Genomic DNA, 57143 nt, shown 5'->3' with positions numbered 1-57143 from the left:
TTGCTGCTCATCTCTCTTAGTGTCTGCGGCATGCTCATCACCTGAATCGAAGACGTGGTCGTTGACTGCGTCATGAGACTCAGGGAGCACACGGGGACCAGCGCGAATCAGTACGCGCCGACGTTCAAGATTACGGAATCTTGCGCTCAGGGTCAAATGCCACTGCTAGCACTGCCGCCAGCTCTCGGTGTCTGGCTCGCAGGTGCCTGCACGACCTGCGCACAGACGGAGCCGTCAGGCTCCGTGGACCATCATGCCCTACTCGGGGGCGAGTCTCCACCACCATGGGGCGGTCAGCTCTGTGAGACAGCACTCACCAGCGCCCGGGCTCGAGCGCAGCCCCCTCTCGACGTCTGTCGTCAGCGACCCGCTCCGCCGTCGTGGCACCGCTGCGCCCACTCTTCCCGGAGCACGCCGTAGACGAGCGAGTCGTAGACCTCGCCGCGGACGACGCGCGCCCTGCGGAACCGTGCCTCGAGCGTGAACCCGAGCCTCTCGGCCACCCGCGACATCGCGTGGTTCCCCGACCACGTCGCGAGGTCGAGCCGCCGCCAGCCCGTGGTGGAGAAGAGCATGGTCGTCCACTGCTCGATCGCGGCGGTCCCCGCTCCCCTGCCACGCACGGCCGGGTCGTGCAGGACGACGCCGATCCGCGCCCACTCGGTCTCCTGGGACTCCCAGTACCAGCTCACGGTCCCCCAGAAGCTCCCGTCGGCAGCGCTCGCCACAACGAGAGACCGAGGAGGCAGGCCTGGCGTGGACGCCGCTGCCCCGTCTGTCACGATCTCGCGAGCGCGGCGGGCGACGATCTCGTCGGCCTCGTCGTCGGTCGGGCGCGCGTAGTACGGACCGTCCCAGAGATGCCACTCGTGGTGGGGGCGCAACCATTCCCTGTAGACGGGGAGGTCCTCCGCCCGCCACGGCCGCAGCACCACGGGAGACGCCGCAGGCGCGGACGACGGTGTCGTCCGCGCCTGCGGCGTCTGGGAGCCTGCGGGCTCACCGGTCCCCCGGTCCTGAGCCCCACGTCCCGTCTGGGTCACTGCTGGTCGTTCTGCTCCCCGCGGCCCTGGCCGGAGACCGGGCGACGCACAGAGCGGAGCTCCGCGACGACGTCGAGGACAGGACGCCGAGGCTCCTGGGCCTCTGCGGCGCCAGGCTGCTCGACGCTCTCCGAGGACGCATCGGTCACGCTCTCCGCGCCGTGCTGACGGACGTCGACGACCTCGGCGGTCTCGACGTCGACCGTCACGACCACGCCCTGCTCGACGCCGGCACCGTGCTCGTCAGCACCGTGCTCGGCGCCGTCGGTGTGCTCGTCGTCGTGCTCGTGGGCGTGCGCCGCCGCTGCGGCGATCGTCGCGAGCGTGGCCTTGACGGCCTCGCGAGCCTCGGGCAGCACGGGGACCGCCGGGACGGTCTCGGTCTCCTTGGCACCCCGCTTGCGACGGGCGCGCTTGCTGTCGCCGTCGGCGGGAGCCGAGGCTGCAGCCTGCGCCGCGACCTGAGCGCCCGACGGCTGGGAGCCGCCCTGGAAGTGCTTCTCGTTCGGCTCGTCGTGGACGATGAACCCGCGGCCGTTGCAGTGGTCGCAGGTCTCCGAGAACGCCTCGACGAGGCCCTGGCCCACGCGCTTGCGGGTCATCTGCACGAGCCCGAGCGAGGTCACCTCGGCGACCTGGTGCTTGGTCCGGTCGCGACCGAGGCACTCGACCATGCGACGCAGCACGAGGTCGCGGTTGGACTCGAGGACCATGTCGATGAAGTCGACGACGATGATCCCGCCGATGTCGCGCAGACGCAGCTGCCGGACGATCTCCTCGGCCGCCTCGAGGTTGTTCCTCGTGACGGTCTCCTCGAGCGTGCCGCCCGAGCCCGTGAACTTGCCGGTGTTGACGTCGACGACGGTCATGGCCTCGGTGCGGTCGATCACGAGCGAGCCACCCGAGGGCAGCCAGACCTTGCGGTCCATGCCCTTGGCCAGCTGCTCGTCGATCCGCGCCTCGGCGAAGACGTCCTTCTCGCTCGTCCAGCGCTTGACGCGCCCGGCGAGGTCGGGGGCGAGGGCGTTGACGTACTCGGAGATCTCCGACCACGCGCCGTCGCCCGAGATCGTCAGCGAGCTGAAGTCGTCGTTGAAGATGTCGCGCACCACGCGGATCGCGAGGTCCGGCTCGCCCTGGAGCAGAGCAGGCGCCGACGCGGTCTTGGACTTCTTCTCGATGGCCTCCCACTGCCCCTGCAGACGGGCGATGTCGGCGCGCAGCTCGTCTTCGCTCGCGCCCTCGGCCGCGGTACGGACGATCACACCGGCGGTCTCGGGGACGACCTCGCGGAGGATCTTCTTGAGGCGGGCACGCTCGGTGTCCGGGAGCTTGCGCGAGATGCCCGTCATGCCGCCGCCGGGGACGTAGACGAGATAGCGACCCGCGAGGGTCACCTGCGAGGTGAGGCGAGCGCCCTTCTGCCCGATCGGGTCCTTGGTGACCTGCACCAGGACCGAGTCACCCGACTTGAGCGCCTGCTCGATGCGGCGCGGTGCACCCTCGAGACCGTGGGCGTCCCAGTTGACCTCACCGGCGTAGAGCACGGCGTTGCGGCCCTTGCCGACGTCGACGAAGGCGGCCTCCATGCTCGGGAGCACGTTCTGCACCCGGCCGAGGTACACGTTGCCGGCCATCGAGGCCTGCGACTGCTGCGAGACGTAGTGCTCCACGAGCACGCCGTCCTCGAGCACGGCGATCTGCGTGCGACCGTTCCGCTCGCGGACGATCATCGAGCGCTCGACGGCCTCGCGGCGGGCGAGGAACTCGGCCTCGGTGATGATCGAGCGGCGGCGACCGGCGTCGCGGCCCTCACGGCGGCGCTGGCGCTTGGCCTCGAGACGCGTCGAGCCCTTGAGGGCGGTGACCTCGTCGGCGCCTGTACGACCGCTGCGGCTGCTGGAGCCGGTGCTGGCAGCTGTGCTGCGGCCCGAGGACGCGGCGGCGGGGGCAGCGTCGCTGTCGGAGCCGCGCGACCCACGACGGCGACGACGACGGCGACGGCTCGACGCGGAGTCGTCCGAGTCGTCGTGCTCGTCGGAGTCGGTCTCCTCGTCCGAGGAGCTCTCGGAGTCGTCGTCCTGCGTGTCGGCGTCCTGGGCAGGAGCTGCTCCACGGCCACGGCGACGCGAGCGCGAACGCCCGTTCTCCGATCGACCGCGCGGCTCGTCGGAGCCTTCGTCCTCGTCGTCCTCGTCGTCGGAGTCCTCGGAGGACTCGTCGTCCTGGCTGGCGCCACGAGAGTCTCGGGAGTCCTCGTCGCGCGAGTCCGAGCCGCCACGGTTGCGGCGTCCGCGACCACCACGACGGCGGCGACGGCGCGGCTGGCCGTTGTCGTCCTCGTCCTCGGTGTCGTCGGAGTCGTCCTCAGAGGTGTCCGTGCCCTCGTCCTCGGTCGCCGGGGTCAGGGCGTCCAGGCTCGCGTCGAGCGCGAGGACGTCCTCGGTCGACTCGGCGTCTTCGTCCTCGAGCACCTCGTCTGCCGCGGCAGCCGCAGCCTCGGAGACGGCCTTGGGCGGACCCGCGGGGGTCTGCGCGCGGCGACGACGCGGACGCGCGGCCTCCGGGTCCGGAGCCTGGAACAGCAGCGCTGTCGTGCGGCGCGGTGCCTGAGGTTCTTCGGCGGAGGCCTCGTCAACCGGGGCCTCGTCGGCCTGGACCTGCTCGGGTGCCGCAGCGCGCTCGGCGACGGGTGCGGCTGGTGTCTCGACGGTCTCGGCAGAGCGCGAGCGACGGCTGCGCGTCTTGCGCGGGGCCTCGGCGGCAGCCTCCGGAGCAGTCGTGGCAGGAGCAGTCGTCGCAGCAGCGGCCACCGGGGCCTCGACGGGTGCAGAGGCCTCGGCGGTCTCAGCCTCGACGGGCGCGGGGGCGGCGGCCCTGCGGGTCGCGGCACGGCGCGGGCGGGTGACCTCGGCGTCCTCGAAGAGGGCCGGGGCGGTGGTCCTCGGCGCGGAGCTGGTGGCGCGGCGGCTCCGGCGGGCCGGTGCTGCAGGCTCAGCGGCGAGCGCCTCGATCGACGCGACGACGTCGAGGCTCGCGACCTCTTCCTCGTGGCTCGGGGTGGTCGCCGGTGCTGCGGCGCGCGAGCGAGACCGGCGCGGGGCGCGGCCGCTCGTCGTGGTCGGCTCGGCCGGCTGGTCCGCCGTGGCGGCGGCCGGGGCTTCGGCCGCGGCCGGAGCCGCCTCGGCGGGCTCCTGGGCTGCCGGAGCCGTGCTGGTCGTCGGTGTCGTGCTGGTCGTCGGTGTCGCGCTCGACGCCGGGCGGGTGGCGGCGCGGCGGCGCCGTGCCGGGGCAGCCGGGGCTGCCGACGTCGCGGGCTCGTCCGCGGTGGTCTGCGACGAGGTCGCCGGCTGCTGCGCCTCGGGCTGCGATGCGGCGACCGGCGTCGTCGGTGCGGCCTCGGCGGCTGGGGTGGTCGTGGGCGAGAGCTCGGCGAAGACGTCGAGCTGCTCGGTCGTCTTGACGACACGGCGTGAGCGGCGGGGCGCCTTCACGGGTGCAGCGGGAGCAGAGTCTGCGGCCGGGGTCTCGGCAGGTGCCGTCGCGGCGGTCTGCGCTGCGGGGGCCTGCTGTGCTGCCGGGGCCGGCTCGGCTGCCGGGGTCTCGGCCGCTGCGGGGGCCTTCTTGCTCGTCGCGCGACGGCGGACGGGCTTCTCGGCGGGCTGCTCCGGAGCGGCCTGCGCGGCGGCGGGTGCCGCCTGGGTGTCTGGGGCTGCCGCCTGAGCGGCGGGAGGTGCCGCCTGGGTGGAGTCGGGGGCTGGCGTGCCTGCAGCATTTCCTGCGGCGCGGGTCACCCGGCGTCGCGCCGGCTTCTTCGCTGTCGCGTCTGTGCTGTCAGGGGTGGTCGTGTTGTCGAGCGTCACGTGGTGTGCTCCATGTGCCCTGGTAGGGCTCCGCCCCACACGTGCGGCGCCACCATGGCGGTTCAGTCGTCGTCAGCACAGGTGTGCCGCGACGGAAGTCGTCGGTGTGGATACGCGGCAGGGGCGAGCGACGGTGTGCGCCAGGCGGTCGAGCCATTCTCCCGACTGCGGCGCGACACAATCCGCGATTCGCACGTGCTGCGTTCACAAGCTCGGCATCGAAGGCGTGTGGGGCCCTTGAGCCTCGTTCAGTATCGCACAGGAGCCCTGCGGCGCCCGTCGTGCGTCCGCCCGAGGCGTGTCGGGAGCACCAGCCGACCCGGTCTGCCGCGCGGCCACACCGGGTCTGGTGCCGGACCAGCCCGCGGGGCCAGACTGGCAGCACGTCCGAGAGCGCCCGCGACGCCCTCGGTACCAGGCAACGCCGACCGTGCTCACACCACCTACGGCACCGCCCGAGACCTAGGTCACAGGACCGGGAGGCTCGTCCGCACGGAGCAGGGACCTTGGTCCCACGCCCCCACATCTTCACGGCATAGCGTCATCTCGAGCCGTGCGGTGACACCCGCGCACCCACCCACACACCAGGAGCACCGTGGACGTCTTGGACATAGCACGGTGGCAGTTCGCCATCACCACCGTCTATCACTTCTTCTACGTACCTCTGACGATCGGGCTCGCACCCCTGGTCGCCATCATGCAGACCGCCTGGGTCCGGACCGGCAACGAGCGCTGGCTCAAGCTGACCAAGTTCTTCGGCAAGCTGCTCCTCATCAACTTCGCGATCGGCGTGGTCACCGGGATCGTGCAGGAGTTCCAGTTCGGCATGAACTGGAGCGAGTACTCCCGCTTCGTCGGTGACGTCTTCGGCGCACCGCTCGCCATGGAGGCCCTCGCCGCCTTCTTCGTCGAGTCGACGTTCCTCGGGCTGTGGATCTTCGGGTGGGACAAGCTCCCCAAGAAGATCCACCTCGCGTGCATCTGGGCCGTCGCCCTCGCCACCAACCTCTCGGCCTTCTTCATCCTCGCGGCGAACTCGTGGATGCAGCACCCTGTCGGGGCGACCTTCAACGCCGAGACCGGGCGCGCCGAGATGAACGACATCTGGGCGGTGCTGACCAACAACACCCTGCTCGCCGCCTTCCCCCACACCATCACCGCAGCCTGGCTCACCGCCGGGACCTTCGTGGCAGGCATCGCCGCCTGGTGGATGGTCCGGGAGGTCCGGCGCGGACGCAAGGACGTGGCGCGCGACGTCTACCGCCCGGCGGTCATCCTCGGGCTCGTCGTCATGATCGTCTCGGGCGCCGGCATCGCCGTCTCGGGTGACGCGCAGGCGAAGCTCATGTTCGAGCAGCAGCCGATGAAGATGGCAGCCGCAGAGGCTCTCTGCGAGTCCTCGCCCGGAGGTGCGCCGTTCTCGATCCTGTCGATCGGCAACCTGGCGAACAGCTGCGAGGACGTCAAGCACGTCCTCGAGATCCCGGGTCTGACCAGCTTCCTCGCCGACGGCTCCTTCACAGCGCCTCTGCCGGGCGTCAACGAGGTCCAGCAGCAGATGCAGGATCGCTACGGGGACACCGACGCCGCCGGCAACCCGATCGACTACTCGCCGAACCTCGCGCTGACCTACTGGAGCTTCCGCCTGATGATCGGCCTCGGCGTCGGGTCCGCAGCCCTGGCTCTCATGGCGCTGTGGCTCACCCGCAAGGGCCGTGTGACCGACAACCCGTGGTTGGCGCGGGTCGCGCTGATCGCGATCCCGACCCCGTTCCTCGCCTCGGCCTTCGGCTGGATCTTCACCGAGGCCGGACGTCAGCCCTGGGTCGTGGTGCCCAACCCCACGGGGATCGACCAGATCCGCATGCTCACCGAGCGAGGCGTCTCCCTGGCCCAGGGTGCCGGGGTCGTGTTCGCCTCCATGGCGATCTTCACGCTCGTCTACACGGTCCTGACGATCATCTGGGGCCGGCTCATCTGGCGCTACATGGTCGAGGGTGCTCCGGAGACCGTCCACGACGACTCACCCGAAGCCCGCTCCGACGACGACGCGGCCGACCGTCCGCTGTCCTTCGCCTACTGACCCGTCGCGCTCGCGAGAATAGGACACAGACATGGACCTCGAAACGCTCCAGGTGCTCTGGTTCGTACTGATCGCCGTCTTGTGGACGGGGTACCTCGTGCTCGAGGGCTTCGACTTCGGCGTCGGCATGCTCATGCCGATCCTCGGCCGCGAGGAGAAGGACCGCCGGGTCCTCATCAACACCATCGGCCCGGTCTGGGACGGCAACGAGGTCTGGTTGCTGACGGCTGGCGGCGCGACCTTCGCGGCCTTCCCGGAGTGGTACGCCTCGTTGTTCTCGGGCTTCTACATCCCGCTGTTCGTCATCCTCATCTGCCTCATCGTCCGGGGCATGGGCTTCGAGTACCGCTCGAAGATCAACGACGCCGCATGGCGTCGGCGGTGGGACGCCTCGGTGATCATCGGCTCGTGGCTGCCGTCGATCCTCTGGGGTGTCGCCTTCGCCAACCTCGTCCGCGGCGTTGAGATGGACGCGAACCACACGGTGACCGGCGGGTTCTTCGCGCTGCTCTCCCCCTTCGCGCTGCTCGGCGGCGTGGTGACCATGCTGCTGTTCCTCACGCACGGCGCCGTCTTCGTCGCCCTCAAGACCGAGGGCGACATCCGAGGCCGGGCTCGTCGCCTCGCCGGCACCACGTCTCTCGCGTCGGTCGTCGCGGCCGGCGGCTGGGCGCTCTGGGCCCAGCTGGCCTACGGGGCCACCTGGACCTGGGGAGCCGTCGCCGTCGCTGCAGCCGCGCTCGTCGCCGTCGTCGTCGCGAACGCCCGGGCACGAGAAGGCTGGGCCTTCCTCTTCTCGGCCGTCGCGATCCTCGCCGCTGTCGTGCTGATCTTCGGCTCGATGTACCCGGACGTCATGCCGGCCCGCAACGACCCGGCGAACTCCCTGACGATCCGCAACGCTTCCTCGACCGAGTACACCCTCACCGTCATGACGTGGGTCGCGCTGTTCCTCACCCCGCTCGTGCTGATCTACCAGTCCTGGACGTACTGGGTGTTCCGCAAGCGGATCGGGACGCACCACATCCCTGAGCCCATCGGGCTGCCGTCGCTCACCCCGCCGCGCGGCACCGAGGCACCCGGCGCTGAGCAGCAGGGCACCGAGCCGCAGGGCACGCGCTGACGTGAAGCCTCTCGACCCGAAGCTGCTCAGGTACGCGGCGCCCGCGCGCGGGTACGTGCTGCTGACCGCAGCCTTCGGCATCACCACGGCAGGGCTGGTCGTCGCCCAGGCTCTGCTCATCGCTGCGACGCTCGCCCCGGTCGTCTCGGCCGGGGCGACCCTCGACGACGTCTCGGGCCACCTCCGGTGGCTCGCAGGCGTCGTCGTGGCACGCGCCGTGGTCACCGGCCTCCAGGAGCGCTACGCGCACAGGGCGGCCACCCGGGTGGTCACGAGCCTGCGCGGTCAGGTGCTCGCGCACGCCGCAGCGCTCGGCCCTCGCTGGCTCTCGACGGGACGGGGCGTCGACACCGTCACCCTCGCGACCCGCGGGCTCGACGACCTCGAGCCCTACCTGGTGAGGTACCTGCCCCAGCTGCTGCTCGCCGTGACGGTGACACCGGCGACACTCGTGGTGGTGCTCGGCCTCGACTGGATCTCCGCGCTCATCATCATCGTGACCATCCCGCTCGTGCCGGTCTTCATGATCCTGGTCGGCCAGCTCACGCAGTCGTACTCCGAGCGCCGGCTCGCCGTGATGCAGCGCCTCGGCGCGCAGGTGCTCGACCTCCTCGCCGGGCTCCCGACCCTGCGGGCCTTCGGCCGCGAGCGCGGGCCCGTCGCCCGGGTCCGCGAGCTCGGTGACGCCTACACCCGGTCCACCATGAGCACGCTGCGGGTGGCCTTCCTCTCCGGCATGGTCCTCGAGCTGCTCACGACGCTGTCGGTCGCGCTCGTCGCCGTCGGCGTCGGGCTGCGGCTCGTCTACGGCGAGGTCGGGCTCGAGACCGCGCTCGCCGTGCTGGTCCTCGCCCCGGAGGTCTACCTGCCGATCCGGCAGATCGGTGTGCAGTTCCACGCGTCGACCGACGGCATCACCGCAGCGCAGAAGGCCTTCGACGTGATCGAGGAGCCGCTCCGCCCGCAGGGCACGGTCACTGCACCTGACCTCGCGAGGGCGACGATCACGGTCGACGGTCTCGGCGTCGACGCCCCGGGACGTGACCTCCGCGCACCCTCGGTCCTCAGCCTGACGATCAGGCCGGGCCGGATGGTCGCGCTGACAGGTCCGAGCGGCAGCGGCAAGACGACCACGGTGCTCGCGCTGCTCGGTCTCGTCTCCCCCGACTCCGGGTCCGTCCGTGTCGACGGGACCGACCTGGCGGACGTCGACCTCTCCACCTGGTGGAGGCAGGTGGCGTGGCTCCCCCAGCGCAGCACCCTGCCCCCGGGCACGCTCCGCGAGGCGCTCGGCGCCGCGGAGTCCGAGCGGTCGGCGAGCGTCGGCACCCCGGCCTCCGAGGCCGTGACCCGCGCCATGCGGCTCACCGGGCTCGACGCCGTCGTCAGCACGCTGCCCGACGGGCTCGACACCGTGCTCGGCCAGGGCGGGGTGGGACTGAGCGTCGGCCAGCGGCAGCGTGTGGCCCTGACAGCCGCCCTCCTCGGAGAAGAGCCTCTCGTCGTGCTCGACGAGCCCACGGCCCACCTCGACGCCCTCGCCGAGGACCAGGTCCTCGCCTCGCTCGCCGCGCTGCGTGACGCCGGCCGGACCGTCGTCGTGGTCGCCCACAGGCCGAGTCTCGTCGAGCTCGCCGACGACGTCGTCGAGGTCGCCTCCGCCCCCCGTACCCGTGACGAGGCCCTCGCATGAGCCGCACGACCGACCCGCTCCGCCGTGCCGTCAGACTGCTCGAGGTCGACGCCCGCCGGACGGCCCTCGCCCTGCTCCTCGGAGTCCTCGCGCTCGGCAGCGCGATCGCCCTCGCCGCGGTGTCCGCCTGGCTCATCTCGTACGCCTCGCAGATGCCACCGGTCATGACGCTCACCGTCGGTACTGTCGCGGTCCGCGCCTTCGGCATCTCGCGCGGTCTGTTCAGGTACCTCGAGCGGCTCGCGTCCCACACCGTCGCGCTGCGGGGCATGGCCTCGCTGCGCACCCGCATCTACGCCTCGCTCGCGGGCGGGCGTCTCGACGCCGTCGCCTCGCTGCGGCGCGGAGACCTGCTCGCCCGGGTCGGGGCGGACGTCGACGCCGTCGGTGACGTGGTGGTCCGGGCGCTGCTGCCTGCCGGGGTCGCCCTCGTGCTCGGGGTCGGCTCGGTCGCCTTCGTCGGGGTGTTCCACCTCGGCGCCGCCGCGGCGCTGGCCGCCTGCCTGGTGCTCTCTGGGATCGTCGGCCCGTGGCTCGCCGCCCGCGGCGCCTCGACGACCGAGCAGCGCACAGCCCAGGCCAGGTCCGACATGGCGTCCCTCGCCCTCGAGATCGTCGACGACGCTGCGCCTCTCACGGTCTCCGGCACGCTGGCCTCCCGCACCGAGGCGCTCGCCGCAGCGGACCGCCGGCTCGCCGAGGCGACCGACGTGGGAGCCCGGACCTCAGGACTGGCCGCCGGGATCGGCACGCTCGCGGTCGGTCTGGCCGTCGTCGCCACCTTGTTCCTCGCGATCCCCTCGGTCGCGGCAGGGACCCTCGGACCGGTCCAGCTCGCGGTCGTGGTGCTCACACCGCTCGCCGTCTTCGAGATCACCCAGACGCTGCCCGCGGCAGCCATCCAGCTGCACAGGTCCCGTCAGGCCGCCACGAGGATCATGGCGCTGCTGGACTCCGCCGAAGCCGCACCCTCGGACGCCGCAGCGCCGAAGACCACCGGCGGGATGGTCCCCAGCACGACCGCGTCCAGGCCTTCCGAGGCCGAGGCGACGAGCACGACGTCGACCCGCCCCGGGACGACGTCCGCAGCCACCGCGTCGTCCCTGGTCGCCCACGACCTCTCGTGCGGCTGGCCTGGTGCTGCCCCTGTCGTCCAGGGCCTCGACCTCGACCTCCGCCCCGGGCGGTCGGTCGCGCTCGTGGGCCCGAGCGGGACCGGCAAGACGACGACCCTCCTCACGCTCGCCGGCCTGGTCGCGGCGCGCGCGGGCAGTCTCACGCTCGACGGGAAGCCTGCAGCCAGCCTGCCGCACGAGGAGATCGCCCACCACGTCGTGCTCACGACCGAAGACGCTCACGTGTTCAGCACGACGATCCTGGAGAATTTGCGCGTCGCGCGCGGAGACGTCGACGAGCCGCAGGCTGTCGACGCGCTCCGACGGGCTGGGCTCGGGTCCTGGCTGGGCGGGCTGCCGGACGGGGTCCACACCCGGCTCGGGGCCGACGGGGCGACCATCTCGGGCGGCGAGCGACGGCGTCTGCTGCTCGCCCGTGCGCTGTGCTCCCCCGCGACCTATCTGCTGGTCGACGAACCCGCCGAGCACCTCGACCCCGCGACGGCCGACGAGCTCGTCACCGACCTCCTGCGCGCCGGGCGGGACTCCGCACAGCCTCGCGGGGTCGTCGTCGCGACCCACAGGCTCTCTGCGCTGGCGGCGGCCGACGAGGTCGTGCTGCTCGACGCCGGGGGTGTCGTCGCGCGAGGCACGCACGCATCGCTCCTGGTCACGCAGCACGGATACCGTGCGACAGTAGACCGCGAGCACAGGACCGACGAGACGACGAGGAGCCATGGTGCGACCAGGTGAGGCAGACGCTGTCGAACGAGAACGGTGGCTGAGCGCAGGCGCGCACATCACCACGATGCTCTTGTCCGGCGCGCCGGAAGAAGACGTCCTCGAGCACATCGTCTCGGTGGCCCGCGAGATCGCCGAGGCCGACGCCGCGTGCCTCGTGCTGCCGGGCCTGGGCGGTGAGCTCGTCATGGAGATCGTCCGCGGCTGGAACGCCGACGAGCTCCTCGGTCTGACCATGCCGCACGGCGGGCTGTCCTGGACGGCGCTGCGGACCGGCAAGGGCCGCCTGGTGCCGTCGCTGTCGCTCGCCCGCAACCTCCAGCTGCCCCCGATGCAGAAGTACGGCCCCGCGCTCTACGCCCCCATGGGCACGGCCGAGAAGCCCGTCGGTGTCCTCGTCCTGCTGCGCAAGGTGGGCCAGGAGGCCTTCATCGGCAAAGACCTCGAGCGCGCCTCGACCTTCGCCGACCAGGCCGCACTCGCCCTCGTGCTCGCCGAGGCTCGCCAGGCACAGGGCCTGTCGAAGCTCGTCGAGGAGCGCGAGCGCATCGCACGCGACCTGCACGACCTCGCGATCCAGCAGCTCTTCGCGACGGGCATGCAGCTCGAGACCGTGCGCCGCCGGGCTGCTCGCGGTCTCGACAAGGCCGGGCTCATCGCGATCCTCGACGAAGCCCTCGACAACGTCGACAACTCGGTCCGTGAGATCCGGTCGATCGTGCACTCCCTGCGCGACCCCGACGCCGCGACAGGGCTCGTCGAGAGGCTGCGCCGCGAGGCGTCGCTCGCCCGCACGGGACTCGGCTTCGCACCGTCGCTGGTGATCTCGCTCAACGACCGCAGCCTCGGTGCGATCGACGACGACGAGGAGATCGTCGACCAGCTCGTCGTGCAGTCCCTGGCCGACGACATCCTCGCCGTGGTCCGCGAGGGCCTCGCCAACGCGGCCCGGCACGCCCAGGCCTCGTCGGTGTCGGTCCGCGTCACCGTGAGCACCCTCGAGCTCGGGCCCGGCGACGTGACCGTCGAGGTCGAGGACGACGGCGTCGGGCTCGGTGCCCCCACAGGCCGCAAGTCCGGCACCTGGAACGTCGCCGCCCGCGCCCGCCAGCACGGGGGCTCGTCGAGCCTCGAGAACTCCGACAGCGGCCGCGGGACCATCCTCACGTGGTCGGCACCGCTCACCGAGCGGGGCTGACCGCAGGGCGCCTCCGGGACCAGGGCGGCCGGTGGTTGGTGGTCGGTGGTTGGTGGTCGGTGGTTGGTGACCGACGGTCACGCGGGATCGCCGAGCCGCCACCGGACGGGACAGAGGTGGAGCACCGCACACGACGACGCCCGTCCGAGAGCCTCTCGGCTCCCGGACGGGCGTCGTCGTGTCAGCGGCTGGTGGAGTCAGCGGTTGGTGGAGTCCTGCGCCCAGGCGTGGTGCTTGCGGGCTGCGACCCAGGCGGCGACCTGGGTGCGACGCTGCAGGCCCATCTTGGCCAGGAGCGAGGTGATGTGGTTCTTGACGGTCTTCTCGGCGATGCTCAGTCGCTCTGCGATCTCACGGTTCGACAGCCCTTCGCCGATGAGGTCGACCACGCGCACCTCGCTCGGGGTGAGGTCTTCGGTGGGGTCGTCGTGCTCACGGCGGCGGCGTGTGATGGTGCGCTCGTCGAGCAGCACGCGCCCGGCGGCGACCGCGCGGACGACGTCGGCGATCTCCGCGCCGCGCACGCTCTTGAGCACGTAGGCGGCGGCGCCGACCTCGAGGGCTGCGGCGAGAGCGGAGTCGTCGTCGAAGGACGTGAGGACGATCGCACGGGTGTCGGGCTGGGTCGCACGGACCGCACGCATGAGGTCGATCCCGGTGCCGTCGGGAAGCTGCAGGTCGACGAGCATCACCTGCGGGTGGACCAGGCTCGCCCGTCGCACACCCTCGGCGACGCTGCCTGCCTCGGCGACCACGCTCATCCCCTCGGAGCGGTCGATGACCTCGGCGATCCCTCGTCGGACCACCTCGTGGTCGTCGACGATCATGACGCTGATCTTGTCGTCGGGCTGGGGGGTCTCGCGTGTCGTGTCCACGACCACATCCTATCCGGGCGGCACCCCGCCAGACCGGTGGACGCGGCGGGAGATCTGCTCGGAGAGCGGCAGTCTTCCCTGAGGACAGACCACCCGGACCTGACAGGGCTGCACCGGACCGTCCTCCGGCGTCGCGAGCCCTCGCCGAGGCTCACCCCGGGGGCCCGCCGGGCGCTGGTCTGGATCTTTGGCACAGTGGAGGCATGAAGATCCTCCTCCCCACCAGCATCAGCCTCGACCTCCCCCTCGACGAGACCGTCGACGGCGTCGAGCACGTCTCCTACGACCCGACGCTCCCCGTACCGGAGGAGCACACCGACGCCGACGCGCTCGTCGTGTGGGGCAACCCGGCCGACCAGCTCGCCGACGCAGCGCACCGCCTCACCTCCGTGCGCTGGGTGCAGGCGCTCGCCGCCGGCCCGGACGCTGTCGTCGCCGCAGGCTTCGCCCCGGACGTCGTCATCACCTCGGGGCGCTCGCTCCACGACGGCCCGGTCTCCGAGCACACGCTCGCCCTCGCGCTGACGGCAGCCCGGCGCCTCGACCTCATGCTCGACGCCCAGCGGGAGTCCCGGTGGGCAGAGGAGCTCGGCGGTTCGCAGTCGGGCGACAGGTCGACGTACCCGGGCCTGGGCACCCTGGCCGGCGCCTCGGTGACAGTCTGGGGCTTCGGCTCGATCGGCCAGGCCCTGGCACCGCTGCTGAGCATGCTGGGCGCAGACGTCGTCGGGGTCGCCACGACCCCCGGGGAGCGCGACGGCTTCCCGGTCATCACCGAGGACGACCTCCCCGCGCGCCTCGCCGAGACCGACCTGCTGGTCGCGATCCTCCCCGCGACGCCCGCCACCGAGAAGGTGATCTCCCAGGAGGTCTTCGACGCGCTGCCCTCGCACGCGTGGGTGGTCAACGTCGGCCGTGGCTCGACGCTCGACGAGGTCGCGCTCGAGAAGGTCTTGCGTGCCGGCACGCTCGGCGGGGCTGCGCTCGACGTCACCGCTGTCGAACCGCTCCCGGCGGACTCCTCGCTCTGGACCACCCCGAACGTCGTCATCACACCGCACGCCGCAGGTGGCCGTCCTCAGGGCGCCGGACGTCTGGTGGCCGAGAACCTCGCAGCGTTCCGGTCCGGTGACGAGCTCCGCAACGTCGTCTCGCGCTGACCTGACGGCCGTGCGCCCGCCGCGCAGGAGCCCTGGGATCAGTGGTCCACCGGGCCCGGGCCCGGGAGCCCCGCAGCCGAGGGCGGACGCCGCCTCAGACTGGCGGCTCAGGGCTCAGGGCTCAGGGCTCAGGGCTCAGGGCTCAGGCGAGGGTCGCGCGCAGACGGTCGAGGGACTCGACGGAGGGCGTGCGCCACTCGTCGAGGCTGCCGGCCTCTTCCCAGAGCTCGTAGAGCTCCGAGGACTCGCTGTCGGTCAGGGCGCGGTCTGCCATCTCGACGATCCACCGGATCTTGTCCTCGGTGAACAGCGGGGCGACCTTCGACAGGTCCACGTCCGCGAGAGCCGGGTGTGCTGGCTCCGTCCCCTGGACCACGAGGGCGATCTCGACGAGCGCGATCGCGTACTGCCCGCCGTCCACCTCGAGGTAGTCGTCCTCGAAGGCCCATCCGAGCCCTTCGAAGCTGAACTCCCCGTGCTGGATGTCAGCGACGAGGTCCCCTGCACCGTCGTTGCCGAACGGCTCGCTGCTCCACGCACCCATATGGCATTCCTTCATCTCGTCCTGTGCCCCCTACGGGCTGCGCGGCACGCCCCTGTCGGGCCGCGCGGCACGTGTGCTGCTCCTCCGCCGCCCAGACGCGCCGCTGCGTCAGGCTGCGGTCGCCATCTTCCTGACGTGAGGCCCGCCTGAGCACCCTAGTCCCACAGGGGCCTCAGGTGAAGCCCGTCAGCGGGTGGCACTGCGCGGCCGTGGCTGGCAGACCGGACAGCTGAAGGACGAACGGTTCATGAACTCGTCGCGCCGGATCGTCGCGCCGCAGCGTCGGCACGGCTTGCCGGCCTGCCCGTAGGCCGCCAACGACCTGTCGAAGTAGCCCGACGCGCCGTTGACGTTGACGTAGAGGGCGTCGAAGCTCGTCCCGCCCTGGCTGAGCGCCTCGCGCATCACCTGCTCTGCCGCGGCCAGCACGGCGCTGACCTGCGCGCGCGACATCCCGGCGGTCCCGCGGGCGTAGTGCGTCGAGGCGCGCCACAGCGCCTCGTCGGCGTAGATGTTCCCGATCCCGGAGACGACGGTCTGGTCGAGCAAGGCTCGCTTGATCCCCGTGCGCCGGGCCCGGATCCTGTCGACGAGCGCCGCGCGGCCGGGTGTCCCCTCGGCGACGGCGGGGTCGAGCAGGTCGCGGGCGATGTGGCTGACGGGCTCGGGCACGAGCGGCATGTCGGTGCCCAGACCTCCGGGGAGGCCGTCGGGGGTGCTGGTGAGCTCGGCGACGCTGAGGTGGCCGAAGGTCCGCTGGTCGACGAAGTCGAGGGTGAGCGGCTCACCGTCGGCTGCAGTGAGGTGGAGGCGCACCCTGAGGTGGCTCGACTCGGTGGCCAGGGTGTCCCCCGAGCGCACGAGCAGCTGACCGCTCATGCCGAGGTGGCCCAGGAGCGCGAGGCCGGGCTCGTCGAGGGTGAGCCACAGGTACTTGCCGCGCCGTGCTGCCTCGACGAGGCGACGGCCGGGCAGGCGGGCTGCGAAGTCGACGGGTCCGCCCTCGTGCCTGCGGACGCTGTAGTCGCGGCGGACCTCGGCACGGTCGACGCGCGCGCCCAGCACGTGGCGGGCGAGTCCGTCGCGGACGGTCTCGACCTCGGGGAGCTCAGGCACGGTGCGCCTCGGCGACGGTGTCTACGCGCACTCGGCTCAGCGACCGGTGAGGGCTGCGTAGGCCTGCTGCGCGGCGATCTGCTCGGCGTGCTTCTTGGCTGTGCCCTGCCCCGTGCCCATGACGGTGCCGTCGATGATCACGTGCGCGGTGAACAGGCGGGCGTGGTCGGGCCCTTCGCCCTCGCTCGTGTACTCGGGGGCGCCGACCTCGTGCTCGGCGGCAGCCTCCTGGAGCGAGGTCTTCCAGTCGAGGCCGGCACCGAGGTCGGCGGCGGCGTCGAGGGTGCTGTCCAGGAGCCTGTGGACAAACCTGCGGGCCTCTTCGAGCCCGTGGCTCAGGTAGACGGCGCCGATGAGCGACTCGACGGTGTCCGACAAGATCGAGTCCTTGTCGAAGCCGCGGGTCTGCGACTCCCCCTTGCCGAGCAAGATGTAGTCGCCGAGGGACAGCCTGCGGGCCACGGCCGCGAGGGCGCGCTGCGACACGGAGGCCGCACGCATCTTGGCGAGGTCGCCCTCGGGGCGGTCTGGGTGGCGCTCGAACAGCGCCTCGGCCGAGACCAGGCCGAGCACGGCGTCCCCGAGGAACTCGAGGCGCTCGTTGGTCGGGATGCCGCCCGCCTCGTGGGCGAAAGATCTGTGCGTCAGGGAAAGCACGAGGAGCTCGGGGTCCAGATGGACCCCGAGCTCCTCGAGAAGGCTAGAAGCCGGTGAGACCTGACGACGTGCGTGTGATGCCACCGGAACTTCTCCTTCGACCGACTCGTGACGCCAGCAGCGCCGGCGAATCAGTTAGCGTGCTCGGTGCGCAGCGCCTCGGCGTACTGACGACCCTTGTAGGTGCCGCACGTCGGGCACGCAGCGTGCGACAGCTTGTCGCCCTTGCACTGCGGGCACGTGGTGAGGTTCGCGGCGGTCGTCTTCCACTGCGAACGGCGCGCACGGGTGTTGCTGCGCGACATCTTGCGCTTCGGAACAGCCACGGCTAGCTCTCTTTCGTCTCGTCGATAATGCTCTTGAGTGTCGACCACCGGGGGTCGAGCAGTTCGTGCTGGTGATCAGGATCGTCCGCCAGGTGGGCACCGCACTCGGAGCACAGCCCCGGGCAGTCGGGCGAACACAACGGTTGGAATGGTAGTGCAAGCACCACCGAATCCCTAAGCACGGGTTCGAGGTCGATCATATCGTCCTCGAGCTCGTGCACCTCTTCTTCTTCGTCGTCGTCGCCCGCGTCCTCGGCGGCCTTGGCACGCTCGGGGTACACGAACAGCTCCGTCACGGAGAAGTCGACGTCGTCGACCACCTCGTCCAGGCACCGGACGCACTCGCCGACCGACTGGCCTGCGACGGTTCCGGAGACCAGGACACCCTCCATCACGGCTTCGAGCCTCAGGTCGAGGCTGATGTCGCTACCTTCGGGGATCCCGATGACGACGGTCCCGAGGTCCACCGGCGCCGGGACCGTGAGCGTGACCTCACGCATCGAGCCAGGACGCCTGCTGAGCTCACGAGTGTCGAGAACGAGAGGCGAACGAGGATCGAGAGTGATGAGGTGCTCCACGGTGTGTCCGAAGGTGATGGGTGCTGGGATCGTCGGCTGGCCACCGACGTGAGCCGGGGATCAGCAGCCCCACCGTCACCGGCAGGGCCAACAGACAATACTACGCCATCGAGGGCTGTGCCCAGACCCCTGGAGGGCGGGACCTGCGGTGACCGGTGAGACCCTTCTCACCCTCGTGGTGAGCAGGGCGCGCCCGCCTCAGCGAGAGCCCGCCAGGTCGCGGGGGGTGTCGGGCGCTACCTCTGGTCCTGCGGCTGGCCTGCCTCGTCGAGGCGCTCGGCGAGCCTGTCACGGCCCGCGTGCACCTGGGCGAGGACCTTGCCCAGGTCGATCTCGAACTCGGCGAGCCGACGGTCGCAGTAGTCGTCAGCCTCGCGGCGCAGCTTGGCCGCGGTCGCCTCGGCCTCGGCGACGAGCTCGCGGGCCTGGACCTGGCCCTGCAGCACCACCTGCTCGGCGGCGACGAGCTCGGCGGCCCGGCGACGAGCCGTCTCGATGAGCTCTTCGGCCTGCACGTGGGCGTCGTCGAGCACCTGGTCGGCGTCAGAGAGCACCTCGTCGGCACGGGTCAGCTGGGTCGGCAGCGCCTCGCGGAGCTCGTCGAGGAGGTCGAGAGCCTCGTTCCGGTTGACGAGGACCGACGACGACATGGGCATCGTCCGGGCGCGCTCGACGAGGTCGGTCAGCGCGTCGAGGATCGCGGGCACACCGGCGCTCTCCCCCTCGACGAAGGTCTCGTGGTCGTCCTGCGGGCTCATGAGGCTCCTTGGTTCGGGTGGTCGGCGGGGCCGGGAGGGGTGACCCCGCCGGGAAGAGGTGTGGCTGGCGAGCCGGGCTGCGCGCCGGTCGGGACGACACCGAGGGCTCGTCGCACGGCGTCTGCGACACCCGGCGGGACGAGGTCGTCGACCTGCCCGCCGTGCCGGGCGACGTCCTTGACCATCGACGAGGCGATGTGGGCGTAGCGCGGGTCTGCGGTGAGGAACACCGACTCGACGCCCGAGAGGTGGCGGTTCATGAGCGCCATCGGCTGCTCGGCGTCGTAGTCCGCTCCCCCGCGCAGCCCCTTGACGACGGCGACGGCGCCCAGCTCGCGGCAGAGGTCGACCAGGAGCCCCGGCACCTCGACCACCCGGACGGAGGGCAGGTCGGCGCACGCAGCGCGGGCGAGAGCGACACGGGAGTCGACGTCGAGCAGCGCCGACTTCGAGGCGTTGCGGGCGACGCCGACGACGACCTCGTCGAAGAGCAGCGTCGCCCGTCGGACGACGTCCAGGTGCCCCAGGGTGATCGGGTCGAAGGATCCCGGGCAGACGGCAAGAGTCACCCGCTCACGGTAGTACACCCCCACCTCGTGTCCCATGATTGAGCCATGACGTCCGAGAACGAGCAGCCGGCCCCTGACCCCGCTCCCTCGGTGGCGGCCGATCCAGGTACCGGCCCGGGGTCCATCGTCCGACCTGGGGTCGACCTCGAGCCGTTGGTCACCGCCGCCGACCTGGAAGAGCTCCACACCGGTGTGCTGAGCCCGTCCTTCCCGTCCGAGGAGCTCGAGAGCCTCGAGTCGCTCGTGGAGGGCTGCACGAGCGGCCGCACCCGTGCGCTCGGCGTCCGGCGCGACGGCCGCATCGTGGCCGGTGCCGTTGCCGCCGGCTCCGGAGTACCCGGCGACGTGATGCTGCTGGTCTACCTCGCGATCGCCCCGGGCCAGCGAGGCGGAGGCATCGGGGGCGCGCTGCTCGACGCCGCGGTCCAGACGTGGGTCGCAGAGTCATCCCCCGGCCTGCTGCTCGCTGAAGTCGAGCACCCGGACCACCACGAGGCCAGCGAGGCGCACGGGGACCCGGCTGCACGGCTGCGCTTCTACGCCCGCCACGGGGCACGGGTGCTCGCGGTGCCGTACTTCCAGCCCGGTCTGGGGGCTTCCGGGGCTCGCGTGCCTGCGCTGCTCCTCACCACGCTGCACGTCGCGCCCGAGGCCGTCGCCGAGGGACCTGCCGACGCGCCGACAGCCGTGGTGGCCGGTCCGCTCCGTGAGTTCCTCGAGGCGTACCTCCTCGGCTCCGAGGGGTCGCTGCGTGACGACGCCGACACCCGGGCGCTGCTGGGCTCTGTGAGCGGTCCGACCGTCGGGCTCGTCGACCCCGCGGACCTCGCGAGCGTGCCTGTCGGCATGGCCTGGGCCACCGAGGGCCTGCGGGCGTCGGACGGAGACGACAGCTGACCTGAGCGATCCGCAGACTGGCGCTGGAGGGCTGGCGCTGCCCTGGTCAGTCGGTCGGGTGCTGGTCGGCCGAGCTCTCGTCGTCGGGCGAGCCGGCGCTCGAGAGGTCGGTGTCGTCGTCCGCACCGGGCTCCGCGTAGTGCACCAGCGTCTCGCCATAGGGCTTGGTGACGATGAGCCTCCACGACGCCGGCCAGGTCGGCTCGGGGGTGCGTGACGACCGCTCGACCACGATCACCGCGTCGTCCGACACGTGCCCCTCGAGGGCGAGGAGCAGAGCGGCGACGTCGTCGTCGCTCATGTCGTACGGCGGGTCGAGGAACACGAGGTCCCACGGCTGGGTGGGCAGCTGCGCGACGAAGCGCTCGGCGCGGTCCGTGACCACCCGCACCCCGCGGAGCCCGAGGGAGTCGACGTTCTTCTGGCACACCTGGGCGGCGACCCTGCCCGCCTCGACGAGCACGACGGTCGAGGCCCCGCGGCTCGCGGCCTCGAGACCGAGCGCTCCCGACCCCGCGCACAGGTCCAGCACACGCGCGCCGTCGAGCACCTCGTAGTGCTCGAGCCTGGAGAAGATCGCCTCGCGCACCTTGTCGCTCGTGGGGCGCGTGCCCTTCGGTGGGACGGCGAGGCTCCTGCCGCCGACGAGCCCTGCCACGATCCGAGTCACCGGACCAGCGTAGCGATCACCGAGCCGTGGTCGGGCCAGCCCGCAACGACGCGGGCCGCGAGCGCGGTCCGAGCCGGTCGCGCAGAGCTCGACCGTCCGAGCGGTCCGGCGGGCTCTAGGACGGCGGGGCGCCTCACGACCTGTCGAGGTACTCGGCCCGCTCCCCCGTGACCCGCTCGGTGATCTCGGCGAGCAGCAAGGGATGACCGGCGAGGGTCGGGTCGGCAGCGACGAGGGCCGCGGCGTCTTCGCGCGCCTGCTCGATGACAGCTGTGTCCCGCACCACGCGCAGCAGCTGGAGCGACGTGGACCTGCCCGACTGCGCAGCTCCGAGGACGTCGCCCTCGCTGCGCATCTCAAGGTCCGCCGCAGCGAGCTCGAAGCCGTCGGTGGTCGAGGCGAGGGTCTTGAGGCGGGTGCTCGCCGGCGCTGCCTCGGCCATCTCAGAGACGAGGAAGCACAGCCCTGCGTCGGCGCCTCGACCGACACGACCACGCAGCTGGTGCAGCTGGGACAGCCCGAAGCGGTCGGCGTCGAGCACGACCATCGCTGTCGCGCGGGGCACGTCGACACCGACCTCGATCACCGTCGTCGAGACGAGCAGGTCCACGTCACCGGCAGTGAAGGCAGCCATCGCGGCCTCCTTCTCGGCAGGGGGCATCTGGCCGTGCAGGATCCCGATCCGCACGCCGCGGAGCACCTCGAGGTCGGCGAGCTCTTCGGCCACCTCGAGGACCGCGCGCAGGGGGCGGCGGTTCGACGTGGGGGGCGCGGCTGACGCTCCCGCGCCAGACGCGCCGGCTGGCACGTCGAGGCCGAGCGTCCCGTCGTCGGACCCCGGCTCGTCAGCCCCGTCGGCCTCGTCGGTGTCGCCCGTGATGCGCGGGCACACCACGTAGGCCTGCCGCCCGGCGTCGATCTCCTCCCGGACCTTCGCCCAGGTCCTGGCGATCCAGGCCGGCTTCTGCGCCGGGACGACGTGCGTGGTGATCCCCGAGCGGCCGGCCGGGATCTCGCGCAGCGTCGAGGTCTCGAGGTCCCCGAAGACCGTCATGGCCACGGTGCGAGGGATCGGCGTCGCGGTCATGACGAGCAGGTGCGGGACCGTGCGGGCCTTGGCGCGCAGCATGTCGCGCTGCTCGACTCCGAAGCGGTGCTGCTCGTCGACGACGACGAGCCCGAGCTCGGCGAACTGGACGCCGGCGCTCAGCAGGGCGTGGGTGCCGACGACGATCCCGGCCGCGCCCGACGCGGCGTCGAGCAGGTTCTTCTTCTTGACGGCGGCAGGCTGGGACCCGGTGACGAGGGCGACGCGGGTGCCGTGCGAGGCACCGCCGAGCATGCCGCCGGCCGCGAGGTCGCCGAGCAGACCGGAGAGCGTCCGGGCGTGCTGAGCCGCGAGGACCTCGGTCGGGGCAAGGAGCGCGGCCTGTCCCCCGGCGTCGACCACCTGGAGCATGGCCCGCAGCGCGACCACGGTCTTGCCGGAGCCGACCTCACCCTGGAGCAGCCGCTGCATGGGGTGCGGGGCAGCGAGCTCGGCCGCGATCTCCGCGCCGACCTCCCGCTGGCCGTCGGTGAGCGTGAACGGCAACGAGGCGTCGAAGTCGCTCAGCAGCGAGGGGCCGTCGGAGGTCAGCGGTCGGGCTGTCGCCTCGAGCGCGGCGGCCTCTGAGCGGCGCAGCGCGAGGGCGGTCTGCAGGACGAAGGCCTCTTCGTAGCGCAGCCTCTTCTGCCCGCGACGCCACTCGTGCTCTTCGGCCGGGACGTGGATGTCACGGAAGGCCTGGTGCAGGCTCTCCAGCCCGCGACGCTCGAGCACCTCGGCGGGGATCGGGTCGGGGATGTCCGCAGGGGTCAACGGGTCGAGGACGGTGCGGACGGTCTGGTGGAGCTTCCAGGTCGGCATGGCGGCGCTGGCCGGGTAGATCGGGGTGAGCAGGCTGGCCTCGACCAGCCCCGCCTCCGCGCTGTCGACGTCGACCCCGTGCAGCAGGTAGTCGGGGTGGGTCAGCTGGCGCTCGTTGCGGTACTCGGAGACGACGCCTGTGAACAGACCGGTGCGGCCGGGCTTGAGGCGCGCCTCGTGGGTGCGCAGCGCACCCTTGTGCTTGGCGAAGAACGTCAGGGAGAGCCTGTCGGTGCCGTCAGAGACGACGGCCTGGAGCATCGCCCCGCCGCGGCTGCGCATCTCGCGGACCGTCGCGCTGACGACCTCGGCGACGACCGTCACGTGCTCCCCGACCACGAGGATCGAGATCTCGGTCATCGTGCCGGGATCTGCGTAGCGCCGCGGGTAGTGACGGAGCAGGTCGCCGGTGGTCTCCAGACCGAGCTTCGCGAGCGGCGCCGCGGGGCGCTTCCCGAGGAGCCTGTCGAGGCGTTCGTCGAGGCTGAAGGGGCTGTCGATGCTCACTGCTGCTCTGCTCCGATCACGAGGGCGGTCGACCGGCGGCCTGAGGGCAGCACGACGACCTCGACACCGGGCACGAGGTGCTCGGCGCGGGAGACGAGGTCGTCGACCACCTGCCCGGGGACGAGGTCCCCGACGAGGACGGTGAGGACGGTCAGGGCTGGCGAGGACGCGACGCCGGTCGCGCGGTCCGTCGCAGCTGGCGCGAGGTCAGGACCGGTGGCTGCCCCACCAGCAGGAGGCCCAGGTGCTGCGGAGGCTCTGAGGAGACTGTCGATCCCGTCGAGCACTCCCGCAGGCCGCGAGGCGTCGAGCCGGACGGCGCGGACAGCGCCGACGGCGTCGACGACGGGGGCGAGCGCCGCAGCCAGGTCGGCCGACGGTGCCGTGGTGCTGACGACCCAGGCGGACAGGGCGGCCACCACGTGCAGGTCGCTCGTCGAGCCGACCACGGTCGTCTGCGGGTGCGAGAGATCGGCCAGGCCGCGGGCCACGGCCAGGGTCTGCTCGTCGGCCGGCAGCACGACGACGTGCTCGGCGTCGGTCTCGTGGACAGCCCTCAGGAGGTCCGAGCGCTCGATCTCACCGTCGCCGCGCAGCACCACGACGGCCCCCGACCGGGCGAGGTCCATGACCAGTCCCGGCGAGGCCGTGCACGCCACGACACCCACAGGCGCGGAGGTCCCAGCGGCACGGGTCGAGACGGCGGAGACCTGGTGGGACAGGCAGCGGACGACGACCGGGCCGACGTCCCAGCGGTCCAGCACGCGCAGGGCCTCGAGGGGATGGTCGGTGTGGACGTGGACCTGCCAGAGGCCGTGGAGGTCACCGGACGCATCGGCGACATCGTGGTCTACACCGCCGACCACGACGACAGAGTCACCGACCTGCTGGAGCCCGGCCCGCAGCGCCGGGGCGACAGCGGCGAGCGCGTCGGAGACGTCGAGACTGTCGAGGCCGTCGACACTGCCGGATCGGCGGTCGACAGCGGCTGCCGCACCCGCAGGGTCTCCGGAGGCAGGCGTCGGCGAGCGTCGCACAGCGTGACGGACGACGCACATGAGCTCGAACTCGCCGTCGACGGCGTGGTGCTCGCCGTGGTTCGTGTGGTTCCTCTTGTTCTGCCGGTTCCCGTGGCCCTCGCGCTCGCGGGGACGGCCGCCGCGCTCGTGGTCGTCAGGAGACGTCCGGGATCCATGGAGGTCGTCGCCCCAGGGTGCTCGAGCACCCGTGCCGCTGCCCGTGCCGCCTGAGGTCCCTGACCCCGCGGGGGCGTCGGCGACGGCCAGAGAGTCCATGAGCACGATCGTGCCGTGCCCTACCGACACGCGGTCGGCCGCGCTCTCCAGGTCCGGACCGAGAGCTGCGGCGAGGGCGTCGAGGAGGAGCACGAAGCCGTAGGCCCCGGCGTCGAGCACCCCGGCCGCGCGCAGGACGTCCAGCTCGTCGACGCTCCGCCGGAGCGCCTGAGACGCCCCAGAGCGTGCGCTCTCGACGGTCTGGACGAGGTCGCCACCACCCGCAGCCGCCTCGAGCGCCGCGTCCGCCGCACCGCGCGCCGCAGTGAGCATGGTGCCCGGGCGAGGGTCGACCACAGCCGCGACAGCGCGTCGCGCCCCGCGGTCGAGCGCTCGGGCCAGATGGGTCGCGTCGGTCACAGTGCCCGCCGACCCGGTGCCCGACGGCGCCGCCCCGGCAAGTCCACGGAGGAACTCGCTCAAGATCACACCAGAGCTGCCCCGCGCGCCCACGAGAGCGCCCCGGGCGAAGGCGTGCAGGACCCTGTCTGCTGACGGCGCGTCCGCAGCGGCCGAGGCGACCGCTGCGTCGCGAGCCGCACGGAGGGTGGCGGCGAGGTTGGTCCCGGTGTCGGCATCGGGCACGGGGAAGACGTTGGCCCTGTCGAGCACGGGACGAGCGCGTTCGAGGACCTCGGCTGCGCCGTCCGCCCACCGCAGCACCACCTCGAGACCGACGACGTCACCTGGACGGTCTGAGCTCAGAGGTGTGACTGGACCAGCAGGGCTGTCGTCGCCGGCGGGGACGCGGGGGCTGGTGCCTGCGTCGTCGCCGGCGGGGTCGCGGAGCTCGTCAGCACGACTGCCTCTCGTCACGCCCCACTCCCCTCTCGACCGTCCGACGTCATATGATGGCGCACATCGTCTCGTGCCACACAGGCCGGGACCTCAGGGACCGGCTCTCGCAGCCGATCCCGGCAGAGCACGCGGGAACCCCCTGGGAGCCGTGCGTGCTCCTGCGTCCGCAGGCAATTTGGGTAGCGCGTCGAGGATCGGCTACTCTATCGAGGTTGCCCGCACACACCAGGGCATGCGCGAACCGCGACACCACCCTCCCGCAGACCTCTCGAGGCCTCGGCGCGGGTTCACTGCGGCTCCGCATCCACAGACCATTGAAGTCGCCGCACAGCGGCGTGCATGACGATCAGGAGAGACCGTGGCTGCCAACTGCGACGTCTGCGCAAAGAGCCCGAGCTTCGGGCACAGCATCTCGCACTCGCACGTGCGCACGAAGCGCCGCTGGAACCCGAACATCCAGCGTGTTCGCGCAATCGTCAACGGCGCTCCCAAGCGCCTCAACGTGTGCACCTCTTGCCTCAAGGCAGGCAAGGTCACGCGTCACATCTGAGACTCCCCTCGCGGAAGTTCTCTCGCACAGCCCGTCGGACCTCGGTCCGGCGGGCTGTCGGTGTTGGACCACCGAAACCCTTGGCCCTGACGCAGGTGACGTGCGACCCTGGCTGGCATGGACATCGAGCGTGACGACCTGACCATCCGTCCGGCCACGGCGGCCGACGCCCCGGCGATCGCCCGCATCCACGTGGCCTCCTGGCGCGAGGCCTACGCGGGGATCGTCCCGACCGCCTATCTCGAAGGCCTCGACGTCGACGCCCGAGAGCAGTGGTGGGTCGAGCTCCTCGACAGACCGGCGGGCCGGACCCTGGTCTCCGTCCTCGACCAGAGGACCGTGGGTTTCGCGCACCTGGGGCCCGCGAGCGACGAGGACGCCGAGCCGGGCGACCTCCAGCTCTACTCGATCTACCTCGATCCCGAGACCTGGGGGCGCGGCGTCGCGCGCGACCTCCTGCGGGCGGTGCTCGACGGGGTCCCCGCGAACTCCGACGTCACCCTGTGGGTCCTCGCCGACAACGAACGGGCCCGTCGCTTCTACAGGCGCCACGGCTTCGAGCCGGACGGCGTCGAGAAGATCGAGGAGATCGGCGGCGCCCCGCTCACCGAGGTGCGCTACCGCCGGCGCTGACAGCCTGACGACCGGCGCCCCGACCTGCCCTCCCGAGGCACGACGCACCCCGCCTCTCAGGTCTCCAGGTCACCGGATCTCCAGGCCCCCAGGTCCCCAGGTCCCCAGGTCCCCAGGGTCAGGATTCCTGCGGGTCAGTCTCGCGGGTGCCCGTGCCCCGCGAAGTGGTCCCAGCCCTCGTCGCCCTCGGGCGCGGCTCCCTGCACGGTGACGGACGGTGACCGGTCGGCTGTCGCAGCCACGACCCGGCCGATCACCCGGAACTCTGAGGGCAGCTCGGCATCAGGCGGGAAGGTCGCGAGCAGCCCGTGGTCCTCTCCGCCCGTCAGGACCCAGCGCGACGGGTCCACGTCGAGCACGCGGCCGGCCTCCGCCAGGGCGGCCAGGTCCGTCTGCAGGGCGCGCAAGGGTGCGTCGAGGTCGAGGACGACCCCGCTGGCCCGGGCGATCCGGCCGCCGTCGCGCAGCAGCCCGTCCGAGACGTCGAGCATGGCGGTCGCCCCCGCGAGGCGGGCTCGGGTCCCCGAGCCGATCGGCGGGTCGGGGCGGAGGTAGGCGGCGACAAGCTCGGGGTGGGCGGCGGTCTCCTCGGCGTCCGTCAGCAGGTCCAGCCCGGCGGCAGACCGCCCGAGGACCCCGGCGTGCGCGACGACGTCGCCCGGACGCGCACCGGACCGCAGCACAGGGTCCCCACCGTCGAGGTCGCCGTGGACCGTGACGGCGACGACGATCGCGTCCCCGCTCGACAGGTCTCCCCCGACGACGCCCGCGCCGTAGGGGGCGCACGCCTCGGCGAGCCCGCGCGCGAGGTCGAGCACCCACTGCACCTCTTCGGTGCGGGGCAGCACGAGCGAGACCACCAGGGAGGTGGGCCGGGCACCCATCGCGGCGATGTCGGCGAGGTTCTGCACGGCGGCGCGCCACCCGACGTCGTAGCCCGTCGACCAGTCGCGGATGAAGTGGCGGTCCTGGACGAGGACATCCGTCGAGACGACGAAGCGTCCGTCAGGTGCGGAGATCACCGCAGCGTCGTCGCCGGGGCCCACCAGGGTCGCGGCGGTCGCGGGCAGCAGCGGGAAGATCCGCGCGAGCAGCTGCTCCTCGGCCAGGTCGCAGACACGCTCAGAGTCACTCACGCGGCCACCCTAGCCCAGGCTGGCTCGCGGGCTGACGTCCAGGCAGCGGCACTAGAGTGTCGGGGTGCTCACGAGTCTCCGCCACCGCCGCTCCGGCCTGCAAAGCCCTTCACCCGCGCCTCTGACGCCTGTGGTCCGCCGCCCGTCGGCGCGAGCAGCCCGGCGCACGGTCGCGGCGTCGCTGGGCGTGGTCGCCGTGACGGTCGGCCTGACAGCCTGCACCCCGACGATCAACGTCCCCGCAGGCGTCGATGCCGCGGAACCGATCTGCGCGACCGTCGTGCTCATGCTCCCTGACGAGGTCGGTGGCCAGAGCAAGGTGCGGGCGTCGAGCCAGGCGACGGCGGCCTGGGGCGAGCCCGGACGCGCGATCACGCTGCGCTGCGGCGTCGAGCCGCCGGCCCCGACCACGCAGGACTGCCAGTCGGTCGACCCCGGCATCCCCGGGCTCGGCACCTTCGACTGGATCACCACCCAGGACGACAACGGCTGGACCTTCACCACCTACGGCCGCGAGCCCGCAGTCTCCGTCCAGGTGCCCACAGAGCTCGGCGGCAGCCAGCCGACGGCGTCGCTCATCGACGTCGCCCGAGCCGTCTCCGAGATCCCCACCACCTCCCACGCCTGCCGCTGACGCCCGCCCGGCAAGCAGCAGCAGCAGCAGCAGCAGCAGCAGCAGCAGCAGCAGCAGCAGCAGCAGCAGCGAGATCGTGACATCGTGACATCGGAGCGGGATCGACCCTTGCAGGTCACGATCTCGCTCCGAAGTCACGATCTCGACAGTCGGCCGACCACCCCGGCCGTCGGTCAGCAGACAGACAGCCGACAGCCGACCGTCAGCGCAGGCCGGTCTCGCGCTCGAGGGCGAGCTCGACGAGCTCGGTGATGAGGTCCGCGTAGCCGATCCCGCTCTTCTCCCACATCCGCGGGTACATCGAGAAGGGCGTGAAGCCCGGCATCGTGTTGATCTCGTTGACGATGACCTCGCCGGCCTCGGTGACGAACACGTCGACCCTGGACAGCCCCTCACCGGAGACCGCCTCGAAGGTGCGGATCGCGACGTCCTGGACCTGGGCCACGAGCTCAGGGCTGAGGTCCGCCGGGCAGCTGAGCTCGACGCTCTGCTCGCTGAGGTACTTGGCCTCGAAGTCGTAGAAGGCGTGAGCCTCGTCGGTCACCTGGATCTCACCGGGCAGCGAGGCGCGGGCACGCTCGCCGCGGCGTCCACCGAGGACGGCGCACTCGATCTCGCGGCCGACGATCCCGGCCTCGACGATCACCTTCGGGTCGTGCCGACGCGCCTCCGCGACGGCCGCAGGCAGGTCGGCGAGGTCGTCGACCTTGCTGATGCCCAGGCTCGACCCGGCACGGGCAGGCTTGACGAAGACCGGCAGCCCGAGGTCCGCGACGCGGGCTGTCGCACCCTGCTCGTCACGGTCCCACTCACCCGGTGCGATCACCGTGTACGGCCCGACGGGAAGCCCCTGCCCGGCGAGCACGAGCTTCATGAAGTGCTTGTCCATCCCGACCGCCGAGGCGAGGACGCCTGCACCGACGTAGCGGACGTCGGCGAGCTCGAGCATGCCCTGGAGGGTGCCGTCCTCGCCGAAGGGGCCGTGCAGCAGCGGGAAGACGACGTCGACGTCTCCGAGGATGCGTGGCATCTCACCAGCCTCGAGGACGCGCAGGGCGTTCTGCCCCACGGCGAGCGGCAGCAGCACCTCGGTGCCCGTCGCGTCGACCTCGGGCAGACGGCCCTCGGTGATGGCCCAGCGGTCGGGGTCGTCCTCGACGAGCACCCACTGACCGGTGCGCGTGATGCCGACCGGGACCACGTCGAAACGGTCGCGGTCGATCGCCCGCATGACGCCGGCAGCTGTCGCGCACGAGATGACGTGCTCCCCGGAGCGTCCGCCGAAGAGCAGGACCACGCGAGGGCGGCCGACGGCCTCGCCGGGTGCGACCGGGGCCACCGCGCCGAGAGCAGGGGTGGGGGTCTGGGATTCTGAGACTGTAGCCATCGCGTGCGACTTTACCGGAGGTGACGGCTTAGTCTCGGACGCATGGACGACGAGTCGACGACCCCTGAGCCCACCTCTCCCCGCACCGGCCACGGCCCGGTCTCACCCGCGACGGTCGCCGTCACGGCCGGGCGCCCGCCCCGGGTCCAGGGCGGGCCCGTCAACCCCCCTGTCGTGCTGTCCTCGACCTACGTCTCGGCCGGCGTCCCCTCCCCCGAGGACAAGCTCTACACACGGTCCGGCACGGAGACGTGGGAGCCCTTCGAGGACGCTCTCGCCCAGCTCGAGGGGGCCACGCAGAGCGGTGTGGTCTTCGCCTCGGGCATGGCCGCGATCGCCTCGGTCCTCGCGATGGTCCCGGACGGCGGCACGGTCGTCGTCCCGCAGCACGCGTACCAGGTGACCCTCGGGTTTGTCGACGACATGGCGCAGCGGCACAGGGTCACGGTCCGTCGGGTCGACATCGCGGACACCGAGGCGTCGGCCGCTGCCTTCGCCGGGGCCGACCTCGTCTGGATCGAGTCTCCGACCAACCCCATGCTCGAGGTCGCCGACCTGCCGGTCCTCGTCGACGCGGCCCACCGCGCCGGGGCTCTCGTCGCGGTCGACAACACCTTCGCGACGCCGCTGGTCCAGCGGCCGCTCGAGTCTGGCGCCGACCTCGTGGTGCACTCGGTGACCAAGTACCTCGCCGGACACTCCGACGTGGTCCTCGGGGCCGTCGTCACCAGCTCGGAGCACCTGGAGCGCTCGGTGCGCGCCTACCGGACTCTGCACGGTGCGATCGCCGGCCCGTGGGAGGTGTGGCTCGCGCTGCGCGGCATGCGCACCCTCGCACTGCGGGTCGAGCGTGCCCAGGCGAACGCCGCCGAGATCGCCCGGCGCCTCTCCGCGCACCCGGGCGTCGCGCAGGTCCGGCACCCGTCCCTGCCGGACGACCCGGGCCACGAGGTCGCGACCCGGGTCATGGACGGCTACGGCGCGATCATCGGGCTGCGGCCCGTCGGCGGTATCGAGGCGGCTGACGCAGTGGTCGACGCCCTCGAGCTGTGGGTCCCCGCGACGAGCCTCGGTGGGGTCGAGTCGACCCTCGAGCGTCGGCGCCGCTTCTCGACCGAGTCCCTGACGGTCCCGGAGGACCTGCTCCGCCTGAGCGTCGGGATCGAAGACGTCGAGGACCTCTGGGCCGACCTGGACCGCGCGCTGCGCCTCGTCACCGGAGCCTGAACGGCCTCGGCGGCTGGTCCCTGCGGCGGTTGTGCGCGCAAGGACCAGCCGCAGCTCCTCATCAGCCGCGAGCCTGTCGCCGTCGGAGGTCAGCCTCCGGGACAGGGTGGTCGCTCACGAGCTGGTCGGTCACGAGCCTGCAGCAGTCACGCGTCTCCGCGCACGCCCTCGGAACGCTGGGGGCGTGCGAGCAACCCGCGGGCGATGTCGTCCACGGGCAGACCGCCGTGCAGCACCCCGACGACGGCCTCGGTGATCGGCATCTCGACACCGACCGACCGGGCGAGCTCGAGCACCGAGCGGCACGACTTCACACCCTCGGCGGTGCCGCCCGTCGCGGTGATCGCGTCGTCGAGGGTCATGCCCTGGCCCACGTGCTTGCCGAGCGTGTGGTTGCGCGACGAGGGTGACGCGCACGTCGCCATGAGGTCGCCCATCCCGGCGAGCCCGGGGAAGGTCTCCGCGTCGGCTCCGAGGGCGAGGCCCAGGCGGCTGATCTCGGCGAGGCCACGCGTGATGACTGTCGCCGTGGTGTTGTAGCCGAAGCCGCGTCCCTGAGCCATGCCCACGGCGAGCGCGATGACGTTCTTGACAGCGCCGCAGAGCTCGACACCGACGACGTCGGCGTTGGTGTACGGCCTGAAGTAGCCGGAGGAGCAGGCCTTCGCGACGAGCGCCGCGGTCTGCGGGTCGGAGGAGGACACGACCGTCGCCGTCGGCTGACGACGCGCGATCTCGCCTGCGAGGTTGGGCCCAGAGACGACGGCGACCCGGCTGGCGTCGATCGCGAGGGCCTCGGCGACCACCTCGCTCATGCGACGGTCTGTGCTGAGCTCGACGCCCTTCATGAGAGAGACCGCGACGGCGGTCGGCGGCACGAGGTCGCGCAGGGGCTCGAGGGTCGCACGGGCGCTCTGCGACGGGATGGCGACGACCACGAGGTCGACCCCGTCGAGGGCTGCGGCGGCGTCTGTCGTCGCAGAGACCGACTCGGGCAGCACGACGCCCGGCAGGTACTTCCCGTTGACGTGCTCGGTCGTGATCTGCTGCGCGACGTCGGCGTTGCGGCCCCACAGACGCACCGTGCAGCCCGCGTCGGCGAGCACCTGCGCGAAGGTGGTCCCCCAGGCACCCGAGCCGAGGACCGCGGCGATCACCTGCGTCCCTCGTCGGTCGTGGGCTGGTCGGGCTCGGAGACGTCGGAGGTGCCGTCGACCGGCTCGTCGCCAGGACCGGCGCTGCGGCCGGTCTCCTCGACGGGCTCGATGCCTCCCGTCGGCTCGACGTCTGGGACGAGCTCGCTCGTGGCCTGCTCAGCGTCCGCGACCGTCCCCGGAGCAGCGTCCATGTCGGGCTCCGCAGCCGGGGCCTCCGCCAGGGCCGAGGCAGCCGCAGCGGCCTGATGGGCGCGGGCCGCCTTGCGCATGTCGTAGCGGACTGCAGGGGCCTTCTCGCCGCGGATCTCCTCGAGCAGGGCCGTGATGGCGGCCATGATGCGCTCGGTGGCCTCCGTGAGGACGGCGGCGTCCTGGGGGCGGTCGAGGAGGTCGGAGAGGTCGACCGGCGGTCCCGCGTGGACCGAGACCTTCTTGCGCGGGAAGGGGTACAGACGCTTGGAGTACTGCGGGAGGATCAGCTGCGGTCCCCACTGGGCGACCGGGATCACCGGGACGCCGCTGCTGAGCGCGAGGCGGGCCGCCCCGGTCTTGCCGACCATCGGCCACAGGTCCGGGTCGCGGGTGAGGGTTCCCTCGGGGAACACGGCGACGCACTCCCCCGACTCGAGCTGGCGGACAGCGTCGGCGAGCGAGGACGCGGCTCCTGCGGTCCCCCGGTGCACGGGGATCATGCCGGTGCGGACCAGGACACCCTTGAGCACGGGGACCTTCCACAGGGACGCCTTCGCGAGGATCCGCGGCGGGCGGGACGAGTCGTAGAGGAAGTGCGCGAAGGTCAAGGGGTCGAGGTTCGTGATGTGGTTGGCCACGGCGAGGTATCCGCCTGTCGTCGGCAGGTGCTCGGTGCCCTGCCAGTCCTTGACGCCCATCGCCACCAGGACGGGCTTGAGGATCCCAGCAGCCAACCTGTACGTGAAGGACCTGCCGCTGCCTGTGGACGTGCTCGACTCAGATGTCACCGGGCAAGGCTACCGCCAGGGGTCGGCTGCGTCCCGCACGCGGTCGCGCGCTCACGCGGACATGATGCCGCGAGGGCTTGAGGGTTTGAGGCCACCAGGGCCCAGGGCCGACCCGGCACCAGACGCACGACGCCCCGCGACCGTCGAGGGACGGGTGCAGGGCGTCGTGCGCGGTGGCACCCGAGCGGTGCCAGGCCGCGTCGGTCAGCCAGAGCGTCGCGAGGCTGCCTCGGTCAGCTGCGGGAGAACTCCGCGCCGAGGGCCTCGAGCTTCTCGGTGAAGCGCTCGTAGCCACGGTCGATGAGCGTGATGCCACGGACCTTCGAGGTGCCCTTCGCGGCGAGCGCGGCGATCAGGTGGCTGAAGCCTCCACGGAGGTCCGGGACCTCGATCTCGGCTGCGGCGAGCGGGGTCGGACCGGAGATCACGGCGGAGTGGTAGAAGTTGCGCTGGCCGAAGCGGCAGGGCCGCCCTCCGAGGCACTCCTTGTACACCTGGATGTTGGCACCCATGCCGCGCAGGGCGTCGGTGAAGCCGAAACGGTTCTCGTAGACCGTCTCGTGGACGATCGACAGCCCGGTGGCCTGGGTGAGCGCGACGACGAGCGGCTGCTGCCAGTCAGTCATGAAACCGGGGTGCACGTCCGTCTCGAGGACGATCGACTTGAGCTCGCCGCCCGGGTGGTAGAACCGGATGCCGTCGTCCTCGACCTCGAACTCGCCGCCGACCTTGCGGAAGGTGTTGAGGAAGGCCGTCATCTCGGGCTGCGTCGCGCCCTTGACGAAGATGTCACCCTGCGTGGCGAGCGCGGCCGAGGCCCACGACGACGCCTCGATGCGGTCGCCGAGGGCTGTGTGGCGGTAGCCGGACAGCTTGGCGACGCCTTCGATGCGGATCACGCGGTCGGTGTCGACCGAGATGATCGCGCCCATCTTCTGCAGGACGTTGATGAGGTCCATGATCTCGGGCTCGATGGCCGCGTTGGACAGCTCGGTGATGCCCTCCGCGCGCACGGCGGTGAGCAGCAGCTGCTCGGTCGCCCCGACGCTCGGGTAGGGCAGCGAGATCTTGGTGCCGCGCAGACCGTTCGGGGCGGTGAGGTGGATGCCCTGCTCGCGCTTGTCCACCTGGGCGCCGAACTGCCGCAGGATGTCGAGGTGGTAGTTGATCGGCCTGTCGCCGATGCGGCAGCCGCCGAGGTCGGGGATGAAGGCCTCGCCGAGCCTGTGCAGCAGCGGACCGCAGAAGAGGATCGGGATCCGGCTCGACCCGGCGTGCGCGTCGATGTCGGCCACGTGGGCGGACTCGACGTTGCTCGGGTCGAGGCGCAGCACGCCTGCGGGCACGTCGTAGTCGACCGAGACACCGTGCAGCTCGAGGAGACCGGAGACGACCTTGACGTCGCGGATCTCGGGCACGTTGCGCAGCTCGCTCGGGCCCTCGCCCAGGAGCGAGGCGACCATGGCCTTGGAGACGAAGTTCTTCGCACCGCGCACGGTGATGGTGCCGTTCAGCGGGTTCCCGCCGTCGACGGAGAGCAGATCTGTCATGACGCTATGGTCGCCTATCGTTCGGCACTGCTCCTAACGGAGCGGTGGACATGCACGGTGTCTTCACTCAACCGGACGCTGCTTCTGACGGCCCGCCCGGGGATCCGTCTCGCGCACCGGGGCCGCGGGGCACGGCGGTGCACAGTGCCCACGTCGTGCAACACGACGGAGGGGCCACCTGTTCCTCCAGGTGGCCCCTCCGTGGTGCTCGTGCAGGCACTCGCCCGCGGCTCTCGTCAGGAGACGGGACGAGCCGCCTCGATCTCGACGGGCGGCAGGTGCTTGGCCGGCAGCGTCTTCGGGCGCCACGCGGCGCGGGACGCCTCGAACTCGGTGATCTCGGCCTCGTGCTGGAGGGTCAGGCCGATGTCGTCGAGGCCCTCCATGAGGCGCCAGCGGGTGTAGTCGTCGACCTGGAAGGGCACGACCACGTCGTCCGCGGAGGCCGTGCGGTCGACGAGGTTGACGGTGACCTCGGTGCCCGGCTTGGTCTCGAGGACCTTCCACAGCAGCTCGATGTCTTCCTGTGCGAGCTGCGCGGCGAGCAGACCCTGCTTGCCGGAGTTGCCGCGGAAGATGTCGGCGAAGCGCGCGGACAGGACGGCCTTGAAGCCGTAGTCCTTGAGCGCCCACACGGCGTGCTCACGCGACGAGCCCGTGCCGAAGTCCGGACCGGCCACGAGGACGGAGCCGCTCGTGTACGCGGGCTGGTTGAGGACGAAGGACTCGTCACCGCGCCAGGCGGCGAAGAGCGCGTCCTCGAAGCCCGTGCGGGTCACGCGCTTGAGGTAGACGGCGGGGATGATCTGGTCGGTGTCGACGTTGCTGCGGCGCAGCGGGACGCCCACACCTGTGTGCGTTGCGAACTTCTCCATGATGACTCCAGAAACCTTCGGGGCGGTCAGGCGGGCTGCAGGGCGTCGGCGCCAGCCGCGTCCTGGGCGAGGTCGGACGGCGAGGACAGCGTCCCGCGGATCGCGGTGGCTGCCGCGACGAGCGGCGAGACGAGGTGCGTGCGTCCGCCCTTGCCCTGACGACCCTCGAAGTTGCGGTTGGAGGTCGACGCAGAGCGCTCCCCGGGTGCCAGCTGGTCCGGGTTCATGCCCAGGCACATCGAGCAGCCGGCGTTGCGCCACTCGGCACCGAAGTCGAGGAACACCTTGTCCAGGCCCTCGGCCTCGGCCTGCAGGCGCACGCGCGCCGAGCCGGGGACGACGAGAACGCGGAGCGTGTCGGCCTTCTTCTTGCCCTCGATGATCTCGGCGACGGCACGCAGGTCTTCGATGCGTCCGTTGGTGCACGAGCCGATGAACACCGTGTCGATCGCGATGTCGCGCAGCGGGGTCCCGGGGTTGAGGCCCATATACTCGATCGCGCGCTCCGCGGTGACGCGCTCGTTCTCGTCGGCGATCTCGGACGGGACCGGCACGTTGGCCGAGAGCGGGAGGCCCTGGCCGGGGTTCGTGCCCCAGGTGACGAAGGGCTCGAGGTCGGCGGCCTCGAGAACCACCTCGGTGTCGAAGGTCGCGTCGTCGTCGGTGCGCAGGGTCTTCCAGTACTCGACGGCAGCGTCCCAGTCGGCGCCCTCGGGGGCGTGGGGGCGGCCCTTGAGGTACTCGAAGGTGGTCTCGTCGGGGGCGATCATGCCGGCACGCGCGCCGGCCTCGATCGACATGTTGCAGATGGTCATGCGGCCCTCCATCGAGAGGGACCGGATGGCCTCGCCGCGGTACTCGAGCACGTAACCCTGCCCGCCGCCGGTGCCGATCTTCGCGATGACCGCGAGGATGATGTCCTTGGCCGTGCTGCCCTCGGGCAGCGAGCCGTTCACGGTGATCGCCATCGTCTTGAACGGTGCGAGCGGGAGGGTCTGCGTGGCGAGGACGTGCTCGACCTCGCTCGTGCCGATGCCGAAGGCGAGGGCACCGAAGGCGCCGTGCGTCGAGGTGTGCGAGTCCCCGCAGACGACGGTGAGGCCGGGCATGGTGAGGCCGAGCTGCGGGCCGACCACGTGCACGATCCCCTGGTCAGCATCTCCGAGCGAGTGGATGCGGACGCCGAACTCTGCAGCGTTGTTGCGCAGGGTCTGGATCTGGGTGCGGCTCGTGAGGTCCGCGATCGGCAGGTCGATGTTGAGCGTCGGGGTGTTGTGGTCCTCGGTCGCGATCGTGAGGTCCGGGCGACGGACCGGACGCCCGGCGAGGCGCAGACCCTCGAAGGCCTGCGGGCTCGTCACCTCGTGGACGAGGTGCAGGTCGATGTAGAGGAGGTCAGGCGCTCCATCGCTTCCTCGACGCACGAGGTGCGCGTCCCAAACCTTCTCCGCCAGCGTGCCGGCCATCACAGTTCCTCTCGTGCTCACGTCGCGCCGGTCTGCACCGGCCGGGCGACGCGTGCGTCTTTGGGGGCTTTCGGTCAGGCCGCTTGCATCTCAGCCTTCGAGACTGCAATATCGACCTATGGACAATTCTAGCGGAGTCGGAGTGCTCGACAAGGCAGCATCCGTTTTGGGTGCTCTCGAGGCAGGACCGGCCACCCTCGCACAGCTCGTCGCGGCCACCCGGCTGGCCCGCCCCACGGCCCACCGCCTGGCCGTAGCCCTCGAGCACCACCGCCTGGTGACCCGCGACATGCAGGGCAGGTTCGTCCTCGGACCCCGCCTCAACGAGCTCGCCACGGCCGCCGGCGAGGACCGCCTGCTCGCCGCCGCGAACCCTGTGCTCACCGCGCTGCGCGACCACACGGGCGAGAGCGCGCAGCTGTACCGCCGCCAGGGCGACCAGCGCATCTGCGTCGCCGCCGCCGAGCGTCCTGTCGGCCTCCGCGACTCGATCCCGGTCGGCGCGACCCTGACCATGCACGCCGGCTCGGCCGCGCAGATCCTCCTCGCGTGGGAGGAGCCGGACCGCCTGCACCGCGGTCTCCAGGGCGCCAAGTTCACCGCGACCATCCTGTCCGGTGTCCGTCGTCGCGGGTGGGCCCAGTCGGTCTCCGAGCGCGAGGTCGGCGTCGCGTCGGTCTCCGCGCCGGTCCGCGGACCGTCGGGTCGCATCGTCGCCGCGGTCTCGATCTCGGGTCCGGTCGAGCGCCTGAGCCGCCAGCCCGGACGTCTGCACGCAGGATCCGTGGTCGCCGCTGCCAACCGCCTCACCGAGGTCCTGCGCCGCTCCGGCGAGTAGCACAGCCCTCTCCCCCTCCTCCCCCTGCACCTGAGGCCCGGCCCGCACAGCGCGCCGGGCCTCGGTGCGTCCGGGGGCGCACGCCTCCCCGCCAGGTGGCATCCGAGCGCCGAGGTCGCCTGCGCCAGCGCGAGGTCGCACCGGGCCACGCGTGGTCGCACACACTCCCGCCAGGTCGCACGTGGCCGCACGAGGTCGCACACTCTCCCGCCAGGTCGCACCCCAGCGCACGAGGTCGCACAGACACGCCAGGACGCGCCCCTGCAGGACACCTCGCGCCGCAACGGTGCGACCTGGGTGGTGTCGGTACGACCAGGGTCCCAGGCGTGCGACCTCGGGCGGCGAGCGCAGCACCAGACGTCGAACAGCCCAGGCCGTGTCGACGGTCACATCTGCAGGCGCCGCCCGCTCCCGCCTCCTCGAGCGACGGTGGCGCGAGCATGTCGGCGGCCGACCCCGAGAACGACAAAGGCCCGGTCAGGTTTCCCTGACCGGGCCTTGCGTTGTACCCCCAACGGGATTTGAACCCGTGTTACCGCCGTGAGAGGGCGGCGTCCTAGGCCGCTAGACGATGGGGGCCTAAGAAGCGTTTCCGCAGGTCTTGCGACCGGCGTCTGTACTTCCGAGTGAGAACTCTACCGCATGTTCTGAGTGCTTGTGACACCCGATCATGTGATCGAACTCTGCGCTGGGCTACCAGGACTCGAACCTAGAATGTCGGTACCAGAAACCGATGTGTTGCCAATTACACCATAGCCCAATGGAGAAGTGACCCGGTCTGACATCCCGCTCTCGCGTTCTGTCCCCGTGGGCTCCGCCGATCCAGAATATTACCCGACCTCAGGGGTAACGCCAAACCGCCACCTCAGCGCTCCGTACGAGCCCCGGTTTCCCGCGGTTCACACCCTTCCACGCTCGTCCTGCGCGCGTCGTGGACGCCGAGCAGACGGTTCTAGACCGAGGATCGCGCTCAGCCACGCACACCACGGACCTCCGAGACCTGCGTCACCCTCGGCACCGAGCGCACCAAGCGCACCAAGCGCACCAAGCGCACCAACCAGACACGACACCACTGCGCGAGCCAGGCACGACCACCCGACCCGCGCACGACCACCCGAGCCAGGCGCGACCGCCGAGTCATTCCGATAGACCGCTCCGCGCTTCCGTGGCACGGTCGTGGCCATGGACGCCATCACCAGCACCCGGACCAGCGACGCGCAGGACATCCTCGACTCCGCGCGATGGTTCACCGACCTCCTGCTCACCGCCACCACCGAAGAGCTCGACGTCCCTGCGGGCGACGTCGAGTGGTCGTGCTGGCGCACGGCCGAGCACGTCGGTGACGACATGCTCGCCTACGCCCTCCAGCTCGCCGCGCAGGCTCCTGACGACTATCTGCCGCTCACGGCCGCGGACGGGGGTGACGACGTGGTCCGCGTCGCCGCGACGGCAGGCACGCAGGGGCTGGCCACCACGGTCCAGGCGCTCGCCGCGCTGCTGGCGGCGCAGGTGGGCACAGCAGGTCCGGACGCTCGTGCCTTCCACCCGCACGGTGTCTCGGACCCGACGGGCTTCGCGGCGATGGGCGTGGTCGAGATCCTCGTCCACGGCTACGACGTCGCCCAGGGGCTCGGTGCCGACATCGGACCGGGGCGCCCGCACGCACTCCCGGCCGGGCCCGCCGAGCGCGCGGTGGACAGGCTCTTCGACGAGGCGCCGGCAACCCGTCCCGAGGCATCGCTCCTGTGGTGCACAGGTCGCATCGCGCTGCCGGGCGTGCCCCGCCGGTCCCGCTGGCGCTGGGACTCGAGCGTCCGCTGAGTCCAGGTGAGGCCAGGTGCGACCAGGTGTGACCAGGTGTGACCAGGACAGTGGTGCTCACGTACCAGAAATGACGGGTCACGGCGCTGCCGCGTTGGTAGGTTGGTGGGTCGACGCAGCCCGCGACGTCGCCGAGCGACCGCGGCCCCTCCGAGCCGAGAGCCCATGGACCAGACCCGCGACACCACCACGCAGCCCGCCACGACCGACGAGACGCCCGGGCGTCGCTGGGCTGTGCCCGCGGGCAGGCGCCTCGTCGTCCTGTCGCTCGCGCTGGCCGTCGTGACGGCCGGCAGCCTGTGGGTGACCCTGCAGACGGCCTCGTCGGCGGAGAAGGCCGGCGACGGCGTCCGCAGGACAGACATCACATCGCTCACCGAGCGCATGCCCGCTCTCGCGATCGGACGGACTGCCGTCTGGTACAGCGGCTGGATGGACGGGCAGAAGGCCGCAGACGAGCCCGTGCCCACGTGGATGGACGCCGTGGTGACGCTGCCCGAGGGCCGCGCCGCTGACCTCGCATCCGCATACAGCACGGCTCCGGTGACCCGCTCTCCCGAGGTCGTCGACGACCTCGCGGGCGACGTGCCGACAGGGGAGCTGCAGTCGAGCGTCGCGCTCGACAACGCCCTGAGCACCCCGTACTGGCACGCCTCGGCGTACCTGAGCGTCGAGACCGACGAGATCGTCCTGGTCGTGGAAGGCCGTCACTCGGCCCGGTGAGCCAATGCCCTCTCGACGCTGCTCGCCCCCTCGCCAGGGCGTACCGTCGTCGGTCACCCTGCTGACCGTCCAGCCCTCCCCTCAGCAGACGGCGTACCTCTCCACCGACGGCGTGCCTCGTGGCGAGCGATCGTGCGAGTCACGTCGCCCTACATCACGCGAGGAGCAGCGTCCCCAGCAGCGCTACCCCGGCCGCCACGACCGTCGCGACAGCACCGAGGCCGAGGGACCGTCCGCCGCTGCGGACCAGCCTGCGCAGGTCGACGCTCGTGCCGAGGGCGACCATCGCCGCCGTGAGCAGCACCCGCTGGAGGACGTCTGCGGCGGACAGCAGCGCGTCGGGCAGCACCCCGGTCGACCTCACGAGGACGGCGCCGAGGAAGGCCAGGACGAAGGCCGGGACGAGAGGGGCCGCGCGGCGCGCGCCTGCTGCGGCAGGTCCACGGTCCGTCCCGGCAGGTCCGTCGACAGTCCCGGAAGGTCCGTCAACCGTGTCGTCGTCGCAACTGCGGACTGACCCGACAGCACGAGCGGTCCGCCGACCGTGCGCGGCGACCAGTGCGGTGAGCGGCGCGAGCAGCACGACGCGCGCGAGCTTCGCGACGGTCGCTGCAGCGAGGGCGGGCGCAGAGACCGCTCCGGCGGCAGCGACGACCTGACCGACCTCCTGGACGCTCGACCCGATGAAGAGGCCGGCCTGCGCGTCCGAGAGACCCAGCGCCGAGACGACCCAGGGCAGGACGAGCACGGCGAGGGTCCCGTAGAGCGTCACGAGTGCGAGCGCAGTGCCGACGGCGTCCCCGTCGCCCGGAACGTCCGGGCCTGCGTCGCCGTCGACCGTCGCCCCGGGCTCCGTGGCCCCTCTCCCGGGGACGGCTCGGCCAGCCGGCCCTCGCGCGCCGCCGACGGTCGCGCTCATGGCCGCGATCGCGGCCGCACCGCAGATCGAGAACCCCGTCGCGACGTAGAGGCGGGTGAGCGGGTCGACACCCATCCAGCGGCCGAGCCGGAGCGTGAGCAGGAACGTGCAGATCACGGTGACGAGCACGACGGTGACCCCGCGCCACCCGAGCCCCGCGAGCTGGCCGAGCGAGAGCTGGAGCCCGAGGAGCACGATCCCGGCACGCAGCACGTGCTTCCCCGCCCACGCCACCCCGGGTGCAGCAGCTCGTGGCACGGCGCGCAGCGTACCGAGCACAGCGCCGATCCCCAGGGCGACGACGAGCGGAGACACCGCTGCCCCGGTCGCCGAGACGAGCAGGTCGGCGAGCACCATGCTCGCCGCAGCAGCACCAGCGACCAGCAGGAGCCCAGGGAGCGTCGGGACGACCCCGGCACGGCGGGTCGGACGCAGGTCGGGCGGGAGAGTCGGGCGGCGCATGCGCTCGGGCGCTGAGCGGTCACGAGGTGAGGTCACACGATCCACCCTGCGTGGTCGACCTGCCTGCCGGAACACCCGCTTCCCTCTCGCGGCATAGTCCGAGGCTATGTCCGGCCGTAGGATCGACGGGTGGACCCCACCGCTCCGACCCCGCGCACCTCGCTCGCCGCTCTCGACGTGCTCGTCGCCACCGACACCCACGGCTCGATCAGCGCGGCTGCCCGCTCCCTCGGCATCTCGCAGCCGAGCGCGTCGTCGACGCTCAGCAGGCTCGAGAGGTCGCTCAGGCTGGACATCGTCTCCAGGTCCACCCGCGGCAGTCATCTCACCGAGGAGGGGCGTGCCGTCGCCGTGTGGGCACGGACCGTGCTCGATGCCTCAGACGCTCTCGAGAGGGCGGCAGCAGCACTGCGCGAGGGTCCTGCGCACAGGGTCCGCGTCGCGGCGAGCATGACCATCGCCGAGCACCTCGTCCCCCGCTGGCTGGCACGCCTGACCGCTGCCGAAGACCGCGGGAGGCCTGAGGTCGAGCTCATCGTCCGCAACTCCCAGGACGTCATGGAGCTGGTGCTCTCAGGTGCTGCAGACCTCGGCTTCGTCGAGGGCTCGACGGTGCGGCGCGGACTGCGCAGCCGGACCGTGCAGCGGGACAGCCTCGCCGTGGTCGTCGGACGACAGCACCCGTGGGCCCGGCGGCGCGGGCACAGCGTGAGCGTCGACGAGCTGCTCGCCGCACGCCTGGTCGTCCGCGAGTCCGGCTCGGGCACCCGGGACATCCTCGAGAAGGCCCTCGCCCGGGCCGGGTCGCGCCTGCCCGACCACCTGCCGAGCCTGGGCTCGACGGCCGCGCTCGTCGCGAGCGTCCGCATCTCCGACTCGGTCACGGTGCTCTCCGAGCTGGCCGTCGCCGACGACGTCGAGCGCGGGACCCTCGTGCGCCTCGACGTCCCCGAGCTCGACCTCACCCGGCGGCTGCGCATGGTGTGGCGCGACGGGGCACAGATGCCCGCACCGGTCCGCACGATCGCGGCACTGGTCTCCGCCCGGGCCTGACGGGCGGGACCTCGCCGGACACCGCCTGCCGGACCACGCAGTCCGCCACGCCGTCCGACGGGCACGCCCTCTCGAGGGGCCGCAGCCCGCGTCAGGCCGCCTGAGCTGCGCTGTCTGTGCCGCGCAGGCCAGGTCAGCCTTCCGTCAGGTACCCCGTGAGCTGGTCGAGGCCCGACAGGACCACGACACCGTCGGCCGAGGCCGCTGCGGGGTCTTCCTGGTGCACTCCCCCGCGCCGGGTGCCTGGGCGGTCGAGCCAGGCGCCATAGAGCCCGGCACGGACAGCGGCGCGTGCGTCGAGGTCGAGCTCGTCGCCGACGTACAGCGTCCGCGACGGGTCCGTCCCGAGGCGCGCGCAGGCCTCGAGGAACACCCGCGGGTCGGGCTTGCCGAAGCCGAGGGTGTCGAGACCGACGAGCATCGGGACGTGCCCGAGCCCCGTCGCCTCGAGCTTGGGCAGCTGGTGCTCGGTCGTCGCGTTCGACAGCGCCCCGACCCGCAGGCCGAGGGCCGACACCGCCGCGACGGTCTCGAGGGCGTCGTCGTGAGCCACCCAGCCGACCCTGTACGAGGCCTCGAAGACCTCGTCCCAGGCGACGAACTCGTCCTCGGTGAGCGGCTCGGCCCCGAAGGCCGTCTGGAGCTGGTTGGCCCGCAGGCGCCGCTGCTCCTCGAGGGAGATCTCTCCGCGGGTGTAGGCGCGGTAGTGACCGTCGGGGTCACGGCGCCAGAGCGCCAAGACCTCCCCGAGACGGTCTTCCGGCAGGTGCGAGAGGTAGACCCGGGCGATCCCGTCCATCGCCGCGCCGAAGGCCGCGCGCGTGTTGACGAGGGTGTCGTCGATGTCGAAGAGGACGCCGTCGAGCGGACCGCGACCGTCGAAGACGACCTGACCGGTCGTGGCCAGCACGCTCTCCGGCGCGAGCTCGTCCACGATTACGGCGGGACCAGCGAGGGCCCCCGTCGAGGCTGTCACCCCGGCCACGCCCGGGTCACCCGTCACAGAGAGGCCCGCAGCGCCCGCAGGCGGACGAGGGAACGCTCCTTGCCGAGGATCTCCATCGACTCGAAGAGCGGCGGCGACACGCGGCGACCCGTGATCGCGACGCGCAGCGGGGCGAAGGCGAACTTCGGCTTCACGCCCATGGCCTCGACGAGCTCGGCCTTGAGGGCGTCCTGCTGGGACACCGGGCTGAAGTCCTCGAGGGCCTCGAGGGTAGCGATCGAGCGGTCGAGCACCTCGGCGGCCTCCTCGCGGAGCGCTCCACGCGCGGCCTCCTCGACCACGACGGCGTCGTCGGCCACGAAGAGGAAGCCGAGCATGCCGGGAGCCTCGCCGAGGAGCGTCATGCGCTCCTGGACGAGCGGCGCACCCGCGTCGAGCAGCGCCTGGACCTCGGGGGCGAGGTCGGCGTAGGAGTCGGCCGGGACGAGCCCCGCCGCGTGCAGGTACGGGACGAGGCGCCCGCGGAAGTCGTCGCCGTCGAGGCGGCGCAGGTGCGTGGCGTTGATCGCCTCGGCCTTCTTGACGTCGAAGCGCGCCGGGTTGGGCAGCACGTCGGCGATGTCGAAGGCGGCGACGAGCTCGTCGACCGTGAAGATGTCGTTGTCGGCCGCGATGCTCCACCCGAGCAGCGCGAGGTAGTTGAGCAGGCCCTCAGGCGTGAATCCGCGCTCGCGGTGCAGGAACAGGTTCGACTCGGGGTCCCGCTTCGACAGCTTCTTGTTGCCCTCGCCCATGACGTACGGGAGGTGACCGAAGGCCGGCATGACCTTCGCGACGCCGATCTCGAGGAGCGCGCGGTACAGCACCACCTGGCGGGGCGTGGAGGAGAGCAGGTCTTCGCCGCGGAGCACGTGCGTGATCTCCATGAGCGCGTCGTCGACGGGGTTGACCAGCGTGTAGAGCGGCTGGCCGTTCGCGCGGACGATGACGAAGTCGGGGACGGTCCCGGCCTTGAAGGTCACGTCGCCACGGACGAGGTCGGTGAAGGTCACGTCCTCGTCGGGCATGCGCAGACGGAGCACGGGCTCGCGGCCCTCGGCGCGGAAGGCGGCCTTCTGCTCGTCGGTGAGGTCGCGGTCGAAGCCGTCGTAGCCCATGACCTTGGGGCGGCCGGCGGCGACGTTGCGCGCCTCGGTCTCCTCAGGGGTCGAGAAGGACTCGTAGGCGTAGCCGCCCTCGACGAGCCGGCGGATGACGTCCTGGTAGATGTCCCCGCGCTGCGACTGACGGTAGGGCTCGTGCGGGCCGCCGACCTCGATGCCCTCGTCCCAGTCGAGCCCGAGCCAGCGCAGCGCGTCGAGGAGCTGGGTGTAGCTCTCCTCGGAGTCGCGCTCGGCGTCGGTGTCCTCGATGCGGAATACGAAGGTCCCGCCGGTGTGCCGCGCGTAGGCCCAGTTGAACAGCGCCGTGCGGATCAGCCCGACGTGCGGGGTCCCGGTCGGCGACGGGCAGAAGCGGACGCGGACGTCGCTGCCGGTGGGCGTGGCGACGGCTGCGGGGGTGGTCTCGACGGACACGTACACACCTGGGTTTCAGATCGGGGAGCTGGGGTCGCGTGGCGACGGTCCCAGCCTACCCAGTCCCCGGGCGGGGCAGCCCACAGCGCAGTCAGCGCCGTCGGCTCCCGAACCAGCGCTTCTCGACGCTCGCCCCGCGGTAGAGCGGACCGGCCGCCGTGGCCAAGGCCTGCTGGAGCTCGGGGAGATGACGCTCGATCCCGGCCCGCGGGAGGAACGGTCCGGTCCCCACGTCGATGCCGTGCGTGTAGCCCTCGGCAGTCGTCCCCGTCGAGCGGAGCCGCCGCAGCGCCGGGAGCGCCGCCTCGGCTGCGTCGGTGTCACGGAAGGCGATCTCGAGACGCGGGTAGGACTCCCGGTCGACGAGATCGAGCGGGGTGAGGGCGCGGTCGAGGTAGACACGGAACCGCACGGCAGCGATCTGCGACCAGGGCAGATGGACGGTCTCGCGGCCGACCCCGACGTCGATCCCGGACGGGCCGACGTCGACGCCGAGCTGGCGGCGGACGCCGGCGGTCGCCAGCATCCAGAGCGCACCGACCGCGACCGCCGCTCCCACGATGCCGAAGACGACGCGCAGCGGGACGGGCTGAGGCTCGACGCCGCGGCCGAGCGCCAGCAGCACGAGCATGGCTGCGGTGCCGAGACCGACGAGCGCCACGCCGACGAGCAGCGCGGTCACCCTCTTCGGCGCGTAGCTGAAGGTGGTGACCTGCGGCCCGGGTGCTGCCGGCGGGTGGCTCACACGCCCCGTCGCACGACAGGGTTGCTCAGCACGCCGATGCCCTCGACCTCGCACTCGACGCGGTCACCCTCGACGATCGGGCCCACGCCTGCCGGGGTCCCGGTGAGGATGAGGTCGCCGGGGAGCAGCGTGAAGGCCTCGGAGATGTACGAGACGAGGAACGCGATGTCGAAGACGAGGTCGCGGGTGTTGCCGTCCTGGCGGGTCTCCCCGTTGACCCGAGACCTGACGCCGAGCGCCTCGGTGTCGAGCTCGGTCTCGATCCACGGGCCGATGGGGCACGAGGTGTCGAATCCCTTGGCCCGGGCCCACTGGCCGTCGGTGCGCTGGGCGTCCCGGGCGGTCACGTCGTTGGCGACCGTGTAGCCGAGCACGTGGTCGAGCGCGCGCTCGGGCGTGACGTCCTTGGTGATGCGGCCGATGACCACGGCGAGCTCGGACTCGTAGCTGGCCTCGGAGGTGAAGTCGGGCAGCACGATCGGGTCGTCAGGGCCGATCACCGCGGTGTTCGGCTTGAAGAACAGCAGCGGGCTCGTCGGGACCTCGTTGCCCATCTCCTTGGCGTGGTCCGCGTAGTTGCGGCCCACACCGATGATCTTGGAGCGCGGGATCACGGGGGCGAGCAGCCGCACGCCGTCGCCGATCTCGATGCGCTCGCCCGTGGGCGTGACCGGCATGTAGAGCGGGTCTCCGTTGACGACGGCGAGGAAGTCCTTGCCGTTCTCGGTCTGGACAAAGCCGAAGCGGGGGTCGTCACCTGTGGTGAATCTCGCGATACGCACGCGGGGAATCCTACGCCGATCTCAGGCTCGAGCCAGGATCTCGCCGTTGAGGACCGAGAACCAGCCGTCGGGCTGCGCGGCCCAGCGCTGCCACTCGTGCGCGAGCTGCTCGAGGGCGACGTCGTCGGCCAGCCCGGCCTCCTTGGCCTGGACGGCGAAGTTGGACTCGATGCAGCGCTCGGCCCACAGCCCTCCCCACCACTCGCGGGACTCGGGAGAGGCGTAGCACCACACACCCGCCGACCCGGTGAGCGCCTCGGGGGTGAAGCCGGCCTCCTGGAACCAGCTGAGCAGGCGTCGGCCCGCGTCGGCCTGGTAGCCGTAGGCGGCGGTGACCTCGTGGTAGAGCGCGTTCCACTCCGTGAGGCCGTCGGACTCCGGGTACCAGGTCATGGCGCTGTAGTCGGCGTCGCGCGCGGCGACGATCCCGCCGGGCTTGGTGACGCGGCGCATCTCGCGGATCGCGGCGATCGGGTCGGACAGGTGCTGCAGCAGCTGGTGGGCGTGGACCACGTCGAAGGAGTCGTCGTCGAAGGGCAGCTCGTAGGCGTTGGCGTACTCGAAGCTCACGTTCTCGACGCCCGAGGACTCGGCGAGCTCGCGCGCGCTGTCGAGGACGGCTGTCGCGGCGTCCACGCCGACGACCCGTCCCACGGTGCGGGCGAGGTCGACGGTCACGGTGCCCGGCCCGCAGCCGACGTCGAGGAGGGTCATGTCCTTGCGGAGGAGCGGGACGAGGTGCGCCGCGGAGTTCGCCGCGGTGCGAGACCTGTGCGACCGCAAGACCGACTCGTGGTGGCCGTGCGTGTAGGACTCGGACTCGCGGGACTGCTCGCTGCCGTGGGCACCTGTGGGCGCCTGGCGGTCGGTCTCGGTCGGCGCTCCGGTGCGCTCCGCGCTGTGCTGTGTCATGTGTACGACCGTAGGGGGACCGTGACAGTTCTGAGACATTGTTCTCGGATGGTGGGACCGCAGGGCGGGTGACCTTGGTCGCGGTGCACCTGAGCCCCGCAGGGCCTGCGGGCGCCGGGTGGCTGCAGCATGATCGCTGCACGGCTCCAGCAGGGTCGCGCTGTGGTCGCGTGGCTGCTCACGGCGTACGTTCGAGGGCATGACCTCTTCGATCGACCACCGCCACCTGGGCCGCTCCGGACTGACCGTCTCGGTCGTCGGGCTCGGCTGCAACAACCTCGGCCGCCAGCACTGCGCGACCGAGTCCCTCGAGGGCAGCACGGCTGTCGTCACCGCCGCCCTCGACGCCGGGATCACCCTCTTCGACGTCGCCGACGTGTACGGCGCAGAGCCCGGGCGCTCCGAGGAGTTCCTCGGCAAGGCCCTCGGCAGCCGCCGCGACGAGGCCGTCGTCGCGACCAAGTTCGGCATGGACGTCCGCGGTGCCAACGGGCCCGACCACGGTGCGCGCGGCTCGCGCCGCTACATCCTCGCGTCCGTCGAGGCGTCGCTGCGCCGCCTGGGCACCGACTACATCGACCTGTACCAGTTCCACACCCCCGACCCCGAGACGCCCGTCGAGGAGACGCTCTCCGCGCTCGACTCTCTCGTGACGAGCGGCAAGGTCCGGTACATCGGGCACTCGAACCGCGCGGGGTGGCAGATCGCCGAGGCCGAGCTGCTCGCCCGCCAGCTCGGCACCGAGCGCTTCGTGTCGAGCCAGAACCACTACAACATCATCGACCGCCGGGCCGAGCTCGAGGTCGTGCCTGCTGCTGAGGCCTTCAGGCTGGGCGTGCTGCCGTACTTCCCGCTCGCCAACGGACTGCTCACCGGCAAGTACAGCCGCGAGGGCGGCCCGGCCGACGGGCGCCTCACCCACTCCAAGCCCGGGCTGCTCGAGTCCGCGCCGTGGGAGGCCCTCGAGAGGTACTCGGCCTTCGCCGCCGAGCGCGACCTCACCGAGGTGCAGGTCGCGTTCTCGTGGCTCGCCGCGCAGCCCGTCGTCTCGTCGGTCATCGCCGGGGCCACCCGCCCTGAGCAGGTCGAGCAGAACGCCGCGGCGGTGCACCCGCTGTCCGCCGAGGACCTCGCCGAGCTCGACGAGATCTTCCCGCGGCCGGACAAGATCGCACTGTTCTGACGTCAGGCCCCCGCACGCTCCAGGTGCGTGTAGTCGGGAAGCTCGATGCGGTCGGCCGGCGGACGGAACAGCCGTGCGCCGACCGACCGCGCCACGGGTGTGGCCGCGAGCGCGAGCACGCCGTGGAGCGCGGCGATGCCGGCCCGGGTCCTCGGGTTCGCCAGCCGCGGCGTCCCCGGCGGGAGGTCCTGCGCCTGGTCGACGTACGGGCGCATGATCCGCTCGTAGCCGGCGAAGGCGTCGCGGTGGTGGACGTGCGAGGCGAGCTCTCCGGCGAGCACGTAGGCGCCGGTGAGCCCGAGGCTCGTGCCCATGCCGCTCACGGGCGACGCGCAGTAGGCCGCGTCTCCGAGGATGGCCGCACGCCCGTGGTGCCAGATGGGTGAGTGCACCTGCCCCACCTGCTCGAAGTAGTACTCCTCGGCGTGCCGCAGCCCGTCGAGCACCCGGGGCGTCTCCCAGCCGGCATCGGCGAAGAGCCGGCACAGCAGGTCCCGCTGCGCGGTGTCGTCGAGGTCTTCGTAGCCGCGCGGCGGCGAGAGGAAGGACAACGTCGCGCGGATGGTGCCGAGGTTGTCGGGGCGCAGCGTGACCGACCGCCCGCCCGGGGCGGAGTACCACCGCCACCAGTCGGTGTCGGAGGCGACCCTCGGGATGGTCAGGTAGGCGGTGTACATGCCCTTCGGCTGGATCTGGGCGGCGTCTCCGACGACGAGCCGACGGGTGCGGGACCGCATGCCGTCAGCCGCCACCACCACGTCGAAGGTCTCCTCGCGGCCGTCGGCGAAGGTGACGTCGATCCCGTCCGCGCGGTCGTCGAGCGCCGCGATGGTCGTGCCGAACCTGTAGTCGGTCGTCTCACGGCTGTGGTCGACGAGGATCCGGGCGAGCTCGCCACGGAGGATCTCGAGCTCGGCGGTCGCCCCGTCGGTGTCTCCGGTGCCTGCGGGCAGCTCGGCCCGGGTGCCCCCGTCCCGACCGACGAACCGGGTCCCGAGCTCGCCGGTACCTGCAGCCCGGATCGCGTCTTCGAGGCCCATCTTCCGGGCGACCTCGCGGCCGGCACCTCGGACGTCGATGTTCTGACCTGCGGTCCGCAGCTCGTCAGCGCGCTCGACGACGACGGTCTCCCAGCCGTAGCGCTGCATCCACCAGGCGAGGGCAGGGCCAGCGATGCTGGCTCCGGAGACGAGGACTCGTCGTGTCGTGGTCATGAAGCACTCTCTTCTCTCGTGAAGTTATTTGATGCTGAAATAATAACGGCACGATAGGCTGACCGCATGTCCACAGGCGCAGACGACCCCTCGGGCACCCCGACCCACCCCGACGAGAGCCCCACGACGGATCGGCTGCTCGAGGCCCTCACCGCCTACGGCACCACCTACGCCCAGGTCGGCCGAGAGTTCGCGGCGGGGGCCGGGCTGCACAGGACCGACGCGACAGCGCTCGTCGAGATCCTCGGCGCCGAAGAGCGCGGTACCCCGCTCACCCCCGCACGGCTGAGCGAACGGATCGGGCTGAGCTTCGGCGCGACGTCGAGCCTGCTCAACCGCCTCGAGACGGCGCACCACATCGAGCGCAGCCGCGGCCACGCGGACCGGAGGATCGTCACGCTGCGCTCGACCTCGACCGTGCACGAGGTCGCCGACAGGTTCTTCGACCCGCTCGGCGAGCGCATCACCGCGCTGCTCGAGCCGTACTCGCAGGACGAGATCGAGCAGCTCACCCGCATGCTGGCCGGGATCCGCGAGGTCATGGAGACCTACGCGACCGAGGCAGACCACGCACGTACGACGACGCAGGGATAGACCGCCGTGCTCACCCAGACCGCCCTCGCCCACGACACCTGGGCCCCGCTCGCCGCGGCGCACGCCGAGCACGCCGACACCCTCACGGCCGGCTGGCGGTCGCGCCGTCTCGCGGGCGAGAAGCACGAGATCGACGACTTCCTCTTCACCTACTACACCACGCGTCCCGCGCAGCTGCGCCGATGGCACCCCGGGGCTGGCGTCACGCTGCACGACGCCCCGGGCGGCACCGAGGACTTCGCCGAGCGGGCAGCGTGGCGCTGGTACGAGCCGACGCCGGACGGCGGCCTCGCCGTCGACGTCCCGACCTTCCTCGCCGACCGTGGGTCGACGGTCCGCTACGTCCGCGCGCTCGTCGCGGCGACGGCCGGGCGACCCACCAACGTCGGCTGCTTCGGGCTGCACGAGTGGGCCATGGTCTACAAGCAGGGCGAGGACACCCGGCACATGCTGCCGCTGCGGCTCGGGGCCGAGGGGACCGACGCCGTCGTCGAGTCGCACCAGATCCGCTGCACGCACTTCGACGCCTTCAGGTTCTTCACCCCCGAGGCTGTCCCGCTCAACCGCCTCCAGCCGACACGCGACGACCAGCCCGCCCTCGAGCAGCCAGGCTGCCTCCACGCGGGCATGGACCTGTTCAAGTGGACCAACAAGCTGGTCCCCGCCCTGCCGAGCGACCTCGTGCTCGACTGCTTCGAGCTCGCCCGCGACATCCGGCTCCTCGACATGCAGGCCTCCCCCTACGACGTCTCACGCTTCGGCGAGGAGGCCGTGAAGATCGAGACCCCCGAGGGCAAGGCCGAGTACGCGCGGCGTCAGCGCGAGTTCGCAGAGCGTGGCGCTCCGCTGCGGGCCCGCATCGTCGAGGCCTGCGACGCGCTGCTCGCAGGTGCAGAGCCCGTCGACGTCCCGGCCTGAGCGGGCTGGCTCATCATCTGAGCCCCGCGGACCCCGCTCCGCCGCCGAACCTGGGAGAATGGTCCGGGTGACCTCCACGACGCCGTACCAGATCAGCCTCCTCGACCACATCCCGCCCGCGGTGGGCGGTGCCGCACCGGACCCGGACGAGCTGTTCCAGGGCTTCGCGTCGTGGGCGCAGGACAAGGGCCTGAACCTGTACCCAGCGCAGGAAGAGGCGCTCATCGAGCTGGTCTCCGGCTCGCACGTCATCCTCAGCACCCCCACGGGCTCGGGCAAGTCCCTCGTGGCGACGGGCGCGCACTATGTGGCGATGGCCGAGGGCAAGCGGTCCTTCTACACGGCGCCGCTCAAGGCCCTGGTGAGCGAGAAGTTCTTCGCTCTCGTCGAGGTCTTCGGCTCGGAGAACGTCGGCATGATGACCGGCGACTCGTCGGTCAACCCGACCGCGCCCATCATCTGCTGCACCGCGGAGATCCTCGCGAACATCGCGCTGCGCACAGGCGGTGTCGACGCTGAGGACCCTGGGGTCGACCAGGTGGTCATGGACGAGTTCCACTTCTACGCCGACCCTCAGCGCGGCTGGGCGTGGCAGGTGCCGCTGCTCGAGCTCCCCAAGGCGCAGTTCCTGCTCATGTCGGCGACCCTCGGTGACACCGAGATGTTCCGCACCGACCTCGAGGAGCGCACCGGGCGGACCGTCGCCGAGGTCACGAGCGTCGACCGCCCCGTCCCGCTGAGCTTCAGCTACGTGGTCGAGCCGCTCGGCGAGGTCATCGAAGACCTCGTGCACACCCACCGTGCGCCCGTGTACGTCGTGCACTTCACGCAGAAGGACGCCGTCGACCGCGCCCAGTCGCTGCTGAGCACCAACCTCGCGAGCAAGGAGGAGAAGGCCGCGATCGTCGAAGAGCTCGGCGACTTCCGCTTCACCTCGGGCTTCGGCAAGTCCCTCAGCAAGTACCTGCGCGCGGGGATCGGCGTGCACCACGCGGGCATGCTGCCCAAGTACCGCCGGGTGGTCGAGCGCCTCACCCAGAAGGGTCTGCTCAAGGTCGTCTGCGGGACCGACACCCTCGGCGTCGGCATCAACGTGCCGATCCGCACCGTGCTGCTGACGAGCGTCGTGAAGTTCGACGGCGAGCGCATGCGCCACCTGACCGCCCGCGAGTTCCACCAGATCGCCGGGCGGGCCGGGCGTGCGGGCTACGACACCATGGGCGACGTGATCGTCATGGCGCCCGAGCACGTCATCGAGAACCGCAAGCTGCTCGAGCGCGCGGGCGACGACCCGAAGAAGCTCAAGAAGATCGTCCGCAAGAAGGCGCCCGCCGGCGCGGTCAACTGGACGGACAAGACCTTCGAGCGGCTCCGCGACGCCGACCCCGAACCGCTGACCAGCCACTTCACGGTGAGCCACGCCCTCGTGCTCAACGTGCTGGCCCGCAGCACGAAGGCGAGCGGCGACCCTGTGAGCGCCATGCGTCACCTGCTCACCGCGAACCACGACTCGGAGCAGAACAAGGCCGCGCACGTGCGCCAGGTCTTCCGCATCTACCGCTCGCTGCGCCAGGCGGGGATCGTCGAGAAGGTCTCGGACGGCAAGGGCGGCTACACGGTCCGGCTCACGGTCGACCTGCCGCGCGACTTCGCGCTCAACCAGCCGCTCTCCCCCTTCGCGCTCGCCGCCCAGGACCTCCTCGACCCGGACTCGCCCACGCACGCCCTCGACGTCGTCTCGGTCATCGAGGCCACCCTCGACGACCCCCGCCAGGTGCTCTACGGCCAGCAGCGGGCCGCCCGCGGCGAGGCCATCGGCGCGCTCAAGGCCGAGGGCTACGACTACGAGGAGCGCATGGCCGCCCTCGAGGACGTCTCGTGGCCCAAGCCCCTCGAAGAGCTGTTGACCGCGGCCTTCGAGACGTACAAGAAGACCAACCCGTGGGTCGCCGACCAAGAGCTCTCGCCGAAGTCCGTGGTCCGCGACATGGTCGAGCGCGCGATGACCTTCGCGGAGTTCGTGTCGAAGTACCAGCTCGACCGCACCGAGGGTGTCGTCCTCCGCTACCTCGCCGACGCGTATCGCACCCTGCGCCAGACGGTGTCGACCGAGCACAAGACCGAAGAGGTCGAAGACCTCGTCGAGTGGTTGGGCGAGCTGGTCCGCGGGGTCGACTCGAGCCTGCTCGACGAGTGGGAGCGGCTGTCGAACCCCGTCGACGACGACGCCGACACCCTCACCGGTGACTCACCGCTCAACGGGACGTCCGTCGAGGCGCCGGTGCGCCCGGTCACCGGGAACGTCCGCGCCTTCAGGGTGCTGCTGCGCAACGCGATGTTCAAGCGTGTCGAGCTCGCCTCCCGCGAGGCGTACTCGACCCTCGGCTCCCTCGACGGTGCCGACGGCTGGGACGCCGACGCGTGGGCTGACGCCCTCGACCCGATGTTCGAGCACTACGGCGACGACGCGATCGGCTTCGGCCCGCAGGCCCGCTCCCCCAAGCTGCTCACGATCACCGAGGGCGTCGACGGCAACCCCCGGTTCTGGTCGGTGCGCCAGGTCCTCGACGACCCCGACGGCGACCACGACTGGGCCATCACCGCGACCGTCGACCTCGACGCGAGCGACGAGGCCGGCGAGGTCGTCCTGCACGTCACGGACGTCGCGGCGATGTGACGAGCCGTCAGGCCTCGACGGTCCCGCGGATGCAGGTGACGGCGCTGCCGCCGACCCAGATGTCGGCGCCGTCCTGCTCGACGTGCACGCGGCCGTCGCGCTGGAGGGCCCAGCCCTGGCCTGCGACGTAGGAGCCGGGGAGCACGCCGAGCGGCACGAGCCACTGGGCGAGCCCCGCGTTGAGGCTGCCCGTGACCGGGTCCTCGGGAGCACCCTCGCCAGGGATGAAGGCCCGGACCTCGGCGGCTATGCCCGCCTTCCCCGGTGCCGACTCGGCGTCCCACAGTCCGACGACACCGAGCTTGAGGTCGTGCTCACCCATCACGGAGTAGTCGGGCTGCACGCGGCGCACGGCGTCGCCGTCGGCGAGCAGCACCCCGAGCCACCCGGGCCCGTTGTCGATCCACGCGAGGTCGCGCAGGTCGCTCAGGTCCAGCCCGAGGGCCGCTGCGACGTGCCCGCTCGTCGCCTCGTCGACAGGGCCAGACCGTCGCAGCGGCGGTGCGGCGAAGGCCAGCCGTGACCCGTCGCGGCGGATCCGCACGAGCCCCACCTCGCACTCCTGCACGATGTCGACGCCCCACTGGCGCCCACCGGCCTCGAGCCACGCGTGCGCGCTGCCGAGCGTCGGGTGCCCGGCGAAGGGAAGCTCGCCGCGCGTCGTGAAGATGCGCAGCCTGTAGTCGGCCCCCGTCTCGCGCGACGGGAGCACGAAGGTGGTCTCGGAGAGGTTGGTCCAGCGGGCGAAGGCCGCCATCTGGTCGTCAGTCATGCCGTCGGCGTCGAGGACGACCGCGACAGGGTTGCCCTGGTAGGGCACGGAGGTGAACACGTCGACCTGGGCGAAGTCACGGCTGCGAGTCATGAGGCCGACCTTAACGGGGGCGGTCCGCAGCGACCAGGGTCCGCCCACCATGCGGCAGGCGAAGACATCCTCAGCGGTCAGGGCGTCACCCCCGGTCAGAGGGGCTAGCGTGGAGACATGTCGAAGCACGCGAAGAAGGACGACCACGCCGCCCACGGCGCCACCCCTGCGATCGTCGCGCTCGCGAAGGCCGGTGTCGTGCACACCGTCCACCCGTACGAGCACGACCCGTCGAGCGACCTCGGCTACGGCCTCGAGGCTGCGCAGGCGATCGGCGTCGAACCCGCGAAGGTGTTCAAGACGCTCATGGCCTCGGTCGACGGGCACCTCGTCGTCGGGGTCGTCCCGGTCGACCGCACGCTCGACCTCAAGGCCCTCGCGCACGCCGTCGGCGGCAAGAAGGCCACCATGGCCGACAAGGCCGACGCCGAGCGCGCGACCGGCTACGTCGTCGGGGGCATCTCCCCTCTCGGGCAGCGCACGCCGCACACGACCGTCGTGGACGCCTCCGCGCTCACCCACGACACGGTCTACGTCTCGGGCGGCCGTCGCGGGCTGGACATCGGCCTGTCGCCGACCGACCTCGTCTCGTCGACGAGCGCGACGACGGCAGACATCGCCCGCGACTGACCGACCGCCCCCGGGGCCCGGCCAGCCGCGTCACGGGCCACCCGGGTCAGCCCGGTCAGCCCGGTCAGCCCGGTCAGCCCGCGAGCATCGACCCGTAGAGCTCCGCGGGGTCGCCCGCGAGGGAGGCCTTGACCATGGCCGCCGTGTCGTCGACGAGGACCTCGAACCTGCCGGCGGCGAGCCCGTCGAGGGACGCCCTGGCGACGTCCCTCGGGTCCGTCTTCGGACCGTCGTAGCCGGACATCATGTCGGTGTCGGCCGCTCCGAGGTGGACGCCCTGGACGAAGGTCCCCTGCGACGCGAGATCGAGGCGCACGGCGTTGGTCAGGCTCCACTCGGCAGCCTTGGACGCTGCGTAGGCCCCGTTTCCCGGGGAGACGAACCAGGACAGCGCGGACAGCACGTTGACGATGCTCCCACCGCCGTTGGCGTGGAGGACCGGCGCGAAGGCACGGACGACGTCCAACGTCCCCCAGAAGTGGGTGTCCATGTGGCGGTGGGCCTCGGCGAGGTCGCCGGTGACGAGCGGTGCAGCAGTCCCGATCCCTGCGTTGTTGACGAGGAGCGTGACGTCGGTCGCGACCCGGGCGGCCTCGACGACAGAGGCCCGGTCGAGCAGGTCGAGGCGCAGCACCTCGACTCCAGGGATGTCGAGGAGCTCGGGCTGACGTGCCGTGGCGTAGACCTTCCGGACGCCACGCTCGAGGAGCTCGGCCACGAAGTGGCGCCCGATCCCTCGGTTGGCTCCCGTGACCAGGGCGGTGTGGTCGGCGTAGTTCACGTCGTTCTCGATTCGTCCAGAGGTGCGGCCCGGCCGGTCTGCTGGCCGCGTCCGGCTACCGTAGGACCTGACACCCGTGTCAGGTGCAAGCCCACGACCCAGAGGATCCCCATGCGCATCGGAGACGTCGCGGCCCGGTCAGGCGTCAGCGTCCGGTCGCTCAGGTACTACGAGCAGCAGGGCCTCATCGACTCGGACCGCACGGCGGGAGGGCAGCGAGACTACGCAGAGGACGTGGTCGACCGGGTCCGCCTGGTCCAGCACTTCTACGCCGCGGGCCTGCCGAGCCGGACGATCCTCGAGATCTTGCCGAGCGTCGACGCCGGGAGGGCGACCTCCGGCGCGCTCGAGCTCCTCGTCCGCGAGCGCGACCGTATCGCCTCCACCATC

At 71.6% G+C, this 57143-nt stretch carries 50 protein-coding genes and 2 tRNA genes (1 of these 52 cut by a window edge); 21 read left to right on the top strand and 31 right to left on the bottom strand.

The window, feature by feature from the left end:
- Positions 1-359: 359 nt before the first annotated feature.
- Entirely contained in the window at positions 360-1043 is a 684-nt protein-coding gene (locus SANBI_RS05620) for a GNAT family N-acetyltransferase (protein ID WP_319159748.1), read from the bottom strand.
- Positions 1040-4906, bottom strand: coding sequence for an Rne/Rng family ribonuclease (locus tag SANBI_RS05615; RefSeq protein ID WP_319159746.1), 3867 nt, complete (start codon positions 4904-4906; stop codon positions 1040-1042). Before SANBI_RS05615 ends, SANBI_RS05620 begins: the two co-directional genes overlap by 4 nt.
- Before the next feature lie 595 nt (positions 4907-5501).
- Here SANBI_RS05615 and SANBI_RS05610 point away from each other — a divergent pair.
- Genes SANBI_RS05610 through SANBI_RS05590 form a run of 5 tightly spaced genes read left to right on the top strand, consistent with a single transcriptional unit; the run spans position 5502 to position 12859 of the window.
- Positions 5502-6989 (top strand): cytochrome ubiquinol oxidase subunit I, encoded by a 1488-nt coding sequence (locus SANBI_RS05610; RefSeq protein WP_319159744.1) that lies wholly within the window; start codon positions 5502-5504, stop codon positions 6987-6989.
- Positions 6990-7020: 31 nt separating this feature from the next.
- Positions 7021-8112, top strand: coding sequence for a cytochrome d ubiquinol oxidase subunit II (gene cydB, locus SANBI_RS05605; protein ID WP_179913181.1), 1092 nt, complete (start codon positions 7021-7023; stop codon positions 8110-8112).
- Between the two features lies 1 nt (position 8113).
- Positions 8114-9805 carry a thiol reductant ABC exporter subunit CydD gene (gene cydD / locus SANBI_RS05600; RefSeq protein WP_319159741.1) on the top strand — a complete coding sequence of 564 codons (1692 nt, stop codon included), beginning with the start codon at positions 8114-8116 and terminating at the stop codon, positions 9803-9805.
- Positions 9802-11673, top strand: coding sequence for a thiol reductant ABC exporter subunit CydC (cydC, locus tag SANBI_RS05595; protein WP_319159739.1), 1872 nt, complete (start codon positions 9802-9804; stop codon positions 11671-11673). The genes cydD and cydC overlap by 4 nt, the downstream gene beginning before the upstream one ends.
- On the top strand, positions 11657-12859 hold the full coding sequence (locus tag SANBI_RS05590) for a sensor histidine kinase (protein WP_056131162.1): 1203 nt from the start codon (positions 11657-11659) through the stop codon (positions 12857-12859). Before cydC ends, SANBI_RS05590 begins: the two co-directional genes overlap by 17 nt.
- Positions 12860-13056: 197 nt before the next feature.
- Here SANBI_RS05590 and SANBI_RS05585 read toward each other — a convergent pair whose 3' ends face one another.
- Positions 13057-13686 (bottom strand): response regulator, encoded by a 630-nt coding sequence (locus tag SANBI_RS05585; protein WP_179913207.1) that lies wholly within the window; start codon positions 13684-13686, stop codon positions 13057-13059.
- Between the two features lie 251 nt (positions 13687-13937).
- Here SANBI_RS05585 and SANBI_RS05580 point away from each other — a divergent pair, with 251 nt between their 5' ends.
- Positions 13938-14894, top strand: a complete 957-nt coding sequence (locus SANBI_RS05580) for a phosphoglycerate dehydrogenase (RefSeq protein WP_319159735.1) — start codon at positions 13938-13940, stop codon at positions 14892-14894.
- A gap of 142 nt (positions 14895-15036) precedes the next feature.
- Here SANBI_RS05580 and SANBI_RS05575 read toward each other — a convergent pair whose 3' ends face one another.
- From SANBI_RS05575 to coaD, 7 genes are all read right to left on the bottom strand, one after another.
- On the bottom strand, positions 15037-15438 hold the full coding sequence (locus SANBI_RS05575) for a DUF4259 domain-containing protein (RefSeq protein WP_179913185.1): 402 nt from the start codon (positions 15436-15438) through the stop codon (positions 15037-15039).
- A 186-nt stretch (positions 15439-15624) separates the two neighbouring features.
- On the bottom strand, positions 15625-16554 hold the full coding sequence (mutM, locus tag SANBI_RS05570) for a bifunctional DNA-formamidopyrimidine glycosylase/DNA-(apurinic or apyrimidinic site) lyase (RefSeq protein WP_319159733.1): 930 nt from the start codon (positions 16552-16554) through the stop codon (positions 15625-15627).
- 36 nt (positions 16555-16590) lie between these two features.
- Positions 16591-17295: a ribonuclease III gene (gene rnc / locus SANBI_RS05565; RefSeq protein ID WP_319159731.1), complete on the bottom strand. Its 705-nt coding sequence runs from the start codon at positions 17293-17295 to the stop codon at positions 16591-16593.
- A 47-nt stretch (positions 17296-17342) separates the two neighbouring features.
- Positions 17343-17537 carry a 50S ribosomal protein L32 gene (rpmF, locus tag SANBI_RS05560; protein WP_012866141.1) on the bottom strand — a complete coding sequence of 65 codons (195 nt, stop codon included), beginning with the start codon at positions 17535-17537 and terminating at the stop codon, positions 17343-17345.
- A gap of 2 nt (positions 17538-17539) precedes the next feature.
- Positions 17540-18037, bottom strand: coding sequence for a YceD family protein (locus SANBI_RS05555; protein WP_218928582.1), 498 nt, complete (start codon positions 18035-18037; stop codon positions 17540-17542).
- Between the two features lie 314 nt (positions 18038-18351).
- Positions 18352-18873, bottom strand: a complete 522-nt coding sequence (locus SANBI_RS05550; RefSeq protein ID WP_319159727.1) for an ATP synthase subunit B family protein — start codon at positions 18871-18873, stop codon at positions 18352-18354.
- Positions 18870-19442, bottom strand: coding sequence for a pantetheine-phosphate adenylyltransferase (gene coaD / locus SANBI_RS05545; protein ID WP_319161192.1), 573 nt, complete (start codon positions 19440-19442; stop codon positions 18870-18872). The genes SANBI_RS05550 and coaD overlap by 4 nt, the downstream gene beginning before the upstream one ends.
- A 45-nt stretch (positions 19443-19487) precedes the next feature.
- Here coaD and SANBI_RS05540 point away from each other — a divergent pair, with 45 nt between their 5' ends.
- On the top strand, positions 19488-20339 hold the full coding sequence (locus tag SANBI_RS05540; protein WP_319159725.1) for a GNAT family N-acetyltransferase: 852 nt from the start codon (positions 19488-19490) through the stop codon (positions 20337-20339).
- A gap of 46 nt (positions 20340-20385) precedes the next feature.
- Here SANBI_RS05540 and rsmD read toward each other — a convergent pair whose 3' ends face one another.
- The 3 genes from rsmD to SANBI_RS05525 all read right to left on the bottom strand — a co-directional run bounded on the left by rsmD (position 20386) and on the right by SANBI_RS05525 (position 25536).
- Positions 20386-21009: a 16S rRNA (guanine(966)-N(2))-methyltransferase RsmD gene (rsmD, locus tag SANBI_RS05535; RefSeq protein ID WP_319159723.1), complete on the bottom strand. Its 624-nt coding sequence runs from the start codon at positions 21007-21009 to the stop codon at positions 20386-20388.
- Positions 21010-21142: 133 nt separating this feature from the next.
- Positions 21143-23425, bottom strand: a complete 2283-nt coding sequence (locus SANBI_RS05530; protein ID WP_319159720.1) for an ATP-dependent DNA helicase RecG — start codon at positions 23423-23425, stop codon at positions 21143-21145.
- Complete coding sequence (locus SANBI_RS05525) at positions 23422-25536, bottom strand: DAK2 domain-containing protein (protein ID WP_319159717.1); 2115 nt, start codon at positions 25534-25536, stop codon at positions 23422-23424. The genes SANBI_RS05530 and SANBI_RS05525 overlap by 4 nt, the downstream gene beginning before the upstream one ends.
- A 340-nt stretch (positions 25537-25876) precedes the next feature.
- Between SANBI_RS05525 and rpmB the strand changes: the two genes are divergently transcribed.
- On the top strand, positions 25877-26068 hold the full coding sequence (gene rpmB, locus SANBI_RS05520) for a 50S ribosomal protein L28 (RefSeq protein ID WP_056131119.1): 192 nt from the start codon (positions 25877-25879) through the stop codon (positions 26066-26068).
- Between the two features lie 117 nt (positions 26069-26185).
- Positions 26186-26701, top strand: coding sequence for a GNAT family N-acetyltransferase (locus SANBI_RS05515; RefSeq protein WP_319159714.1), 516 nt, complete (start codon positions 26186-26188; stop codon positions 26699-26701).
- Positions 26702-26835: 134 nt separating this feature from the next.
- On the opposite strand, the gene SANBI_RS05510 is transcribed toward SANBI_RS05515, so the two are convergent.
- Positions 26836-27837, bottom strand: coding sequence for a thiamine-phosphate kinase (locus SANBI_RS05510; RefSeq protein ID WP_319159712.1), 1002 nt, complete (start codon positions 27835-27837; stop codon positions 26836-26838).
- A gap of 130 nt (positions 27838-27967) precedes the next feature.
- Between SANBI_RS05510 and SANBI_RS05505 the strand changes: the two genes are divergently transcribed.
- A complete protein-coding gene (locus tag SANBI_RS05505; RefSeq protein ID WP_319159709.1) occupies positions 27968-28471 on the top strand; it encodes a DUF3515 family protein in 504 nt (167 codons plus the stop codon).
- A 202-nt stretch (positions 28472-28673) separates the two neighbouring features.
- Here the strand turns inward: SANBI_RS05505 and SANBI_RS05500 are convergent, their stop codons facing one another.
- Positions 28674-29858: a D-alanine--D-alanine ligase family protein gene (locus SANBI_RS05500; RefSeq protein ID WP_319159707.1), complete on the bottom strand. Its 1185-nt coding sequence runs from the start codon at positions 29856-29858 to the stop codon at positions 28674-28676.
- A 42-nt stretch (positions 29859-29900) separates the two neighbouring features.
- On the opposite strand from SANBI_RS05500, the gene SANBI_RS05495 reads away from it, so the two are divergent.
- The gene (locus SANBI_RS05495) at positions 29901-31085 is read left to right on the top strand and encodes a trans-sulfuration enzyme family protein (protein WP_319159705.1); all 1185 of its coding nucleotides are present in this window, start codon (positions 29901-29903) and stop codon (positions 31083-31085) included.
- A gap of 146 nt (positions 31086-31231) precedes the next feature.
- Here SANBI_RS05495 and SANBI_RS05490 read toward each other — a convergent pair whose 3' ends face one another.
- The 5 genes from SANBI_RS05490 to leuC form a co-directional block, all read right to left on the bottom strand.
- A complete protein-coding gene (locus tag SANBI_RS05490; RefSeq protein ID WP_319159703.1) occupies positions 31232-32242 on the bottom strand; it encodes an NAD(P)H-dependent glycerol-3-phosphate dehydrogenase in 1011 nt (336 codons plus the stop codon).
- Positions 32239-33222, bottom strand: a complete 984-nt coding sequence (locus SANBI_RS05485; protein ID WP_319159701.1) for a lysophospholipid acyltransferase family protein — start codon at positions 33220-33222, stop codon at positions 32239-32241. The genes SANBI_RS05490 and SANBI_RS05485 overlap by 4 nt, the downstream gene beginning before the upstream one ends.
- A gap of 233 nt (positions 33223-33455) precedes the next feature.
- Complete coding sequence (gene murA / locus SANBI_RS05480; protein ID WP_056131103.1) at positions 33456-34772, bottom strand: UDP-N-acetylglucosamine 1-carboxyvinyltransferase; 1317 nt, start codon at positions 34770-34772, stop codon at positions 33456-33458.
- A gap of 236 nt (positions 34773-35008) precedes the next feature.
- Positions 35009-35647, bottom strand: coding sequence for a 3-isopropylmalate dehydratase small subunit (leuD, locus tag SANBI_RS05475; protein WP_056131100.1), 639 nt, complete (start codon positions 35645-35647; stop codon positions 35009-35011).
- 26 nt (positions 35648-35673) lie between these two features.
- Complete coding sequence (gene leuC / locus SANBI_RS05470; protein WP_319159697.1) at positions 35674-37113, bottom strand: 3-isopropylmalate dehydratase large subunit; 1440 nt, start codon at positions 37111-37113, stop codon at positions 35674-35676.
- Positions 37114-37231: 118 nt separating this feature from the next.
- On the opposite strand from leuC, the gene SANBI_RS05465 reads away from it, so the two are divergent.
- Entirely contained in the window at positions 37232-37951 is a 720-nt protein-coding gene (locus SANBI_RS05465; protein WP_012866122.1) for an IclR family transcriptional regulator, read from the top strand.
- 506 nt (positions 37952-38457) lie between these two features.
- Here the strand turns inward: SANBI_RS05465 and SANBI_RS05460 are convergent.
- Positions 38458-38530 (bottom strand) — tRNA-Glu (locus tag SANBI_RS05460).
- Positions 38531-38639: 109 nt separating this feature from the next.
- A tRNA-Gln gene (locus tag SANBI_RS05455) sits at positions 38640-38711 on the bottom strand.
- Positions 38712-39133: 422 nt separating this feature from the next.
- Between SANBI_RS05455 and SANBI_RS05450 the strand changes: the two genes are divergently transcribed.
- Together SANBI_RS05450 and SANBI_RS05445 are read left to right on the top strand one after the other, a co-directional pair.
- Complete coding sequence (locus SANBI_RS05450) at positions 39134-39772, top strand: hypothetical protein (protein WP_319159693.1); 639 nt, start codon at positions 39134-39136, stop codon at positions 39770-39772.
- A 165-nt stretch (positions 39773-39937) separates the two neighbouring features.
- A complete protein-coding gene (locus SANBI_RS05445) occupies positions 39938-40495 on the top strand; it encodes a hypothetical protein (RefSeq protein WP_319159691.1) in 558 nt (185 codons plus the stop codon).
- Between the two features lie 154 nt (positions 40496-40649).
- Here the strand turns inward: SANBI_RS05445 and SANBI_RS05440 are convergent, their stop codons facing one another.
- Positions 40650-41912, bottom strand: a complete 1263-nt coding sequence (locus tag SANBI_RS05440) for a YeiH family protein (protein ID WP_319159689.1) — start codon at positions 41910-41912, stop codon at positions 40650-40652.
- Between the two features lie 93 nt (positions 41913-42005).
- Here SANBI_RS05440 and SANBI_RS05435 point away from each other — a divergent pair, with 93 nt between their 5' ends.
- Entirely contained in the window at positions 42006-42929 is a 924-nt protein-coding gene (locus SANBI_RS05435) for a LysR family transcriptional regulator (RefSeq protein ID WP_319159687.1), read from the top strand.
- 133 nt (positions 42930-43062) lie between these two features.
- Here the strand turns inward: SANBI_RS05435 and SANBI_RS05430 are convergent, their stop codons facing one another.
- The 5 genes from SANBI_RS05430 to SANBI_RS05410 form a co-directional block, all read right to left on the bottom strand.
- Positions 43063-43905, bottom strand: a complete 843-nt coding sequence (locus SANBI_RS05430; protein ID WP_319159685.1) for an HAD family hydrolase — start codon at positions 43903-43905, stop codon at positions 43063-43065.
- Between the two features lie 23 nt (positions 43906-43928).
- The gene (gene gltX / locus SANBI_RS05425) at positions 43929-45458 is read right to left on the bottom strand and encodes a glutamate--tRNA ligase (RefSeq protein WP_319159682.1); all 1530 of its coding nucleotides are present in this window, start codon (positions 45456-45458) and stop codon (positions 43929-43931) included.
- 85 nt (positions 45459-45543) lie between these two features.
- Positions 45544-46197: a PH domain-containing protein gene (locus SANBI_RS05420; protein WP_319159679.1), complete on the bottom strand. Its 654-nt coding sequence runs from the start codon at positions 46195-46197 to the stop codon at positions 45544-45546.
- Positions 46194-46979 carry a fumarylacetoacetate hydrolase family protein gene (locus SANBI_RS05415; protein WP_319159676.1) on the bottom strand — a complete coding sequence of 262 codons (786 nt, stop codon included), beginning with the start codon at positions 46977-46979 and terminating at the stop codon, positions 46194-46196. The genes SANBI_RS05420 and SANBI_RS05415 overlap by 4 nt, the downstream gene beginning before the upstream one ends.
- Positions 46980-47000: 21 nt before the next feature.
- The gene (locus SANBI_RS05410; protein WP_319159674.1) at positions 47001-47891 is read right to left on the bottom strand and encodes a methyltransferase domain-containing protein; all 891 of its coding nucleotides are present in this window, start codon (positions 47889-47891) and stop codon (positions 47001-47003) included.
- 199 nt (positions 47892-48090) lie between these two features.
- Here SANBI_RS05410 and SANBI_RS05405 point away from each other — a divergent pair, with 199 nt between their 5' ends.
- A complete protein-coding gene (locus SANBI_RS05405) occupies positions 48091-49074 on the top strand; it encodes an aldo/keto reductase (protein ID WP_319159672.1) in 984 nt (327 codons plus the stop codon).
- Between the two features lie 2 nt (positions 49075-49076).
- Here the strand turns inward: SANBI_RS05405 and SANBI_RS05400 are convergent, their stop codons facing one another.
- Positions 49077-50288, bottom strand: coding sequence for an FAD-dependent monooxygenase (locus tag SANBI_RS05400; RefSeq protein WP_319159670.1), 1212 nt, complete (start codon positions 50286-50288; stop codon positions 49077-49079).
- A gap of 66 nt (positions 50289-50354) precedes the next feature.
- On the opposite strand from SANBI_RS05400, the gene SANBI_RS05395 reads away from it, so the two are divergent.
- From SANBI_RS05395 to SANBI_RS05385, 3 genes are read left to right on the top strand one after another with little or no spacing between them, the layout of a single operon-like run.
- A complete protein-coding gene (locus SANBI_RS05395; RefSeq protein ID WP_319159668.1) occupies positions 50355-50882 on the top strand; it encodes a MarR family winged helix-turn-helix transcriptional regulator in 528 nt (175 codons plus the stop codon).
- Between the two features lie 6 nt (positions 50883-50888).
- Positions 50889-51800: a 3-methyladenine DNA glycosylase gene (locus SANBI_RS05390; protein WP_319159666.1), complete on the top strand. Its 912-nt coding sequence runs from the start codon at positions 50889-50891 to the stop codon at positions 51798-51800.
- Positions 51801-51858: 58 nt separating this feature from the next.
- Positions 51859-54477: a DEAD/DEAH box helicase gene (locus SANBI_RS05385; protein ID WP_408669740.1), complete on the top strand. Its 2619-nt coding sequence runs from the start codon at positions 51859-51861 to the stop codon at positions 54475-54477.
- Between the two features lie 7 nt (positions 54478-54484).
- Here the strand turns inward: SANBI_RS05385 and SANBI_RS05380 are convergent, their stop codons facing one another.
- The gene (locus tag SANBI_RS05380) at positions 54485-55342 is read right to left on the bottom strand and encodes a PhzF family phenazine biosynthesis protein (protein WP_319159663.1); all 858 of its coding nucleotides are present in this window, start codon (positions 55340-55342) and stop codon (positions 54485-54487) included.
- Positions 55343-55459: 117 nt separating this feature from the next.
- On the opposite strand from SANBI_RS05380, the gene ybaK reads away from it, so the two are divergent.
- Positions 55460-55972, top strand: a complete 513-nt coding sequence (gene ybaK, locus SANBI_RS05375; protein WP_319159661.1) for a Cys-tRNA(Pro) deacylase — start codon at positions 55460-55462, stop codon at positions 55970-55972.
- A 73-nt stretch (positions 55973-56045) separates the two neighbouring features.
- Here the strand turns inward: ybaK and SANBI_RS05370 are convergent, their stop codons facing one another.
- Entirely contained in the window at positions 56046-56753 is a 708-nt protein-coding gene (locus SANBI_RS05370; RefSeq protein WP_319159659.1) for an SDR family oxidoreductase, read from the bottom strand.
- A gap of 111 nt (positions 56754-56864) precedes the next feature.
- Here SANBI_RS05370 and SANBI_RS05365 point away from each other — a divergent pair, with 111 nt between their 5' ends.
- Positions 56865-57143, top strand: partial view of a MerR family transcriptional regulator gene (locus tag SANBI_RS05365; RefSeq protein ID WP_319159657.1) — the 5' portion only. It continues 150 nt past the right edge of the window; 279 of the gene's 429 nt are visible here — the first part of the coding sequence; the start codon lies at positions 56865-56867; its stop codon lies off the right edge, out of view.

The organism is Sanguibacter biliveldensis (genome assembly GCF_033798665.1).
Taxonomy (GTDB): domain Bacteria; phylum Actinomycetota; class Actinomycetes; order Actinomycetales; family Cellulomonadaceae; genus Sanguibacter; species Sanguibacter inulinus.
This window is presented reverse-complemented; position numbering and strand designations above follow the sequence as displayed.

Excerpts from the sequence above, each read along its gene's own strand:
- leuC (WP_319159697.1), bottom strand. The coding sequence starts at position 37,113 with ATGGCCGGCACGCTGGCGGAGAAGGTTTGGGACGCGCACCTCGTGCGT.
- SANBI_RS05550 (WP_319159727.1), bottom strand. The coding sequence starts at position 18,873 with ATGAGCCCGCAGGACGACCACGAGACCTTCGTCGAGGGGGAGAGCGCC.
- SANBI_RS05410 (WP_319159674.1), bottom strand. The coding sequence starts at position 47,891 with ATGACACAGCACAGCGCGGAGCGCACCGGAGCGCCGACCGAGACCGAC.
- SANBI_RS05465 (WP_012866122.1), top strand. The coding sequence starts at position 37,232 with ATGGACAATTCTAGCGGAGTCGGAGTGCTCGACAAGGCAGCATCCGTT.
- SANBI_RS05380 (WP_319159663.1), bottom strand. The coding sequence starts at position 55,342 with ATGACTCGCAGCCGTGACTTCGCCCAGGTCGACGTGTTCACCTCCGTG.
- SANBI_RS05575 (WP_179913185.1), bottom strand. The coding sequence starts at position 15,438 with ATGGGTGCGTGGAGCAGCGAGCCGTTCGGCAACGACGGTGCAGGGGAC.
- leuD (WP_056131100.1), bottom strand. The coding sequence starts at position 35,647 with ATGGAGAAGTTCGCAACGCACACAGGTGTGGGCGTCCCGCTGCGCCGC.
- cydC (WP_319159739.1), top strand. The coding sequence starts at position 9,802 with ATGAGCCGCACGACCGACCCGCTCCGCCGTGCCGTCAGACTGCTCGAG.
- SANBI_RS05585 (WP_179913207.1), bottom strand. The coding sequence starts at position 13,686 with ATGATCGTCGACGACCACGAGGTGGTCCGACGAGGGATCGCCGAGGTC.
- SANBI_RS05400 (WP_319159670.1), bottom strand. The coding sequence starts at position 50,288 with ATGACCACGACACGACGAGTCCTCGTCTCCGGAGCCAGCATCGCTGGC.
- SANBI_RS05590 (WP_056131162.1), top strand. The coding sequence starts at position 11,657 with ATGGTGCGACCAGGTGAGGCAGACGCTGTCGAACGAGAACGGTGGCTG.
- SANBI_RS05445 (WP_319159691.1), top strand. The coding sequence starts at position 39,938 with ATGGACCAGACCCGCGACACCACCACGCAGCCCGCCACGACCGACGAG.
- SANBI_RS05405 (WP_319159672.1), top strand. The coding sequence starts at position 48,091 with ATGACCTCTTCGATCGACCACCGCCACCTGGGCCGCTCCGGACTGACC.
- SANBI_RS05580 (WP_319159735.1), top strand. The coding sequence starts at position 13,938 with ATGAAGATCCTCCTCCCCACCAGCATCAGCCTCGACCTCCCCCTCGAC.
- SANBI_RS05515 (WP_319159714.1), top strand. The coding sequence starts at position 26,186 with ATGGACATCGAGCGTGACGACCTGACCATCCGTCCGGCCACGGCGGCC.
- SANBI_RS05395 (WP_319159668.1), top strand. The coding sequence starts at position 50,355 with ATGTCCACAGGCGCAGACGACCCCTCGGGCACCCCGACCCACCCCGAC.
- cydB (WP_179913181.1), top strand. The coding sequence starts at position 7,021 with ATGGACCTCGAAACGCTCCAGGTGCTCTGGTTCGTACTGATCGCCGTC.
- SANBI_RS05495 (WP_319159705.1), top strand. The coding sequence starts at position 29,901 with ATGGACGACGAGTCGACGACCCCTGAGCCCACCTCTCCCCGCACCGGC.
- SANBI_RS05500 (WP_319159707.1), bottom strand. The coding sequence starts at position 29,858 with ATGGCTACAGTCTCAGAATCCCAGACCCCCACCCCTGCTCTCGGCGCG.
- ybaK (WP_319159661.1), top strand. The coding sequence starts at position 55,460 with ATGTCGAAGCACGCGAAGAAGGACGACCACGCCGCCCACGGCGCCACC.
- SANBI_RS05555 (WP_218928582.1), bottom strand. The coding sequence starts at position 18,037 with ATGCGTGAGGTCACGCTCACGGTCCCGGCGCCGGTGGACCTCGGGACC.
- SANBI_RS05385 (WP_408669740.1), top strand. The coding sequence starts at position 51,859 with ATGGTCCGGGTGACCTCCACGACGCCGTACCAGATCAGCCTCCTCGAC.
- SANBI_RS05540 (WP_319159725.1), top strand. The coding sequence starts at position 19,488 with ATGACGTCCGAGAACGAGCAGCCGGCCCCTGACCCCGCTCCCTCGGTG.
- SANBI_RS05450 (WP_319159693.1), top strand. The coding sequence starts at position 39,134 with ATGGACGCCATCACCAGCACCCGGACCAGCGACGCGCAGGACATCCTC.
- murA (WP_056131103.1), bottom strand. The coding sequence starts at position 34,772 with ATGACAGATCTGCTCTCCGTCGACGGCGGGAACCCGCTGAACGGCACC.